This window comes from Chitinophaga sp. Ak27, from assembly GCF_012726295.1.
Taxonomy (GTDB): Bacteria; Bacteroidota; Bacteroidia; order Chitinophagales; family Chitinophagaceae; genus Chitinophaga.
Genome location: NZ_JABAOB010000001.1, coordinates 173,015 through 230,685, shown reverse-complemented (window position 1 = coordinate 230,685; position 57,671 = coordinate 173,015). Strand labels below are relative to the sequence as shown.

At 44.1% G+C, this 57,671-nt stretch carries 38 protein-coding genes, 1 tRNA gene and 2 pseudogenes (2 of these 41 running past the window's edge); 29 read left to right on the top strand and 12 right to left on the bottom strand.

What is annotated here, in order from left to right; all coding sequences use genetic code 11:
- From HGH90_RS00930 to HGH90_RS00915, 4 genes and pseudogenes are all read left to right on the top strand, one after another.
- A pseudogene (locus HGH90_RS00930) lies at positions 1-1,544 on the top strand (SusC/RagA family TonB-linked outer membrane protein); its annotated part reaches 1,675 nt to the left of the window's first position; the annotation flags it as partial.
- 18 nt (positions 1,545-1,562) lie between these two features.
- Positions 1,563-3,146, top strand: coding sequence for a RagB/SusD family nutrient uptake outer membrane protein (locus HGH90_RS00925; protein WP_211172565.1), 1,584 nt, complete (start codon positions 1,563-1,565; stop codon positions 3,144-3,146).
- Positions 3,147-3,400: 254 nt separating this feature from the next.
- Entirely contained in the window at positions 3,401-5,536 is a 2,136-nt protein-coding gene (locus HGH90_RS00920) for a family 20 glycosylhydrolase (protein ID WP_169190149.1), read from the top strand.
- A 420-nt stretch (positions 5,537-5,956) separates the two neighbouring features.
- Entirely contained in the window at positions 5,957-6,184 is a 228-nt protein-coding gene (locus HGH90_RS00915; protein ID WP_169190148.1) for a hypothetical protein, read from the top strand.
- A gap of 47 nt (positions 6,185-6,231) precedes the next feature.
- Here the strand turns inward: HGH90_RS00915 and HGH90_RS00910 are convergent, their stop codons facing one another.
- The 4 genes from HGH90_RS00910 to HGH90_RS00895 all read right to left on the bottom strand — a co-directional run bounded on the left by HGH90_RS00910 (position 6,232) and on the right by HGH90_RS00895 (position 10,863).
- Positions 6,232-9,009 carry a discoidin domain-containing protein gene (locus tag HGH90_RS00910; protein WP_169190147.1) on the bottom strand — a complete coding sequence of 926 codons (2,778 nt, stop codon included), beginning with the start codon at positions 9,007-9,009 and terminating at the stop codon, positions 6,232-6,234.
- Between the two features lie 308 nt (positions 9,010-9,317).
- Positions 9,318-9,473: a hypothetical protein gene (locus tag HGH90_RS00905; protein WP_169190146.1), complete on the bottom strand. Its 156-nt coding sequence runs from the start codon at positions 9,471-9,473 to the stop codon at positions 9,318-9,320.
- Between the two features lie 8 nt (positions 9,474-9,481).
- Positions 9,482-10,690, bottom strand: a complete 1,209-nt coding sequence (locus HGH90_RS00900) for a TlpA disulfide reductase family protein (protein WP_169190145.1) — start codon at positions 10,688-10,690, stop codon at positions 9,482-9,484.
- A 23-nt stretch (positions 10,691-10,713) separates the two neighbouring features.
- On the bottom strand, positions 10,714-10,863 hold the full coding sequence (locus HGH90_RS00895; RefSeq protein WP_169190144.1) for a hypothetical protein: 150 nt from the start codon (positions 10,861-10,863) through the stop codon (positions 10,714-10,716).
- Positions 10,864-11,388: 525 nt separating this feature from the next.
- Between HGH90_RS00895 and HGH90_RS00890 the strand changes: the two genes are divergently transcribed.
- The 7 genes and pseudogenes from HGH90_RS00890 to HGH90_RS31705 all read left to right on the top strand — a co-directional run.
- Entirely contained in the window at positions 11,389-11,946 is a 558-nt protein-coding gene (locus tag HGH90_RS00890; RefSeq protein WP_169190143.1) for an RNA polymerase sigma factor, read from the top strand.
- Between the two features lie 65 nt (positions 11,947-12,011).
- The gene (locus tag HGH90_RS00885) at positions 12,012-12,986 is read left to right on the top strand and encodes a FecR family protein (protein WP_169190142.1); all 975 of its coding nucleotides are present in this window, start codon (positions 12,012-12,014) and stop codon (positions 12,984-12,986) included.
- An 89-nt stretch (positions 12,987-13,075) separates the two neighbouring features.
- On the top strand, positions 13,076-16,531 hold the full coding sequence (locus HGH90_RS00880; RefSeq protein WP_169190141.1) for a SusC/RagA family TonB-linked outer membrane protein: 3,456 nt from the start codon (positions 13,076-13,078) through the stop codon (positions 16,529-16,531).
- 38 nt (positions 16,532-16,569) lie between these two features.
- Positions 16,570-18,009, top strand: a complete 1,440-nt coding sequence (locus HGH90_RS00875; RefSeq protein ID WP_169190140.1) for a RagB/SusD family nutrient uptake outer membrane protein — start codon at positions 16,570-16,572, stop codon at positions 18,007-18,009.
- Positions 18,010-18,225: 216 nt separating this feature from the next.
- Positions 18,226-21,336 (top strand): SusC/RagA family TonB-linked outer membrane protein, encoded by a 3,111-nt coding sequence (locus tag HGH90_RS00870; protein ID WP_169190139.1) that lies wholly within the window; start codon positions 18,226-18,228, stop codon positions 21,334-21,336.
- An 18-nt stretch (positions 21,337-21,354) separates the two neighbouring features.
- Complete coding sequence (locus HGH90_RS00865; RefSeq protein WP_169190138.1) at positions 21,355-22,908, top strand: SusD/RagB family nutrient-binding outer membrane lipoprotein; 1,554 nt, start codon at positions 21,355-21,357, stop codon at positions 22,906-22,908.
- Positions 22,909-23,381: 473 nt separating this feature from the next.
- A pseudogene (locus tag HGH90_RS31705) lies at positions 23,382-23,612 on the top strand (IS481 family transposase); the annotation flags it as partial.
- Positions 23,613-23,802: 190 nt separating this feature from the next.
- Here HGH90_RS31705 and HGH90_RS00860 read toward each other — a convergent pair.
- Both HGH90_RS00860 and HGH90_RS00855 read right to left on the bottom strand, forming a co-directional pair.
- On the bottom strand, positions 23,803-24,846 hold the full coding sequence (locus HGH90_RS00860; protein WP_169190137.1) for a glycosyl hydrolase family 18 protein: 1,044 nt from the start codon (positions 24,844-24,846) through the stop codon (positions 23,803-23,805).
- 190 nt (positions 24,847-25,036) lie between these two features.
- Positions 25,037-25,309: a hypothetical protein gene (locus tag HGH90_RS00855; RefSeq protein ID WP_169190136.1), complete on the bottom strand. Its 273-nt coding sequence runs from the start codon at positions 25,307-25,309 to the stop codon at positions 25,037-25,039.
- A 461-nt stretch (positions 25,310-25,770) separates the two neighbouring features.
- On the opposite strand from HGH90_RS00855, the gene HGH90_RS31575 reads away from it, so the two are divergent.
- Entirely contained in the window at positions 25,771-26,049 is a 279-nt protein-coding gene (locus tag HGH90_RS31575) for a hypothetical protein (RefSeq protein WP_211172564.1), read from the top strand.
- Between the two features lie 183 nt (positions 26,050-26,232).
- On the opposite strand, the gene HGH90_RS00845 is transcribed toward HGH90_RS31575, so the two are convergent.
- Positions 26,233-27,768 (bottom strand): sulfatase family protein, encoded by a 1,536-nt coding sequence (locus tag HGH90_RS00845; protein WP_169190135.1) that lies wholly within the window; start codon positions 27,766-27,768, stop codon positions 26,233-26,235.
- Positions 27,769-28,242: 474 nt separating this feature from the next.
- Between HGH90_RS00845 and HGH90_RS00840 the strand changes: the two genes are divergently transcribed.
- The 4 genes from HGH90_RS00840 (at position 28,243) to HGH90_RS00825 (ending at position 33,040) form a co-directional block, all read left to right on the top strand.
- A complete protein-coding gene (locus tag HGH90_RS00840) occupies positions 28,243-29,277 on the top strand; it encodes an alpha-galactosidase (RefSeq protein ID WP_169190134.1) in 1,035 nt (344 codons plus the stop codon).
- Positions 29,278-30,304: 1,027 nt separating this feature from the next.
- Positions 30,305-30,991, top strand: a complete 687-nt coding sequence (locus HGH90_RS00835; protein WP_169190133.1) for a creatininase family protein — start codon at positions 30,305-30,307, stop codon at positions 30,989-30,991.
- A gap of 10 nt (positions 30,992-31,001) precedes the next feature.
- Positions 31,002-31,640, top strand: coding sequence for a bifunctional 4-hydroxy-2-oxoglutarate aldolase/2-dehydro-3-deoxy-phosphogluconate aldolase (eda, locus tag HGH90_RS00830; protein WP_169190132.1), 639 nt, complete (start codon positions 31,002-31,004; stop codon positions 31,638-31,640).
- Positions 31,641-31,666: 26 nt separating this feature from the next.
- Positions 31,667-33,040 (top strand): sugar porter family MFS transporter, encoded by a 1,374-nt coding sequence (locus HGH90_RS00825; protein ID WP_169190131.1) that lies wholly within the window; start codon positions 31,667-31,669, stop codon positions 33,038-33,040.
- Positions 33,041-33,089: 49 nt separating this feature from the next.
- Here HGH90_RS00825 and HGH90_RS00820 read toward each other — a convergent pair whose 3' ends face one another.
- On the bottom strand, positions 33,090-34,010 hold the full coding sequence (locus HGH90_RS00820) for an AraC family transcriptional regulator (protein WP_169190130.1): 921 nt from the start codon (positions 34,008-34,010) through the stop codon (positions 33,090-33,092).
- A gap of 150 nt (positions 34,011-34,160) precedes the next feature.
- Here HGH90_RS00820 and HGH90_RS00815 point away from each other — a divergent pair, with 150 nt between their 5' ends.
- The 9 genes from HGH90_RS00815 to HGH90_RS00775 all read left to right on the top strand — a co-directional run bounded on the left by HGH90_RS00815 (position 34,161) and on the right by HGH90_RS00775 (position 50,547).
- Positions 34,161-34,970 (top strand): SIS domain-containing protein, encoded by an 810-nt coding sequence (locus HGH90_RS00815; protein ID WP_169190129.1) that lies wholly within the window; start codon positions 34,161-34,163, stop codon positions 34,968-34,970.
- A 12-nt stretch (positions 34,971-34,982) separates the two neighbouring features.
- On the top strand, positions 34,983-35,765 hold the full coding sequence (locus HGH90_RS00810) for an SDR family NAD(P)-dependent oxidoreductase (RefSeq protein ID WP_169190128.1): 783 nt from the start codon (positions 34,983-34,985) through the stop codon (positions 35,763-35,765).
- 21 nt (positions 35,766-35,786) lie between these two features.
- Positions 35,787-37,121, top strand: a complete 1,335-nt coding sequence (locus tag HGH90_RS00805; RefSeq protein ID WP_169190127.1) for an FAD-dependent oxidoreductase — start codon at positions 35,787-35,789, stop codon at positions 37,119-37,121.
- The gene (locus tag HGH90_RS00800; protein WP_169190126.1) at positions 37,118-38,110 is read left to right on the top strand and encodes an ROK family protein; all 993 of its coding nucleotides are present in this window, start codon (positions 37,118-37,120) and stop codon (positions 38,108-38,110) included. Before HGH90_RS00805 ends, HGH90_RS00800 begins: the two co-directional genes overlap by 4 nt.
- A 233-nt stretch (positions 38,111-38,343) precedes the next feature.
- The gene (locus tag HGH90_RS00795) at positions 38,344-41,670 is read left to right on the top strand and encodes a SusC/RagA family TonB-linked outer membrane protein (RefSeq protein WP_169190125.1); all 3,327 of its coding nucleotides are present in this window, start codon (positions 38,344-38,346) and stop codon (positions 41,668-41,670) included.
- Between the two features lie 24 nt (positions 41,671-41,694).
- Positions 41,695-43,497, top strand: a complete 1,803-nt coding sequence (locus tag HGH90_RS00790) for a RagB/SusD family nutrient uptake outer membrane protein (protein ID WP_169190124.1) — start codon at positions 41,695-41,697, stop codon at positions 43,495-43,497.
- Positions 43,498-44,022: 525 nt separating this feature from the next.
- Complete coding sequence (locus HGH90_RS00785; RefSeq protein WP_169190123.1) at positions 44,023-46,098, top strand: hypothetical protein; 2,076 nt, start codon at positions 44,023-44,025, stop codon at positions 46,096-46,098.
- Between the two features lie 83 nt (positions 46,099-46,181).
- Positions 46,182-48,413, top strand: a complete 2,232-nt coding sequence (locus HGH90_RS00780) for a DUF5703 domain-containing protein (protein WP_262888534.1) — start codon at positions 46,182-46,184, stop codon at positions 48,411-48,413.
- Between the two features lie 43 nt (positions 48,414-48,456).
- A complete protein-coding gene (locus HGH90_RS00775; protein ID WP_169190121.1) occupies positions 48,457-50,547 on the top strand; it encodes an alpha-galactosidase in 2,091 nt (696 codons plus the stop codon).
- A 361-nt stretch (positions 50,548-50,908) separates the two neighbouring features.
- Here HGH90_RS00775 and HGH90_RS00770 read toward each other — a convergent pair.
- Positions 50,909-50,992, bottom strand: a tRNA-Leu gene (locus tag HGH90_RS00770).
- 245 nt (positions 50,993-51,237) lie between these two features.
- Between HGH90_RS00770 and HGH90_RS00765 the strand changes: the two genes are divergently transcribed.
- The 4 genes from HGH90_RS00765 to HGH90_RS00750 all read left to right on the top strand — a co-directional run bounded on the left by HGH90_RS00765 (position 51,238) and on the right by HGH90_RS00750 (position 55,687).
- A complete protein-coding gene (locus tag HGH90_RS00765) occupies positions 51,238-52,449 on the top strand; it encodes an NAD(P)-dependent oxidoreductase (protein ID WP_169190120.1) in 1,212 nt (403 codons plus the stop codon).
- 148 nt (positions 52,450-52,597) lie between these two features.
- A complete protein-coding gene (locus tag HGH90_RS00760; RefSeq protein WP_169190119.1) occupies positions 52,598-53,158 on the top strand; it encodes a TetR/AcrR family transcriptional regulator in 561 nt (186 codons plus the stop codon).
- An 87-nt stretch (positions 53,159-53,245) separates the two neighbouring features.
- Positions 53,246-54,175, top strand: coding sequence for an alpha/beta fold hydrolase (locus tag HGH90_RS00755; RefSeq protein WP_168765601.1), 930 nt, complete (start codon positions 53,246-53,248; stop codon positions 54,173-54,175).
- Between the two features lie 45 nt (positions 54,176-54,220).
- Entirely contained in the window at positions 54,221-55,687 is a 1,467-nt protein-coding gene (locus HGH90_RS00750) for an MFS transporter (RefSeq protein ID WP_211172563.1), read from the top strand.
- Here HGH90_RS00750 and HGH90_RS00745 read toward each other — a convergent pair.
- The 3 genes in view from HGH90_RS00745 to HGH90_RS00735 are tightly spaced (at most 2 nt apart) and all read right to left on the bottom strand, a layout consistent with a single transcriptional unit that may run on beyond the window.
- Positions 55,653-56,324, bottom strand: coding sequence for an ABC transporter ATP-binding protein (locus HGH90_RS00745; RefSeq protein WP_169190118.1), 672 nt, complete (start codon positions 56,322-56,324; stop codon positions 55,653-55,655). The two genes, HGH90_RS00750 and HGH90_RS00745, sit on opposite strands and share 35 nt — an antisense overlap.
- Before the next feature lie 2 nt (positions 56,325-56,326).
- The gene (locus tag HGH90_RS00740) at positions 56,327-57,589 is read right to left on the bottom strand and encodes an ABC transporter permease (RefSeq protein WP_168765599.1); all 1,263 of its coding nucleotides are present in this window, start codon (positions 57,587-57,589) and stop codon (positions 56,327-56,329) included.
- Positions 57,586-57,671: the end of an efflux RND transporter periplasmic adaptor subunit gene (locus tag HGH90_RS00735; protein ID WP_169190117.1), read on the bottom strand. It continues 1,012 nt past the right edge of the window; 86 of the gene's 1,098 nt are visible here — the last part of the coding sequence; its start codon lies beyond the right edge, outside the window; its stop codon occupies positions 57,586-57,588. Before HGH90_RS00735 ends, HGH90_RS00740 begins: the two co-directional genes overlap by 4 nt.

The window sequence follows — 57,671 nt, the reverse complement described above, 5'->3', positions numbered from 1 at the left end:
ATGATTTTATGGCGTTGGATTTAACGTCGTCTGAAGCAAATAACAGAGGGATATCTTCCTATCATACAAGGGAACGCATTATGTCTGTATTTGGCCGGGTAAATTATGATTGGGATGGAAAATACTTGTTTTCATTCACTGCGAGGCGAGATGGCTATTCAAGGTTAATTGGAGACAATCAATATGGTTTTTTCCCAGGTGCTTCTTTCGGATGGCTTGCATATAAAGAAAAGTTTATGGATGGAACAGCTGGATGGTTATCATTTTTGAAACTAAGAGGTAGTTGGGGTAAGAATGGGAATATTGGAGGAATTGGCCTGTATGAACTGCAGGGAGGTTATTCAACAACCGGCAGGTATGACAATAATATTGGCTTCCAATTAAATGGTATTCCAAATCCCAAACTAAGATGGGAAAAGACTAATACAATAGAAGGTGCTGTTGAGTATGGACTGTTTAAGAATATGCTCACAGGATCGATAGCCTATTACGATAGGATAACAAATGATAAAATTGCTGATATTTTATTGCCTAATTCAACTGGTGTGAGCAGTATTAGAACTAATAATGGTTCAATGAAAAACAGGGGCTTGGAAGCTGATATTAATTATAGGGTTATACAGAATAGAAACTGGGATATCCGTGTTGGCGCAAATGTTTCATGGAATAAGAATAAGGTGCTAAAGCTACCCTTTAATGGGAACGAGAATAATAGGCAGGGAGGAATCCAAATTTATGATCAGAGATCTGGTAAGTTAGTTTGGGTTGGGGGGTTGCAGGAAGGGCAGGAGCCTGGTGAAGTATACGGTTATATAATGGAAGGTTTGATTAGAAATGACAAAGATTTGGCAGACTATAATAAAATAGATTTAGCTGCGGGGGAAGTTCAATTAAATTCTGCGGCAGGACGTCCGGTGACAAGTCAGAAGTTAATTGCGGAAAAAGGGTTAGACCCTACAAAGTGGTGGACAACAAGTCTTGGGGATGTACGCTGGAAAGATGTTGATAAAAACGACACTATTGATTTCAAAGACAGGGTATTTCTTGGACGGACGATTCCCCGTTGGACAGGAGGATTGAACTTATCAGTGAAATGGAAAAATCTGCAGTTATTTTCCAGGATGGATTACGCGATCGGATTTATCCAGATGGACCTTGGTCAAATGTGGGCCATGGGAAGTATGCAAGGTGAATTTAATGGTACTGATTTGGTCAAGGATACTTGGACTCCTGAAAATCCCAATGCGAAATATCCGACTTATGTGAACCAAGACCAACAATTAAAAAAGAACTACGATGGAAATAGCAACATGTTTTGGAAAAACTCCAGCTATCTCTTCTTCCGGGAGATAACGTTAGGCTATGCCGTTCCGCAATCATATCTCAAAAAGGCGAATATTACAGGGCTTACCTTAATGGTCACCGGTCAAAATCTGGGCTATATCAGCAATAAAATGTTAAAGCTACCAGAGAGGACCGGTCAGCAGAATGGTGCTTATACTATTCCAACTCAATTGGTATTTTCTGCAAATTTAACTCTGTAACAAATCAAACTTAGAAACATGAGTCAATATAGACGGAGAGGTATATTGCTAGTGGTGACGATGATCATATTGGGAGTATCCTGCAAAAAAAGCCTGGAACTTTCACCGGAAGATTCTTTTGGTAGCAACAGTTTCTGGCAGAATGAGGCCCAGGTAGGCGGTTTTATGCAAGGGATGCATACGCAGTTTAGAGCAAATCAGTTTCAGTTTTTACGACTGGGAGAGTTTAGGGGCGGAAGTTTAAGCACAACAGAAATTTTCCCCGTGTCATTAAATGAAGTGCCTCTAATAGAACAAAATCTCGAGGAAATTTCTGCAGGTGTCGGAAATTGGGCTGGGTTTTATACCAATATTCTGCAACTGAATTTGTTTATAAAGAAAACCGAGGCAGCGAGTTTTTTAACGGGAGCCCAAAGGGGATATTTTCTGGGGCAGGCTTATGCAATGCGTGCATATTACTATTTTCAATTACTACGCACTTACGGAGGAGTGCCACTACGACTAGAACCTGAAGTAATAGACGGTACAACTGATCAGGTGGCATTACGTAAAGCGAGAGCCACGGAGGGAGAGGTGCTTGCTGCAATAAAGTCTGATATCAATCAGGCGATTACTAAATTTGGAGCGAGTGCAACCGCTAATAAAGGCCAATGGAATCCAATGGCTGCGTTAATGTTGAAAGGTGAAATCTATTTATGGTCTGCGAAAGTTTATAATAATAACGCAGATTTGGCTATAGCAAAAACGGCATTGAATGCGATAACCGGATTCAGTCTCTGCCCCAACTTTGCAGATGTTTTTTCGTACACTAAAAAGAAGAACAGCGAAATTATTCTTGCCATGAGCTTTCAATCAACAGAAGCAGAAATGTCGGGAGTTAATTTATTTACGTATGATCTCGCTGGTCTTGGTGGAGGTTTCTATCCCGACTCGCTGGCCTCTGGTGCTGTTATTTCGACCAATCCTGATCCATTGAATATAGGTCAGCCGAATGCTTTACCGGCTATTCAACGATATCGTTATAAATTTGAGCTTTTTCAGAGTTATGATAATGCCGATACACGTAAATTGGCCACATTTTATGATTTTTATAAGGTAAATAAAAGCGGGGTGCCACCGTATCCTGTTATTCAGAGAAACACCGTACTTAAGAAATTTCTTGGGATATTTGAACAAAACAAGCGCTATTTCTCCGATGACTGGCCCGTGTATCGTGAAGCAGACAGATTGTTAATGCTGGCCGAAATTATAAATGCAGAAGGAGGTGACCCGACCGTTTATATTAAACAAATTCGTGATAGGGCATTTGGACTAGCCAATGATCCTACACCCTTTGTCAACGGATCTAAAGACGCGAATGAATTAGCTATTTTTTCTGAGCGAAGTAAAGAGTTCGTTTATGAAGGAAAAAGGTGGTATGATTTACGGCGAATGAAATATGGAACAGAACCACTTGCTTTTATTAGCCCCAATCATCCGTATGGTGTGTTGAACAAAACAACACAAGCATACAGAATGCTGTGGCCAATAGAACCTGCTATTTGGACAAATGATCCGTTGGTAGATCAAACCCCCGGGTATTCGACTTCTAAACCCCATTAAGCCCGGAAATTATTAGTTGTTGGATGAATGGGACAGCTTGGGTTATTCCTGCATTCTCTGTTGACGAAGAAGCGATTGATATTTTATATGAAGGAAATGGTGTGCAGATGATATTTCAGAAAATTTTACTGAAAGATCTGATAGATAAGTAAGGGTATATATTACATATAACTAAAATATTTTTTGTAGTAGTCTGGAACCGTTTTTTCAGTTGATAAGTAATATTAATTAATAGGCCGAATAAAGCATATATTATGGTGAACAGAAAGAAGAATAAGTTTACGCTATTGTTGATTTGCCTGGTGCTTGTTTGTGACATTGCTCGTTCTCAGGTAAATAATAGTTTATTAAGCTGGAAAGCTGAACATACTTTGGAAGAATTGTCCCATGCCCCTGTAGCATTAATTCCGTTTCCCCGGGAACTGCAATGGACCAAGGATAAATGGCAATTGTCCGATAGTCTGGTTATTGCGGTTGAAGATCAAGATCAATCAATTACTGGGAATGCCCTCCGTTCATTGCATGAACTACTTAGGGGACTTTCGATACAAAGCAGCTTGAAGACAGTTAGACAAGGAGAGAGATTACCATCAAACTGCATTGTTTTTAAGGTTGATAGTGTCCAATGTACAAAAAATGAAGGTTATTCTTTGCGGATCTCAAAAGGAGGTATCGTTGTTGGGGCGAAAGATGTTGCTGGATTTTACTATGCAGTGCAAACGTTGAGACAAATTGTTCTTCAAACAACGCTAAGGAAGCAAATACCGGGATGTATCATTAATGACTGGCCAGCATTCGGGCTGCGCGGATTTATGCATGATAATGGAAGGAATTTTCAGAGTGTAACCATGTTAAAGACCCAGTTAGATAAACTGTCGTGGTATAAATTCAATACGTTCCACTGGCATTTTACTGATAATCCGGCGTGGCGACCTGAAAGTAAGATATATCCTCAGCTGAATGATCCTAAGAATCGCAGAGACGGTCGCGACCCGGATAGCTCATATAGTTTTGATGACATTAGGGAGCTAATTCGTTATGCAAAAGAGCGTTGCATTACAATTATTCCGGAATTGGACATGCCGGGCCACAGCGAATATTTCGAGCCAACGTTTGGTTTTAAGATGGAAAGTGAACACGGGATGCAGGTGTTGGAACGGCTGATTGATGAGTTTTGCAAGGAAATACCGGTTGCAGATTGCCCTATTATTCATCTTGGGTCAGATGAAGTACATATTCCTAATCCAAGCGCTTTTATACAGCGTATGTCGGCCCGGGTTAAAGAAAACAACCGTAAAGTTATGGTCTGGAATCCGGGGTTGCCTCCCCTGGAAGGCACTATTGAACAATTATGGAGGGAGGATGGTGCAACGGGAGAAAGAACATCGGGTAATCCTTATATAGACTCTTATGGAGGATATTTAAATAATTATGATGCTTTTTCATTGGTGCGGCGTTATTTTTTTCAGCAAGTTTGTAATCGACCTATAGGTGATTCCGTCGCACTTGGTGGTATTGTTTGTTGCTGGCCGGATGTAAAGGTTGACGATAAATCGAAAATCATATTGTATAATGCAGTGTGGCCTGGTATTATTACTTACAGTGAAGCGGTTTGGTGCGGCAGACCATTTTTTGAGCCATTATTTGTTAATGCATTACCTGCGAAGGGAACTGTTGCGTACAAGTATTTTCGTGAGTTTGAAGGTAGGTTAGCACGTCATAGAGATAATTTTTTTTTCGGTGATTATTTTCCGTATGCGCAGTTTGGAAACAGTGAATGGATTTTAAGAGGGCCCTACTATCATCAGAAAGGTGATTCCACTGATAGAAGATGTATTTCGGAACTAAGTACAATAGATGATACGACCTATAAAGTTAAAGTTACCGGTGGTATTCAACAGGTGAATGTGGGAGAAAATGCGGCAATGTTTAATGATAAGGTGCTGGAAACAGCTTATCTCACAGGCTATATTTATACGCCCGCAGCAAAAGAAGTACATGCCTTTCTTGGATTTGAAGCCCCGGCTCGATCTAACCGACGTAGTGGAGGTATCCCCCTGAATAAACAATGGGATGCAAATGGAGGTGCTGTATTTATTAACCGACAGGAGCTCAGGGGCCCGGAATGGGCGAATCCTGGCGGGAACCGCTATTTGCATAATACCTGGGGGCGGCCAGCGAATGAAATTCCATTTACTGATGAAGAATTTTATTGGAGCCGCCCACCCGCGAAAATTCAATTGAGAAAAGGGTGGAATGAGATCTTTGTGAAAATTCCGAGAGCATATAGAGAGCAGCGCTGGTTGTTTGCGTTTGTCCCGGTCATAAAAGATGTTCATGGGAAATGGGTTGAAGATCTTTCTGTTCATATATCTGCAACAAAGGACTAGTGAATTTAGCCTTAGGTGTATAGGCTACAAATGGTGACCTTCCTCCGGGAAAGAATTAGTGCTATGAAATTAGGGATTTGGAAGGGTGCGGTATGACTCTTGCAAAGAAATCATAGAAAGGGCGCTATATCAACAGATTAACTACAAAGATGAGAATTGATATTTTTTAGCCAATAGAACATACCGGAAATAAAAAGGCGGGCCATTGGCCTCCCTTTTTCGTATCTCTTAAAAGTCTATTGCTGTCAATAACCGTGTGCCATCTTTCTGCTAAGAGTAGGGTGTTCCGCTGCTTCGGGTTTTGACCGACCGCAGAACTGAATACGGCGACGCCAGGGAATATCATAGATGCCACCCTGGCTACGAGGGACATCGTGCATAGCAAGACCGAAGCAAGAAGGCACCAAACCAATAGTGCGTATGATTATAGCCACTGCCAGACGGATACTGTTGGGCAAAGTGTTTGCGGGAACGAAGACCGTTACAGGAGACAGTAATAATGTGAGTGCACGGAAAGCTTTCCCGATAGGGCTGATCCATGCCACACCTTTTAATGGATTCAGCGGATTTGGCTATCATTGTAATCCCTGGCACGACCGGTGGACAAAAACACATGTAATTGATATCAAGAAATTATTACCGCTATAGAAATGTAATTGGACTGGCTCTTATAGCCAGTCCAATTATGTTTAATACTATTTGCCTACCACAACAAATTTCTTCACCACTTGTGCTCCCTGTACACTCAACTGTAAAAAGTAGATGCCGGGTATAAGCGGACCTATCTGTACCCTGATACTATTATTCCCTTTACGCAGCGAAACGTCTTGTTTTGCCAGTACCTGCAGCCCTCTCAGGTCATGTATTGTCAGCGTAGTTTGCGCCGCCGCAGGGGATACCAGAGATAAAGTGAATTCGTCACTGGTAACCGGGTTCGGATATATGCTGCAGTTTATTCCTTCATTGCCTTTTAATGCGGACATCTTCATTGCGTGCGTATTTCCGGCAACGGCTGCTGTATTCTGCAGCAATGGTGCTAAGGTAAAATTACCCAGCACCTGTACTTCGGCAAGACTCAATGGTACATTGGTGCTTTGCAGTTGTATACGCACATAACGACCGGTATTATTAATACTGATGGCAGAAGGAGTACCGGCTGTTGCAGTCTGAAAATAATCCTGTACCCCCGCCTGTGCCTGTGTGCCGGCCACGGTATTGGATGTAAAGGGAACGCTGGAAATAAAAATATGATAATTAGCCAAACGACTCCCACAACAATCCGTACGATTATAAATCCTGATCGTCTGGATATTTGCGGAGGTTCCGAGATCCACCTGCCACCAGGGCTGATTGGTCAGCGCTTCATTGGTATGCGTTACAGAACCACTAAAGTAGTTACCATTGGTATTACCATCTACGGCCAATGGCGCCAGCCCCGTAGAGCTGCTATGATCGCTAGATTGCGTAGTCGGCTTTTCCAACGCCAGGTTGCTTGTCGGAATAACTACGGCGCCTGCATTTTTCCAATAAAACAGATCCCCCAAACCACCGTCTAGCGTATCGTTCAGCACATATTTCTTTCCAGTGACCAACGTCAGGTTCACCTTTTCCACTGCCCCATCTCTTCTTCTTACCCTATATAAGGTATCTACAGGATAAGTACCAAAGTTGATGTTCATCGTAATTTTCTGTTTCGCAAGATTTGCTTTTCCCTGGATAGTATCCGTTAAAATCCCTGGAGTACCAGGGGCGTTACAACAACCATTTGATATGCTAAGGCCATTCATGATCATGAAATAGGCAGCGCTGCTACTGGTAACCGGCGCCATAGTTATACCACTGGTATTAGCTATTCCCGATACCGGTTTAAAATATCCAACAGCTACATCTCCCGGTAACCCATTATTGGTGGCGGCTACCAGGTTAGTAGCTGCAATGCTGGTGATATAGGGGTCTGCTGTGGAATCCCAGGCGGCGATGCTGGCTGGCGATACATTATTCACTGCTGTGCTTCCGGAAATATGTTGTCCCGCGATAAAACGCACATCCTTCGTACGTAGGCGCGACAAATGCGGGGAAAGATTTAACACCTCTGCTCCCAGTCTTGCATTTTGCCAGTACTGCGGAGTAGGGATACCGTTATCATCCGTCCAGAAAAAAGTACCATTACCTCCTATATACCGGAAACTGTTCATCCATTTAGCGCCCATGAGCAGGAACGAATATACCCCGATATTAAACTCTGATTCGGATGGATAATAGTTATCGGAACCACCATTACGGCTTCCCTTGTATCCCTGCAGATAAGCGCCGAAGGCAATAGGGGAAGTACCACTACCATCATATCCTTCCAGCGCCAGTTTACGATATAGGTACATATCCTGCAAAATGGCTGCCAGGGAACCTCCTGGGGCAGGACTGCGGTTCAAATAAAAATAGTAATAGTCATACGTCAGCAGATCCGGTTTAGCCGTTTGCAGATAAGTTCTGAGATTGGCTTCAGACCACTGCCCCGTGTACTGATTGTTATGTACCAACACATTGGGGTACTTATTCCGGGATATAGCAAACCAATCGCGCATATAACCTTGTACGGCAGTGCTGTAGCTTTCTTCATCACCAAAACAGATGCTGGATAGCTGGTTGCTGTCGGCCGCCTGTAAGCTATTCAGAAAACCATTCGATTGTTCAAACGCGGTAGGGCCACGACTAACGTGCGTACCAAATGGCGCTTTCGCCAGTGCCCATTGCGCCGCCGGATTTTGCTGATGAATCGTATAGTTATACATGGGACGTTCATAATACGTAGGCGCAAAATGAGTGTTGGCCAGTTCATTGCCACTGGGATAATGACTGACGCCAGGTTGCATGTACCAGCTGGCGCCGTTCTGAGCAAAAGTGCTTACCAAAGAATTACCGTTAAATGCCGCATTGGAAACAAATAAATAAAAACCTTTGAGCCGTTGATCGCAACAGTCTGTTCGGTTCCATATGCTGATGGAATCGATCGTTACAATACTGCCCAGATCCACCTGCCACCAGGGTTCCATGGCAGTATTACCATCCATGGTATGGGTAACGGAGCCGGCGGCGTAGTTGCCATTGGTATCGCCGTCAACCGCCTTATTGCTTAGCCCGATACCAAAGTCAGATGACTGCAGCGTGGTTTTACCCTGCGCCACATTTACGCCGCCGCTGAATACCTGCACTTCAGCAAGACTCAACGGATCCGTGGCTGGCAGCTGTATCTTTACATAGCGCCCGGTTCTGCCAATAGCAATCCTCGTAACCGCCGTTACGGGCAGACCTTCCGGAGCGCCATCCACCCGGATCCAGCTCTGGTACTGGAGTCCTTTTTGAATAAAAATTTTGTCCTGCCGGGTCATAGTCTGCGCCCGGGAAACGCCTGTAGGCAACAGTAACAGGAAGGCTCCCCATAGCTGTACGCCGTGTTTTTTAAAATTCAGTTGCATACAATTGTATTTATGATTACAGAAAATGGTGCTGCGCCCAAGCGGCCGGCAGCGTGTATTTTTAGTATAATAGGAATGGATACACGTTTTATATTATTGATTTCGGTTGTTGCTGATTGCTTCTTTGATTGATTCCCTGGCTTGTTACTCTTCGCGGAATATCCGTTCAATGCGTTTCTTTCCTGCGGTTTTCATTGTTCACATTGTACGGGTTTTTCACAGGCAGATGGAGGTGAATACCGGAGATGAATGGAATCAATAGTTACGCGGTCGTTGCCCACCTGTTTCTGTACCTGGAGAAGGAACCTCTATTGCTGTTTTGTCAGAGGCGGAAATTTTATTTTACCGCTCACGGTAATAAATTTCTTCGCCTGTTGTGCGGCGGAGGAGGTAGTTCCACCCGCCACCAGCAACCACATAGCTATACTATTCTGGTATTTTTCATTTGAATGATAATTATTCAAGAAGATGATTATTGCATGGGAACCATGGGGCTGGCCTTAGTTTGACTACCTGCTTCTCGGGCCGCTTTGGCAGCGGGCTTTGGGGTGTCTCCAAACAAGGTGACCAGTTTCTTTTCTATTTCACTGCTGCCATCGGGGTTAAACCCCACCTCTTTCATCAGGATCTCGCCTTCAGGGCTGATCAGGTAAGTAGTAGGCACGCCCTTGATAGCAAAACCGCTGCCGGCGATATTGATATTGTCCAGCGCCTGTTTCCAGGGGTTATTCTCTTTGGCTACGGCTTTCAGCCAGTCGGCTTTGCTTTTGTCGATGGAGATGCTGTAGATTTCAAAATCCTGATCCCTGTACTGCTCATATACTTCGCGCATATGCGGGAACGATTCCCGGCAAGGTCCGCACCAGCCGGCCCAGAAATCCAAAAGCACATATTTTCCTTTGAAACTGCTGAAGGAGAGCGATTGATCTTTTTCATCCGGCAGGGTGAAATTCTTTACCTTTTTGCCTACGGCAGAGTTGATAATCCCCTGTGTAAACTCTTTAAACTCCTTTGCTTCCTTTGTTTTCTTCATCTCCGGAGACAGAGAGGCATGTAGCCGTTCCTGTTGTTCCACATTCATTATTTCGCGGGCCTCACCAAGGCTGAATACCGACGCAAATGAATTGGGATGTTTTTTTACAAGCTGTTGCAGCAAAGGTGCCAGGTACTTTTTCTGCAGGGCTTTTCGTTTGGACTCAAATGCCGCATAACGGGGATCTGATTCCTGCAGCCATGGTTGGCCAAACTCTTTTTTCAGTTCATCGCTGATGGATTTCCAGGCGGCGGTTTTTTGTTTGCCATGAGCCTGTAGCAGTTCCGATGCTTCAGAACCTTTTATCACGGAGGCGCTCATCCCCTTTGCCACATCGGTAGTAACCGTGTAAGTAACGGGTTGATCCATCAGGATGCCAAAGGGCGTATACATCTGGCGCTGCGCCTTTACATATTCCGGCAACAACATCAGGAATACCGGTTCTTTGAAAGGAATGCGAAAAGTGTAATGCCCGTTTTCAATGATGGCAGAATCATTATAGGTACGGGAGTAGATATACATTTTGTTATATCCTTTCAGATCGCCGGTAATATTGCCCTGCAAAATGATCTGCTGCCGGTTTTGGGCATAGCTGCCCATACAGAGCAGTGTTCCTGAAATGGCCGTAATGATTTTTCTGATTTGCATGTATTTATGTTTCCAGTTAAAGATCAGTAATCAGGGTTTTGTTTGATAAGTTTTTTGGTAATATCTATTTCATGTTGTGGTATTGGCATGGCAAAACGGGCAGCCGGCAATTGCGGATTAGGCGCTATGTTATTGCCGATCGCATCATACCGTGTAAATCCTTCAAAGGCCATCTACCAGCGGTGTTCCTGCGGTATCCTGTTCTCGAGCGTGTCCGCGTTGGTAAAGTCGGCCACTGTATATGCATGCGGTGGCCCAATTTTCGTATAGGCGTAGACGTAGACGTATACTTTATTAAGGAGGTCCGACAAAGTTGCATTCACACCTTTACTGCGCGCCAGCGCTTCGGCGGCTGTGAGCATGCTTTGTCGTACTGCCGGCTATACAGGCAGATCCTGGCTGCCAGGGAATTAGCGGCGCCTTTGGTGGCCCTGGCGTCACCGATAAAAACGGCCTGTTTGTTTTTATCGACCTGCGCGTACTTAGGTATATAGTGGGTATAATGCAGGTGTTACCCCTACTGTTGCCGAAATATTTTTTGTCACCGCAGTTAATGTTATTTTAACTTTTTCAACCCATATTTTCTCCCACGCCCTTTTTAGAACTACTTTTAGCCATCCGCAATTTGTCATTTAAAAAAAAAAGAGTTTATTTGATTGCACGTATGTATTGCTTCATGAACTGTAATTTTAGGGACAATGGAGAAAAACACGGACGAAGAGCTGTTACAATTGTTGATGCAGAACAATGAACCGGCATTCCGCCAACTGCATAAAAGATATTGGAAGAAATTACTTGTCAAAGCCTATACGCAGCTGCAGTCTTATGCAGATGCGGAGGAATTAGTACAGGATGTGTTTATAAATATCTGGTACCGCCGCCATTCACTGCAGATCAAATACAGTTTCCATACCTATATTTCTGCGGTAATCCGTTATAAAATATTTGAAAAGATCGCTGCCAACAAACGTCGCCCTGCAATGGAAGATACCACTGATTGTATTATTTCCGATCACTCTACTGAACTATGGCTGGAGGGCGAAGAACTAAAGGCCACCATTGAGAGTGTAATTGATACACTTCCGGAAAAGTGCCAGCTGGTATTCCGATTGAGCAGGGAACAGGGCATGACTGAAAAGCAAATTGCACATGCCCTCCGGATTTCTCGCAAAACAGTGGAATCCCACATGAGTAAGGCATTACGCATATTAAGAGGCGCCGTAAACCACCTCCGCTGTTTTTTTTACTCCCTCTGATTTTTTTTCTTACCCACTAAGGGTAACTATATTATTTCACCCACTATATAGCAAAGGGCATTGATATGCAGCCACAGATACCAGATCACATTAGGCAACTGGCCGATAAATGGATAAACGGAAATATAACCACCGCAGAACGAGACGCACTGCTCGAATGGTATGCACGTAAAACACCCGGCGAAATTTCCTGGGAGTCGGCCGATACAGATGAAAAGGCATTGGAAGACCGGCTCTATTTCGCTCTGCAAACAAGGTTGGCACCGCGCTTAAAACCGGTAAAAATGAGTGCTGGTAAACGCTTTGCCAGGGCCGCAGCAGCCCTCCTGCTGATAGCCGCTGGATGGGCAGGTATCAACAAATGGCAACAAGGGAAAATTACTACAGTAACGGCAGATGGCGGCATCAAAAGAATGATCCTTCCGGACAGCAGCATTGTATGGCTGAAAGGCAACAGCTCAATCTCATGGCAGGCGACATTTGGTAAGAAAGACCGGCAGGTAATATTAAAAGGAGAAGGACTATTTGAGATCAAGAAAGACCCCACACATCCTTTTGTAGTGGAAAGCGGAGAATACACTACCCAGGTATTGGGTACCAGTTTTAATATAAAGGAGCATGCCGGAAATCATCCCTTTTCACTGCTGGTATTAACAGGTAAAGTACAGGTAGTAAAGAAAAGCAATAGGAAAGATATAGCCGCTCCATTGCTTATTACACCCGATTACCAATTCATGGGCGATAGCCGGCAAGCATCTGTTAGTAAGGTCAGTACAGCAGACAGAGAACAGACAGTGAATGGCACGGAATACGACATGAACTTTAACCACACCGCATTCCCAGAGATCATTCAACGGGTGGAACATAAATTTGACGTAAAATTCAAGGGTAACTATCAGCAGTTTGAAGGATGCCATGTTACAGCAGACGTCACCGATCAATCGTTGTCTAATTCTTTAAAATTATTAACCATGGCCGTCAATGCCTCTTACGACATTAAAGATGGCGTTATCACCATTACAGGAAGCGGATGTAAATAAGTGCCAATAAAAACAGGGATACGCGAATATCCCTATAAAAAGTCCAAACCACAAACAGTCATTCATTATTTAAATGAATCCAAAGTTACATGAAAAAATGTAAATGGGAATGTCATGCCCTTGCCTTTCGGGGCAAGGCGTTCAGGAACAATGAAAAAACGGACCATCCGGTGGCTGGAATATCATCATCAATCAAAATGATTAGGCGGTTTACGCCCCTGCAATTTGCACTCATCGCCATCACTGCCACACTGAGCTGGGCTTCGGCAGCAAAGGCCCAGAGCGTCCTGGAGAAAAAGGTCAGTGCCAGCTTTAATCAGCTCCCCCTGTCTGTCGTACTGCAACAACTCGGTAGAAAGACCGGTGTACGCTTTGTCTATAATGATCAGATCCTGGAAAAAAGTAAACCTGTTACCGCCAGCTTCCGGGAATCCACACTGAAACAGGTACTGATAAGCGTGTTGCCCGCAGATCAGGTTAGTTTTGAGCCGGTAGATGATAAATTCATTTTACTAAAGGTAAAACAGCCATCAAATGCCACCGTTAATACCCGCGACATTAGTGCTAAGCCCGTGGTTCAGGGAACCGTAACCGATACATTTACCGTAAAAGGGAGGGTTGTCGACAAGGACGGCACCCCTTTGCCAGGTGCCACTGTTGGTATAAAAAAAACCACACGTGGTACTACCACCGATGCGCTGGGAAACTTTTCCCTGCGCCTGAATGAAGGTGAAATCCTCGAGTACCGCATGGTTGGTTATCAGTCCGGCACCATACAACCCAAACCCGGCAGCCCGGTAAGGATCACGTTAGAATCGGCTGTATCCAACCTGGAAGATGCAGTAGTGCTGGGTTACGGTACCAGCCGCAAAAAAGACCTCACTGGCGCCATTACCACGGTTAAAAGCGACGTATTTAAGAACATACCGGTAACCCGTGTAGACCAGATGCTGCAAGGTAAGGCAGCTGGCGTCCAGGTCATTTCCATCAGCGGGGCCCCGGGCTCGGGAACGTCTATACGTATCCGTGGTGGTAACTCCGTTAATGCAGATAACGAGCCCTTATATGTAATAGATGGTTTGATTGGCGCGGGAGATCTGAACCTGATCAATCCAGAGGATATTGAATCCATACAAATCCTGAAAGATGCCTCCGCCACCGCTATTTACGGCGCCCGTGGAGCCAACGGTGTAATTATTGTGACCACTAAAACAGGAAAAACCGGGGAAGACAAGATCAATATAAACATCTATAATGCCTGGCAACAGGTCCCCAAATATATTGACATGATGAGCGCATCAGATTATGCTAAACTAGCCAACGAAAGTTCTCTGGACTACGGTGGTCCTGTGCTTTATAGCAATCCGGACTCACTGGGCAGTGGTACCGACTGGCAACGCGAAGTATCCCGTTTGGCGCTTATGCAGAACGCTACCCTGAGTACCAGCGGCGGAAAAGACAACTATCACTATTTTGTGTCGGCTAACTACCTTAACCAGGACGGTATTATTATCAACTCCGGCTTTAAACGCTACCAGTTAAGGGTAAATCTCGACAAATATGTAAAGAAGAATGTGAAAGTTGGTGCCATCCTCAATATAGGCCGGTCAGAGATTAAAAACAGTACGGTATCGCTCGGCGGACAAAACTATGGTCAATCGGCTCTCTCTTACAACCCAGCGTCGCCCGTGTATAATCCTGATGGAACTTTCTCCAGTAAAAAAACCAACGACCAGATGGTGTATGATAACCCGGTAGCACAGGGCACCTTACCGGTAGATAATTTCACCAGCAATAACATCATTGGAAACCTGTTTGTACAATGGGATATCATCCCCGGTCTTACTTTCAAATCTCTCTTTGGATCTGAAATGAATTTTGTAAAGACAGAGACCTATATGCCAGGCAGTATGCCCACACGTGCCTCGGACGGAAAAGGCGGGCTTGCTACCGGCGCCTCCCGCAATACCCTGATGTGGCTGAGTGAAAATACCTTCACCTATGATAAGCAATTAGGAAAAGATCATCACATCAACATCCTGGCCGGTACCACTTATCAAACATCCTGCGCCGATACACTTGGCGCCAAAGGAGATAGATATGCCACCGATATCTTTCAATATAATAACCTGGGCGCCACCGATCAAGCGACTTTTCGTGTCGGATCGCAGTTCGAACAGTTTACCATCGTATCTTTCCTTGGCAGAATTAGTTATAGTTATAAAGATAAATACCTCTTTACCCTCACCGGCCGCTCCGACGGCGCTTCCCGGTTTGCTGAAAATCATAAATATGCTTTCTTCCCAGCAGCCGCAGTGGCATGGCGTCTGGAGGAAGAACCGTTTATCAAACGTCTCAACGTATTTGATTACCTGAAACTGAGGGCCAGTTATGGCTACAACGGTAACCAGGCAATTCAAACCTATTCTTCGCTCGCTGCACTCAGCTCGGTAAGTGGGTATATCCTGGGTACCAAGCAAATACTAGGCTATGTACAGTCGCAATTACCCAATCCCAACCTGAAATGGGAAACTACCCGGCAATTTGATTTCGGACTGGAAGTAGGGGTTCTGAAAGGAAAAATCAGCGTTGAGCTGGACTATTATAATAAACGCACCAAAAATCTTTTACTGAGTCAGCAGCTGGCCACCCAAACCGGTTTTGCCAGCAAGATCACCAATGTCGGCGTAGTGGAAAATAGGGGGCTTGAGTTACTCATCAATACGCAAAATATCTCCCATAAAAACTTCAGCTGGGAAACATCCTTTAACATTTCCGGTAACCGCAACAATGTGGTAGACCTCGGGGGCGTGGAGAGTTTTGACCTTGCTGGTATCGGCTTTGGAGGCTACAGCACCGTCAGCAAATTGCAGGTGGGCCATCCTGTAGGCACCTTCTGGGGCGCCACCTATTATGGCGTTCGCAAATCAAATGATATCCCCAAAGGCGCCGTGGACCCAAGTGCGAACCCCAAACTGGGTGATCCGCTATATGCAGATCTTAACGGTGATGGCAAATTTGGCCATGAAGATTTCAGCGAAATAGGCAACGGCAATCCAAATTTTTTTGGAGGTATCGGTAATACCTTCCGTTATAAAAAGCTTTCACTCAATATCTACGTCCAGGGATCCTTTGGCAACGACGTGATGAACCTCGCCGATGATTTCTACAAAACGGGCGACCCCCTCACCAACCAATATGCGATGATCAAAGATCGTTGGTCACCCTCCAATCCCAATTCCAATATCCCCCGTATAAACTCACGGAACTACATTCCATCTACTATGTGGGTATACAAAGGGTCCTTTCTCCGGTTGAAATCACTGAACCTGGGATACAATCTCAGTGGCGCTGAAATGCATATCAAATGGATCAATAACCTGAACGTATATATTACCGCTACCAATTTATTCAATATCACCAACTATCCATATTACGACCCTGAAACCAATTCCTATGGCACCAGTTCTACCCTTCGTGGATTTGACAATACCAATTACCCGCAAAACAGAACCTATGCCATTGGCGTGAATCTTACCCTTTAACCATCGTGTTAGATTGATGATATTTTAAATTGTCACAAATGAAGAAAATACTTTTAATAGCGATAGTATTTACCACTTTTATTTCCTGCAAAAAATCTTTGACGGAGAAGCCCAAAAGTTTTCTGTCTCCGGACCAGTTCTTTAAATCAGACCAGGATGCCATACTTGGCATAAACGGGGCCTATTCCTGGTTGGTCGGCGTTTACCCCAACCGGCTGTTTCAACAGGAGCTGTGGCAAACCCTAGATGAAAATTGCGATGTAATCAGGACACCACACCCAGGGCCTTTAAATCTTACCCCGGGATCGCCAGGTGCTACACCGATAATGTACGGCACTTTTTACAAAGGCATATATGCCGCCAACCTGGTAATTGATAAAGTATCTACATCAACGGCCATTTCAGCGGCCATCAAAACCAGAGTACTCGGAGAAGCTAAATTTCTGCGCGCTATTTATTATTACTATCTCACCGGTTTGCTTGGGAATGCCGTGTTATATACCGAAAATAACTACATGGACATTGAACAATCCAAAGCCTATCCCAGAACACCAGTGGAGGATATACGTAAACAAATGATCGCTGATCTTACGGAAGCTGCTGTCGGCCTGCCAGTTGCCTATGGCGAGTCCGACAACGGCCGCGCTACAAGCGGCGCCGCCTTGACCCTCCTCACCAAAGTATACCTATGGACAAAAGACTACGCCAAAGCAGAGGAAACCGCTGCGAAAGTAAAGTCCTCCGGCACTTACATGTTGTTGCCGGATTATGCATCCGTATTCAGCGCCACTAATGAATTCAATAAAGAATCGATCTTTGAAATAGATTTTCAAACAGACCTGCTAAACAGCTACCAGCACGCTTTTTACTCTCCCAACAACTCCGTGGGGGTGGCGCCGTTCACCAACAAGCCCTGGTATCGCAGCTATGTGCCCTATCATGCTTTCGTGAACAGTTTTGATCCGAAAGACAAAAGAAAGGCTTCCATTATCGCCACTGGTTACAATGGGCAGCCATTTAAACCGGATGCCACCAATAAGGTAGACGTGTGGTTCGGCCCCAAATGGTGGCGCCTCGATGCAGGAGAACGCAACAGCGGCCTGAACATTTATGTGCTGAGATATGCTGACGTACTACTGATGCTGGCAGAAGCCGCCAATGAAAACGGGCATACCAGCGTAGCGTTTGCAGCATTGAATGAAGTAAGGAAGCGGGCCGGCCTCGACGATGCGGCCGGACTTTCGAAGGAACAATTCCGAAATGAAATTTACCAGCAACGTGCCATCGAGTTAGTAGGAGAAGGGCATCGCCGCCTCGACCTGATCAGGTGGGGAAAATACCCACAGGCAGCCGTTACCGCCTCTGCCACCGAAGAACCGGAACTATCTGCTTCTTATAAGCCCTATTATGTGTTGCTCCCTATTCCAGCTACAGAAGTACAGAAAAACCCTGCATTGGGGCAGAATACAGGGTATTGACACGTGCTAAATCAGAAGGGCCACCTTTTCACTACTTATTTTGAAACAACGGCCGGGTATTAAATTGACTGGTTATGAGATAGCTGAATGCTCTACCGGGTCTTACCCTACTTGACAATAAAATCTGGCTGATTTTTAATTTCTTATCAAAGGAAACATATCGCATAAATATTTCCACTATGAGATATCTAATTTTTCATTTTAAACCAGATGCCAATGCTATTTGACAGATTCATCAGTAAACAACTGGTTGGTCTTTTTTTGATCTTCCTGCCTGTAATTGCCGCTGCGCAATCCAAAACTGTAACGGGTACCGTGAAAGACGAAACGGGAACACCTTTGCCCGGGGTGACCGTTACTATTAAGAATGGGAAAACCGGCACCAGCACTGATGCCGCCGGTAAGTTCTCTATTACCGCCGGCAACGGCGCCACGCTCGTGCTTACCTTTATTGGCTATGATACCCGGGAAGTACCACTAGATGGCAGAACGAGCTTCGACGTTTCGCTGAAACCTGTAGCCAAAAACATCAATGAAGTGGTGGTAACAGCGCTGGGTATTGCCCGGCAATCGAAAAGCCTGGTTTATGCCACGCAATCCATAAAAACGGCCGAGCTGAACGAGGTACGTGACGCCAATAATATCCTGAACTCCCTGCAGGGTAAGGTGGCCAATGCCATTATTACCCAGGGTTCCGGCGGACCGGGAAGCGGCGCCAGGATAGTGCTTAGGGGTAACCGCTCCATCCAGGGCTCCAACAATGCCCTGATTGTGGTGGATGGCGTGCCTATTGCCAACCCTACATATAACGTAACGGGCAATACCTTTGGAGGCATACAAGGGCCAGATGGCGCTTCTAACATGAACCCCGACGACATCGAAAACATGACCGTGCTCCGTGGCGCATCTGCGGCCGCGCTGTATGGCAGCCAGGCCGGTAACGGCGTGTTGGTGATCACTACCAAAAAAGGAAATAAGAATGGCTTTGCAGTAAACCTCAACTCTGGTGTTACTTTTGAGAGCGCGTTTTCACTGCCGCAGGTGCAGAATCAATACGGTCAAGGTTTAGGTAATACTATCAACCCAGCGGTAGGCGACAGTTGGGGCCCGAAAATGACAGGGCAGTCTTTCACCGATCATCTGGGCGAGCAGGCTACCTATTCGGCCCAGCCCAATAATATCCGCGGTTTCTTCCGCAATGGTGTGGCACTTAACAATTACGTGGGCATATCGGCAGGTAACGAGAAGATGCAATCGTATTTCTCGTATACGAACAATAGCATAGGCGGCATTGTTCCGGAGAATAACCTCATGCGGCACATCGTGAACCTGAGGATCACCAATCAGATCACGCCGCGTTTATCGACCGATGCAAAGATCACTTACATTAATCAACGGATCAACAACCTGCCGCGGAACGGGGAAGAAAACGCCCCGGTAATTGACCTGTACCAGATCCCGCGAAACGTGAGCCTGGCTACGGCAAAGAACTACCAGAAAATAGGAGACCAGGGCACACCGGTGGCCACTCCGTGGCCTGCCACCCTGGGTTCTATTTATCAGAACCCGTACTGGATGATCTATAATACCTCCATCAATGCATACCGGGATCGTATCATGGGTTTCCTTTCCATGAAATACAGTCTTACAGATTGGTTAAGCGTAACCGGCCGCGCCAATCTGGACAAAATGAATGATCAGCTGGATCAATCGTATATGGAAGGTACTGTGCTGCGTGCAGGATTGGGTACTGGCGGTGATTATTTTCTCAGTAATATCAACACTACCCAGCAATGGTATGATGTGATTTTTGAAGGAAAGAACCGTATTGCAAAAGACCTGGAAGTGAATTACTATGCGGGTGGCATCTTCCGGGATATCAGCAACAAAAATAATTCTATACAGGCCACCGGGCTGCGTGTTCCAAACAGGTTCAGTACTGCATTTGCAAAGGCTCCTTCGCCTACCGCATCTGCCGGAGGCACACAAACGCAATCGCTCTTTGCGCAAGCCACGCTGGGATACAAGAACGCGGTATTCCTAGATGCGAGTATCCGGAACGACTGGGATTCCCGGTTGCCCTCTCCCTATTCTTATGCCTACTATTCTGCTGGAGCTTCCGTGATCATCTCCGACCTGGTACATCTGCCGAAGGCTATTTCCTTCCTCAAAGGAAGTTTGAACTATGCGCAGGTAGGTAATGGCGGCCAGGAACAAATCAGGAATGCCGTTTTTAATTTTACGCAGAGCGCCGGCAACGGGCAGATCAGCCGCAATACAATTTTGCCTATTGAAAACCTGAAACCCGAAATTGTAGGTAACATAGAAGCCAGTCTGGATATACGTTTCCTCGATCAGCGCATCGGGTTAGCCACTACCTACTATAAGAGTAATTCAAAAAACCAATTGCTGTCGCTCAGCGTTCCGGCGGCTACGGGTTACCTGACCCAGTATATCAATGCCGGTAATATCCAGAATACCGGTTGGGAGTTCCTGCTCACCGGCACACCTGTGAGGTCATCGGGTTTTAACTGGGATGTTGCCTATAATCTTTCTTTCAATAATAATAAAGTAATTGCGCTAACGGATAACATCAAAACTTTTTCTATCAATTCAGACGCCCGTGTGGCTACCGTGGTAGTACAAACAGGCAGTAGTTACGGCGACCTGTTCGGCCTCAAATGGGCGACCAATGATGCAGGCCAGCGTATCGTTACTTCCGCCGGGAAGCCGGTGCTGACCACTACCACCGGTTATATCGGCAACTTCAACCCCAGGGCCAGCATGGGGCTTACCAACACGTTTACCTACAAGGGATTTTCGCTGCGCCTGTTGGTAGATGGCCGCGTAGGTGGTACCATCGTTTCCGGAACAGAAATGAACCTGGCCTTCAGCGGTATTCCAAAAGTAACGGAGCAGTATCGCGAAGGCGGATGGAACCTTGGCGGTGTGGACAATAATAAACAGGCTGTTACCAATACCATCAGCGCGGTAGACTTCTGGCAAACCGCCTCCGGTAAGCGTTACGGAGCAGCTGAATTTTTTGCCTATGATGCTACCAGTTTCCGTTTGCGTGAGTTGTCGTTCGGCTATGATATTCCCGTGGCAAATAGTGGCTTTTTCAAAGCGCTCAAATTATCTGCAGTAGCGCGCAACCTGGCGTGGATCTACCGGGGCAGTTCCCTGCTGGACATTCCAGGTTTGGGCAAACGTAAAATGTGGTTCGATCCTGAGCTGAGCCTGGCCAATAGCAATTACCAGGGTGTGGAATACGGTAACCTTCCTTCCACCCGCAGCTGGGGCTTTAACCTGAAGGCAAGTTTCTAAAACCAAAAACTTACGAAAATGAAAAGAACGACCATATATACTTGTTTCCTTCTGCTGATGCTTGCTTCCTGTACAAAGAAGTATGAAGAGATCAATACCAATCCGAATGCGATTGTGAACCCTGGGGCGGCAGAACTGCCATTCCTTTTTACTAGGGCGGAAGACCTGGCCATGTTCAGCACTAGCTACCAGGTAGCGCAAAACCTGAATGCCGACCAGTATGCGCAGTATTTTGCGTGTAATGCTACTTCGTTCCCCTCTGACCGTTATGTGATGCGTTCCGATTGGTTCAACAGTGCGTGGATACGTCTTTATACCGGTGTGGTGCCGCAATTGCAAACCATTTTCAAGCAAACAGACGCTGGTTCTTCGCAATATGCGCTGGCGAATATTGTGTGGGTGCTTGCTTTTCATCGTGTCACTGATTACTGGGGCCCTATTCCTTACTTTAAGGCCGGCGAGCCGGGAACTACTGTTCCGTACGATGCGCAGGATAAGATCTACGATGATTTCTTCAAAAGATTAACCAGCGCAGTGAATGTATTGAAAACAAAGACGGGGGAAACGCCCTTTGGATCTTACGATATCATTTACGGCGGGAAGGTGGACAAATGGATCAAGTTTGCCAACACGTTGCGGTTACGGCTGGCGCTGCGTATATCCAGGGTAGATCCAGCACGGGCCAGAACAGAAGCTGAAGCAGCCTATACGGCTGGTGTGATGAACGCGAGTCCTACCGATGATGCGCTGCTACAGAAAAGCCTGAATGGCAGCGATATTAACGGTCTCTCACAGATGAGCGATTGGAATGAGTTCCGAATGAGCGCTGCAATGGAGTCTGTATTGAAAGGGTACAAAGATCCACGCCTGCCTGTGTACTTTCTACCGGCTACCAATACCCAAACTTTTGAAGGATTACGTAACGGGCTTACCGCTACTCAGCTGACCCAGGCACAGAACACTGCGGCGGCCAATTCACACGTAGGCCCGAGATGGAGCTCAGTGGCTGCCGGTGGTATAAGCGACTTTTTAGCCACGCCGCAGAATGTGATGTGTGCTGCAGAAGCATATTTTCTTCGTGCAGAAGGCGCCATGCTTGGATGGAATATGGGAGGCACAGCAAAAGAGCTGTATGAAGCGGGTATCACGCAATCGCTTAAGCAATGGGGTATTACGGATAATGCCGCTATCCTTGCATATATTAACGGCATCACGCCAGCTGAAGCTCCGGCCGACTTCCTGAATTCGCCGGCGTTGGTGAGTTTTCCGGTAATGTTCGACGTTGCCAACCCTGCTGTGCAAAAGGCGCAGATCTCTTTGCAGAAGTGGCTGGCCTTATTCCCGGATGGCTGCGAGGCCTGGGCGGACTACCGCAGGAGCAAAACGTTCAATCTTTACCCAATTGCCAATTCGGATAATCCGGATGTAACGAGTCCGGCTACACAGTGGATCCGTCGCCTTACTTTCCTGACACAGGAGCAGGAAAACAATGGCGCGGCGATGAGCGATGCCGTGAATCTGCTCAAAGGACCGGATAAGATTACTACGCCGTTGTGGTGGGATAAAAATTAGTGGTGTTATCCATTGGGCGTACCCTGGGCAACGTTTGGGGGGATTAATTTTGCAGGAAAAATCCGATTTATTTTTCAATTACTCCTGAATTTGCCTTTTAAAGTATCAATAGCTCCGTAGTCTGCTATTTGTTAATATTAAGGGTGTGGATAGAAATATTCATTTACAAATAGGGGAAGAGGAAAAAATAGCGGTATGATTTGGAACTAAACAATCCAGGCCTTTAGTAAAACAGTAAGCTTCATTGCTAAACAATACGTCGGCTTGAAAGAATGCCAGAAGTGAAGCAGGATTGCTTAATCATTTTAATTTATCACTCATGGCAGTACTCTTGATAAGGATATCTTCAAGGGTACTTGCCTCGGTGATAGCGACGCAGTAGATATGGCCTGTGACTTGTTTGTGAAAGGCATTGCTTATGTCACTACGCCTCCCTGTTGCTGCATAAGTCACTGATACCCGTTCGGATAATTCCATTCCGAATTCCAACTATTCAAACCGATAACGGGCATGAATTTCAGGCGCAATTTCATTGGCATTGCGAAGATTTGGCCATTCGGCATGTATACATCAAGAAAGCTAGTCCATATTTAAATGGCAAAGTTGATCGGCCCCGTTTGACCGATCAACAAGAGTTTTACCAGCTGCTTAACTACACAGACGACATCAATAAGAAGTTGCAGGAGTGGGAGAATTTTAATAACTGCCGATTGTCCATAAAACTGCATACTAAGTTAAAAAATATCGGGGCAATCCCTCTGCTGTACCCAGCAGGTGTCGTTCCGTTCGACTCCGCTACGCCTCACTTCACTCCACCTACTGGTATTAACTCAATACAGTTGCCTTCTATTTACACAAGAATTTATACTACCGATAATAAAAGGTATTACTTAATTAGTCCTTTTCTTGTGCCTTGTTCGTACTACCCGACGCCTCATAAATTGTATTCAGCAATGATTTGGGTGCTTCTGTTGCATCGAATGAAAGATGCCAGATCATAATACCGGAAGCTTGATCCTTTGCCAGATTGGTTTTATCTTTGATCGTTTGGATTCCGTTATAATACACGGTGTAGCCATCTGAAAGAGTCCATTGATCGGCGAATTCTGCTCCCGGATTAGACGAAACGATATCTCTGTACTTTATGCTGATTGTCGGAGCCCCGGTTTTCCAACCGTACCCATAAAATGGCACCCCAAGCACTAATTTATTAGCGGGGATTTTAAAATTATTCCGAAAGTTATTCAGATCTTTCACTGCACTAGCATATGTAGAGTGGTTGATCGGATTTGGAGTCGTAACTCCTCCATGGTCATAAGACATAATGTTAATGAAATCGAACTGCTCCAGTACTTTTTGTGTTACCACATTTGGCGATAGAGAACCCGGCAATGCGCTGGTAATTAATTTGTTTGCTGACCTTAATGCCTGTGCAAGTTCAATTACAAATGATGTGTAGTTTGTATCGAGATTAGGCAGATCTGAATTTGTCCATATAAAACCAACTTCCAAATCCACATCAACTCCATCCGCATTGGATTCAACTACTCTTGAAACCAAGGTTTTAATAAATGATGATCGTCTATCATTTTTTAAAAGATCATGATATTGTTTTTGATATGTCCCTCCTCCGATGGAATATAAAACCTTTACTCCATGTGAATGGGCAGCACTAATAAATGGCACCAGCGCCCCAAAATTCTGATTAAAATTTCCCAGGTTGTCGGGGTTAACAAAGGACAGATTAATATGAGTAAGCTTAGCGAAAGGTACACTCAATATATTAGCGGCGTTCGTAGCATCGTTGAAAGAATAATATCCGACAATCCTAAATGTGGTGTCTGAAGGTGGACACGGATGTATCTCTTGCAAATATTTGGCACACGAACTAGACAATAAAACTACAAGGACGGGAAAGAAAAAGAAGATTTTTTTCATGTTTGTTATAATTACGATTTAAAAATTATCTCTACAACTATTTTTTGTATTTAGTTTTAAGCTATTAATATTCAATAATTTCTGTTTCCATTTAGATACATTTGAAATTAATAATATCATTTCAGTACCAGACTTATGGTCTACCATCCTGAAAGAAGGTACCCGTTGTATTAGTATACTCTGGAAGGCTTTACCCGCCGGATCGTTTCACCGGGTTGCCGAACGCATCTGCCACCGAATTGTAATTAAAACGTGTGCCGGAAGATGCATACCGCCCCTCATAAGGCGGCTTCACCTTTACGAGGTAATATTTCACCGCCATCCAGCGCTGGTACTGGGGTCCTTTTTGAATAAAAATTTTGTCCTGCCGGGTCATGGTCTGCACCCAGGAAACGCCTGTCGGCAACGGCAAGAGGAGGGCACCCCATAGCTGTACGCCGTGTTTTTTAGAATTCAGTTGCATACAATTGTATTTATGACTACAGAAAGCGGTGCTGCGCCCAAGCGGCCGGCAGCATGTATTTTTAATATAATAGTAATGGATACACGTTTTATATTATTGATTTTGGTTGTTGCTGATTGCTTCTTTGATTGATTCCCTGGCTTGTTACTCTTCGCGGAATATCCTTTCAATGCGGTTTTTCTCTGCGGTTTTCATTGTTCACATTGTACAGGTTTTTTCACAGGCAGATGGAGGAGAATCCCCTTTCATTCATATAGTGGGTATAATGCCGGTGTTACCCCTACTGTTGCCGAAATATTTTTTTGTCACCGCAGTTAATCTTATTTTAACTTTTTCAACCCATATTTTCTCCCACACCCTTTTTTAAACTACTTTTAGCCATCCGCAATTTGTCATTTTAAAAAAAATAGTTTATTTGATTGTACCTATGTATCGCTTCGTGAGCTCTAGTTTTAGTAACAATGGAGAAAAACACGGACGAAGAGCTGTTACAATTGTTGATGCAGGGCAATAAACCAGTATTCCGCCAACTGCATAAAAGATATTGGAAGAAATTACTTGTCAAAGCCTATACGCAGCTGCAGTCTCCCAACAATGACCCGGTGTTGATGGAGCCGCGCCGTCATATACTTGAATACATGTGGGAATGGGGATGGGACAAGGATTTTGGTGGTATTCTGTATTTCCAGGATGTATTTGATAAACCGATACAGGAATACTGGCAGGACATGAAGCTCTGATGAATAAAACAGGAAGAATAACTGCTGCATTGTTGTTCTGGGTAACCGCCCCCTTACTGTCAGATTAAATCGTAGCTATTTCAGTAAATTTGGGTTATACATTATCAGGCAGAAATATGCCATCACTTGCCCGTCAGGTTTTTAAATCTCTCAAGTCCAATGAATTTAATCTGATTACACGATTTATTCATCTTTCCAATTTATTTGCAACCATGGTCCTGACTCATCATTGGATTGTGGTTTACCTGGAGTACTTCGTCCATTTTTAATATAACCTGATAACAATTTGCGATATTCCTTAACAATTTCAGGATGCTCGGCCTGAAGATTATTTTGTTCGCCAATATCATTTTTCAGGTTATATAGTTGAAATGCCGGAAGTTGCTTTAGAACAGCATCATCTTTCCCCTCACGAGGATAGCTCCACCCTCCCGATCCGGGGCATAGCTCTAATTTCCAATCGCCTTTACGAATTGCAAACATTCCATCGATGGAATGATGAACGATTGCTTCACGAACCGGCAAATCTGATTTTATCTTAAGCGCCCGCAAGAAACTGAAACTATCTTCGGCCACATTATCGCCGTAAGTAACTCCAAGTAAATCAGCAATAGTAGCAAAAAAGTCGGTGGTACAAACCAGTTGATCGCTCACTGCTGGCTTTACTTTATCAGGGTACCTGACTATAAAAGGAACGCGGTGGCCACCTTCAAAAATATCGGCTTTAGTACCTCGGAAGATATAGCTCGGATTATGGCCCTTGGCAGACAACTGGATATAGTCGGCCGAAGGGGAACAGCCGTTGTCGCTAGTGAAAATAAGTAACGTATTGTTTGTAATTCCTTCTTTTTCCAATTGTTTACAAATTTCGTGTACAGTCCAGTCAACCATCAGGACAAAATCGCCGTAGGGGTTATCTAAGCCGCTTTTCCCTTTAAATTCGGCAGTAGGAAGTATAGGAGTGTGTGGTGCCGATAATGGTAAATAAAGGAAAAAAGGATTTTTATTATTCGCACACTGGTGTATAAATCCTTTTGCCTTTTCCGTAATTGCAGGTAGTACCCGTTCGTGATTAAAATCATCAGAAGTGGGACCTTTTCTCCAGAAATGCTGTCCAGTAGCTCCTTCTGTGATTTTCGTAGGCACCATTGTCGGCATATCGTTCTCTACCCAAACATAAGGCGACATATCAAGCGACCCACAAAAGCCATAAAAATAATCGAAACCTAACGTAGTGGGCCCATCTAATATCTTTTTAGAGAAATCAACATTGTCAATCCCTTTTTCAATTGAATTCCATGTCCAGCCAAGGTGCCATTTACCAATGCAGCCGGTTTGATATCCATTTTTTTGTAAAAATGAAGCAATGGTTTCTCTTCCCTTCTTAATCAATGGTTGGCTATACCCATACAATACACCACTTTTCAGAGGCGATCTCCAATTGTACCGCCCGGTTAGAATCCCATATCGTGTTGGGGTACATACTGATGAACTGGTATGGGCATCTGTAAATCGAACTCCTTGCGATGCTAACTTATCAATATTAAACGTATTAATTTTTGAATTTTCATTAAAGCAGGACACATCGCCATATCCCAGGTCATCAGCAAGAATGAAGATTATGTTAGGCTTTTCAACTGCGGATTTTTCTTTACTAATTCCTGAACCACTCATTAATAGGATTGCGACAAGTGAATAAAGTAATTGACTATTATTCATAGTGTTTGTTTTTTTGAGGTATATTTATCAGTTTAGCATCAATATAAAAAAGTTTCTTACAATTTTCTATAAAATATTATTAGGCAATCTATTTTCTATTTTCAATTCTATGATTAGCTGCCGTATTTGTTAATATATTCTTTTGAAAACAACTCTTGACCGTTAAGAAAACGTAGTGATTCGATTAGCGGCATATTTCCAAAATGGGTTTATCCCTGTAGATTTACGTTGATTATGAACGAGTAGTCTCGTGGTGTGTAGGAAAAATTTGATCTTTGAAAAATAGTTATGTTGGCGGCTTGGGCACTTTGTCCGGGACTGCTTGCTTAAGTTGTACAGAGCTGCCGGCAACAAATTATACCTAGTTATGGCTTATGATGTAGCGCATAACATCATGCAATATAGTGCAAGGGCCGATCGTCCCATCAAAGACCAGCGTATTGGCTGGATCAATGAGCGGGTAAATCTCAGTGATTGAATCTGGTCAATGTACGGGTGACTGGCAAGCCTAATGTGGAGTTGGTCAGGAGAACGTTTGCTGCAAAAATGCATAAAGAAAACGGGGGCTGGCAGCAAAATTCTATTGAGGCCGCCTGCCTTGGGTTGTCGGAAGACGCAAAGAGAATGATTGTGGAAAGCTTCCCAAAATGGGACACCGGCTCCGGTTGGGGACTGGGCGCTGAGGAAATTGTGGCCGATCGTTTCCGGGAATGCTGGGCTACATGGACCATTTTATGGGATGGTGGTAATGACGGCATGCAACTGGCATTGAAAAAATTTGACCGTACCCGTTACCCTGTTTTTCCGGAAAGGGATATGTTCATCCTTAGTAACACATGGGGCCCTGCAAACCCTGACGGAGCAAGATTTACGGAAGAAGACTATTTGATGAAAGAAATACCGGCCCTGGCAGATGTAGGGGTGGAAGTAATGCAGATCGACGATGGCTGGCAAAAGGGAGGGCGCTTTGGAGATGCCAGGGATTTTGAACCCCGTTACAAAGATGGGTGGGAAACAATTAAAGCACAGGCCGATAAATTCAATCTTCGTTTCGGGCTTTGGGTAACAGCAAAGTATTGTACAGCGGAAGAAATGAAAAAAAATATTGATGCTTTGGGATTTATTTCCTGGAAAGTGGACTTTGATCAATTGCATGATCGCAGAGATTATGAAGACCGGATAAGAAAGTACCGGGATGTGATGAAGTATGCACCCATGAAAACACAATTCACCCTATGTCCCGAATACGATGATCCCCGTTACGGCTGGTATTATTGTAAAGAATATGGAAGCATTTATTTTCAAAATATACAGGAAAGTTTGCCGGCACATTTAACGATGGTTCCTTACCAGGTGTTGCGCCAGCATTGGTTAATGGCTAAGTATTTCAACAGTAATAAATTACAGGTATTGCTGCAAAATCCAAAGCGTTCTAACGCCGAACGAAGCGATGCACCGCAGTATAGTCATTCCTATACCTTTGCCATGGGCATGCCCTTTGTGCCGTAGAAGAAGATATAAAAGGTGGATAAGGGAGACCATAAAAGAGTGCGTGGAAGGCCGGTACAACACTGTATCCGACCCACCAAATGAACAGGAGTATTTATTCTTTCGTAAAGAGATTGCCGGGGTGTTTAAGGTCTGATTGGTAACTTTACATGCCTGGTTAAAAGACGGGCTCCCTTCGCATAAACAGGGTGGCAGAAGGTATTTTTTTAAATCAGAAGTTATCTCTTTCTCGAAGGATAAGGATAAAAAAGATATACAGGTCGGCCTGTCAAATTCATAGCCCGGTTCATTCACCGGGCTTTCTTGTGTGATATAGAGAGTACCTAAATACTCCGTTTATCCAACAGAGCATAACAGAGTGACCATTAGATCAATCTAAAAAGATTGTTCATCTATCCTTTAACAGTTCCAAATTATTTAGGAGAAATTGTCGCTTCAGCATGTAACGACTAAACTCGTAGATATAGTTCTTTAAATAAGCCGCCAGAGGGTTGTTTGCAAATTATTGAAAATAAAAAAGGCCCGCAATTGCGGGCCTTTATAAATAGTTGATAATCAAGGTGCCCAGAACAGGAATACGTATATTGTTGAAAGCCGATGTTTTGTGGGCTATGCTTGTCAAAAATGTGTCAATGAATCTAAATTTGCCGGTTCGTTACACTTTTGCCCTATATCACTTTGAATATAGAACTTTTCCTTGTATTTTTTTCTTTTGAAATTCAGCCGCTGGATTGCAGACAGTTGCGGGTGGGCTTATGCATGAACCGTCTAAGAGATAACTCAAGGATATATGATGTGCACTGTAATCTTGTTTAAGCGGGGCTAAATATCAATCGCAATAATTTCAACGGCTCGAAATGCCTAATGTAGGATAATCCATCTTTTATGCCGTATTGTATATTTTTTTGGCTTGTATGTAACCTAATTTAGGTACATAGTTTTTAGCAACAAGGCGGTGATATTTTAAACTAGTTTCCTTGTAGCTGTAGAGAACGTTATACAAAATAGTCAATTAAAGTACATACTTATGAAAGAATGGCTACATCTTACTTCCGATGAAATAGGTCAGTTAGATAGAAATCTGCCGGTAGTTATTCCCCTTGGACTTATTGAAGCTCATGGGCCACACCTCGCTGTTAGTGTAGATATTGATTCTGCCAATTACTTTGCAAGAAGGGTATGTGAAGAGACTGGCGCTATCCTTATTCCGGCCATCAATTATGGTTTTGCCGATGAAATGGCAGAGTATGCAGGAACACTTGGGCTTACTGCAAACACGTATTTACAGGTGATTGAAGATGTATGTCTGGCACTCTGCAAAAAAGGGTTTTTAAAAGTGATCTTTATTACTGGCCATGGCGCCAATAAAGTTCCCTGTGAGCTGGCGTTTTACAAAGTATGGGCGCAATATCCATCCTTTAAAGGAGTGTGCTGGAACTGGTGGAGCGATTGCGGGATTGAGGGCATTCATCACGCTGATAAGGGTGAAACGGAAGTAGCTGTAGCAGTGGGGACAGTTACTTATATGGACAGGGTAAAAGATTTTACCGTGAAAAAGCCCTGGTACAAAATCAGATCAAGATTTGAACTGAATGCTGAATCCGGTGGTATCAATGGAAAACCCTCAGAAGCAGATATGGAGAATGGAAAGTGTGTAGTGGAAAGAGCTGCGTCGGCTTTGATAAAAAAAGTTAAAGAGGCTATGGAGGATTAAATCAGGAATTATGTTGAATCATTTGTTTACGCATCAATTGATGCCTGCTGTTACATTTAACAGGGAAGAAGATGTATTGCCCGTAACAGAGGCCATACTAGATGGCGGATTAAATGTAATGGAAGTTACTTTTCGTACCGAAATTGCAGCCAAAGCAATCAAAATGATACGGAAACAATTTCCTGAAATGCAAGTCGGGGCGGGTACATTGCTTTCATCCGAACAGATAGACCTGGCCTTGAATGCAGGCGCATTTTTTGGCCTGGCGCCGGGGCTGACCGCCAGTGTAGTGAAATATGCAGCCGAAAAATCGTTCCCTTTCATTCCCGGCATTATTACGCCATCGGAACTTGAAAGTGCATTGGCACTGGGCTGCCGTGTTTTAAAACTTTTTCCTTGTGATTTGACGGGCGGCGCTTCGCTGATTAAAGCATTGCAGGCGACTTATGCACATATGGGAGTAAGGTTTATTCCAATGGGCGGCATTAATCTTTCAAACCTGCGTGAATATACAGACCTTGATATTGTGCTGGCAGCAGGTGGCTCATGGATTGCTCCTGGTGAAATGATTGCGCAAAAAAGATATGATCAGATGCTGGAAAACGTAAAGCGTTCTATTGCTATTACCAGTACAAAGAACGCGAAATAATTGTTTCATTGTATAACAGACACTTCATGGCTTATGTCGCAATTTCGACACTGGAAAAAGACACTACAAAAGCGGATATCAACAAAAGATATGTCTTTCTTGTTTGTACCATCACTGCACTTGGTGGCGTAATGTTTGGATTTGATTTGGTGACTATTTCTGGCGCCATCCGGTTTGTGGGGAATCATTTCCAATTAAGTGACTACGAAAAGGGATGGGCAGTGGGTTGTATCAATTTAGGTTGTATCATTGGGTCGCTGCTGGCTGGCAAGCTGAGTGATAGTTGGGGAAGAAAGAAGCTGTTGATTTTTTGTGCCGTTCTTTTTGCTGTTACTGGTGTTGGAACTGGCTTATCTGTAAATTTTAATATGTTTGTTGCTGTGAGGATACTGAGCGGTATAGCGGTCGGTGCTGCTGCTCTTGTGTGCCCCATGTACACAGCTGAAATTTCTCCTGCTGATTTGCGTGGCCGTATGGTTTCATTTTATCAGTTGGCCATAACCGTTGGTATTTTGCTGGCCTATTTATCTAATTATTTATTGTTGAATACTGGTACGAACAACTGGCGATGGATGTTTACAGCACAATCGGTGCCTGCCTTGTTTTTTTTTGCAGGGCTTTTGCTGGTAGCTGAAAGCCCCCGCTGGCTTATCCGGAAACACAGAATGGAGGAAGCAACAAAAATATTGACGAAGATAGGAGGAGAGAATTATGCAGAACGACAGGTAGCATTTATCTCCAATAGCTTTTCTCAGGAATTGAAAGAGCGGTTCACGGATATCTTAAAAAAGGAAGTTGGGCCGATTATAGGTATAGGATTGGTTATCGCCATCTTTTCGCAGGCAGTAGGGCAAAACTCCCTGTTTTCCTATGCCCCGGAAATATTCAGGCAGACGGGCATGGGAGAAGAAACTGCTTTTATCCAGTCGTTTATTGTCGGTATTATCAATTTTATTTTCACTTTCATCGCGATTTCATCGATAGATAAAGCCGGTAGAAGGACGCTATTGCAAGTTGGTTCACTATTGTTGTTTGCTGATGCCCTATTGCTGGCCGCTGCTTTTTATTTTCAGTGGGGCGGTGTGTGGACACTTGTGTTTGTTTTGGGGTTCATTGCCGTATATTCTTCCACAGTCGGACCGGTAACATGGGTCGCGCTTTCAGAGATTTTCCCCAACCGCATTCGTGGCAATGCCATGTCGACCGCTACAGTTGCATTATGGCTCACCAATTTTTTTACCACGGCCGCTTTCCCGGTATTAAAAGGGAAGGTAGGTTTGCCGGGTACCTTTATTATTCATGGGGCTATATGTTTCATCTACTTCCTGTTCATCCAAAAGAAGATACCGGAAACAAAAGGTAAATCGCTGGAAGAAATCGAAAGAATGTTAGCGAACTAATGATTCCGGGGCCATGAGAAAGAATACAAGGTATTCTCTTGTGTATTTTTTATTGCTGCTTTTCCTTATCTGTTTGATAAAGAAACTCGTTTATATATTGCCGCGGTGAAACACCCATTTGCTTTTTAAATAACCTTGAAAAATAATAGGGATCGTCAATGCCAATCTTCGAACCAATCTCGCTGATCGTATATTTTCTGCTGTGAATGAGTTGGATAGCTTTTTGTGTTTTTAAAAAATTGAAATACGCAATGGGAGAGTAGCCCGTACTTTTTTTGAAATTTTTAAAAAAAACGGTGGATGAAACACCAATCTCCCTGGCAATTATATCAACAGATAATTGCTCTTCAATATGCTGTTGCATATAGGCAATAGCATTGTTGATATAGTTATTATCGATGGCAGGTGCGGGAGATAGATTAGTAAAACTTTCAGGAGATATAAAGGTGCCAAGATAATTTGGTAGTACCAGATTTGCATAAAGCAAATTCGGGACGCTGAAACCCTTAGATAAGGTATTTAATATTTGATGGAAAAGTTTAACCCTTTCTTCAGAATATACTGTATGTATCGGCACTTGTTTTGTGTTTAATCCGATCGCTTCCATTAATTCTCCTACGTTGTTTCCGGATATATGCATCCAGAAGATACTCCACGGCCTGTCTGCAGAGGCAGCATAACTATGTGCAATATATTGGGGAAAGAAAAATGCATCGCCTGATTTTAGGACGAATTTCTTAGCGCCAATTTTAATCCATCCTTCTCCATCATAACAATGTAAAAAAACGGCATACGAATACTTGCGTGCTTCGCGGGAATAATAGTGATTCACTGCATTGGGGAAGTGACCCATGCGATTGATAAACAGGTGTTTTATTAGAGGTAAACGGCGGCATTGCGATATGACGTGCTTCGGAAAGGCAACTACCTGTCCACCTTCAGTATTGAATACGGATGTCTTGTATTGCATGTCTGTTATAATAAGTTAATCCCAGTTAACAAAGGTAGGATAATCCATCTTTAATATCGTATTGTATATTTTTTCCAGAAGCACCTTACTTAATTTCGAAGAACGCAATATTCACCAAAATTTATTTTTTATTTCTTAAACAAACCTTACATGAAGCTAACCTTTCCATACCAGTTGAAAACTATACAAGATAAAATAATACAGCAGGAAGATACCTTGAAAATAGTGGCCGGTTTGTATGCTGATGCAATGGAGCATGGAGGATTAATACATGTTTATGCTAATGGACATTCCCGTGTTGCAGTTGAAGAGCTTTGTATTCGTATGGGAGCTTTAAGCGGTTTTAGGGCTATTCTGTCCACTGGGTTGACCACATTTACCGACGTAGTGGGTTCAAATGGCTTAAGACTAAATCAGTTTTTTGAAAAAGTGGAGAAAAGCGGTGCAGAACTGTTAGATGAAATTGATTTCGGGCCACATGATGTAATGCTGGTTGTTACGGCTACAGGCACTACTGCTGCCGCTGTGGATATTGCACTTGAGTTCATGAGGCGGTATCCTTCACTTCCATTGGTAGCTATTTCGTGTGCCGAACAGTCGAAAAATACACCCATTAAACATAGCTCAGGAATGAACTTATGGCACATTATACAACAGGCAAATAAGGGATTCTTCATTGACAACGCGATGCCTGTGGGAGATTTGAGCACGGATGTCAAAAGCGACACTCAGCATTACAGAATTTGTCCATTAAGTTCTGTTGGTGCACTTACCGTAATTCAATCATTGAATGAACTTACTTTACAAGCACTCACAGAAAGGGGGGTATCACATCATGTGTTACAGAATATGCACCTGAATGATACCGGGGTGAATTATGAATCCTGGCTTAGGGATCAGCGCAGGAGATATGCAAAGGCTACCTACAATGATGCAGCTTTGATACCTGAAAAGAATTAATACAAGGGGGAAATGAGGGGAAAAGTATATATAGTTACGGGTGCCTCCGGCATTGCAGCGGCAACAATAAAGCTACTGCTTAAAGCAGGTGGCCATGTGTTTTATATTGGCAAAGAGTCTGACCAATGTGAATGCTTGCAGAAAGAAATTAATTCAATGAAGCTCAGCGTTGATTACATGACCGGTGATTTAACTGATGAGCGCATTGTTGATACACTGGTGTCATCCTGCGTAAAAAAATACGGACGTATAGATGGACTGTTTAATGTAGCGGGTGTAAGCGGCAGAAAGTTTGGAGATGGTCCCTTGCATGCATGTACACTGGAAGGATGGGAAGAAACTTTAAGAATTAATCTGACAACTCAGTTCCAGATGTGTAAATATGTATTGAATGAAATGCTTTTACAGGAACCCGATGGAAAAGGAAGGAGAGGGGTCATACTGAATATGTCGAGTGTATTAGCTTTTTCTCCCGAAGCAAATAATTTCAGTGCAATAGCGTATGCAGCAGGCAAAGGGGCCATTATCAGTATGACGAAGGCTGCTGCTGCTTTTTATGCTAAAGACAACATCAGGATAAATGCGATAGCACCTGGGCTGGCATTGACAAAAATGAGCGAAAGAGCATCAGAGAATGAAGCGATTGTTTCTTTTATGAAAACCAAGCAACCGCTGGCAGGCGCTGTTATGGATGTAATGGATGTAGCAAAAGCAGCCACTTTTTTACTAAGTGAGGCGGCCTGCATGGTTACAGGTGAAACGCTGGTTGTTGATGCAGGCTGGAGTATTTCATAATCACAAATTTTAAAAGTAGAAATGAGTGTGATAAATTATGCCAAGGGCATAGAAGTAAAAGATCCGTATGATGTAATAGTGGTAGGTGCTGGTTCCGCCGGTTCCACAGCGGCAATCGCAGCGGCCAGAATGGGCGCAAAAACGTTACTCATTGAACGATTACCTTTTTTAGGTGGTATTAGTACAGCTGTGCTGGATACATTCTATGGTTATTACACACCTGGTAAACAAGCAACAAAAATAGTTGGGGGGATTGCCGATGATGTAGTGAAAGAACTGAATGTTTACAATGCCTGTTTTGAAAGACCTAATACTTTTGGCGCCGGCACAGGGATTACTTATCATCCCGAATATCTGAAAGTTGTTTGGGAAGCACTGGTTGCTAAGGCGGGTTGCCATATACTTCTGAATGCATGGGTGCAGGATGTAGTGAAAGAAGATGGCCGTATTACAGGATTAATAGTGTCAACAAAAATTGGCCAGGTATATTATACCGCCAAACAATTTATTGATACCACTGGGGATGCGGACATTGTTTATTTAGCCGGATTCGATTATGAACTGGCGGGAGAACTGGAGCCGGCGCAAACATTGACTACCACTTTTAAAATGGTGAATGTTGATGCGGCAAAAAGAAAGGCGGTTTCCAAAGAAGCGTTTCATCAATTAATGGAACAGGCCGCTGAAAGTGGAAAATATGATTTACCAAGGAAAGAAGGAAGCGATCATATTACCCCTGTAGATGGAATGATGGCTACCATAATGACCCGTTTAAAGTCGTATCAGGTAACGGACGGGAAAACGATTAACGCCACTGATCCTGAATTTCTTAGCAGGGCTGAAATGAAAGGAAGGTTGCAGGCATTGGAATACATCCGGTTCCTGAAAGATTATGTGCCGGGGTATGAAAAAGCAGCACTTTCTACGTTTGGTATACAAATCGGCATCAGGGAAACCAGAAGGGTATATGGTGAGTACAGATTGACGGAGGAGGATGTATTGTTGGCCAAACAATTTGATGACCAGATTGGCTTGTGCGGTGCGCCAATGGAGGACCATCATGATGGAGAAGATACAAAATGGAAATACCTCCCTGAAGGAAAAACGGTCGGTATCCCATACCGTACATTGATTCCACGAAATACCAGGAACATATTGGTTGCTGGCAGATGTTTCAGTGCCAGTCATGTTGCGCACAGTAGCGTACGTTCCATGGCCCAATGTATGGCGATGGGAGAAGCTGCAGGCGTTGCATCTGCATTATGCGCAGAGAAGAATATTTCGCCGGTGGCACTTGATACCAGATTATTAAAACAATATCTCCTGCAGCAGGGGGCAATTATTAAAGCGCCATGAAAGAACAATACATAGTAGCATTTGATGCCGGGGGAACCAGGTTAAAAGTGGTTGTGATGAATATGGACGGACACACACATAAAGCTTTTTATACTCCTTCTTATGCCAGTGCGGGGGCGGAAGCTTTATTTAACACCATGCTGGTGACGGTTGAAAGCATAAAACAGGAACTGAATGGCGAATTAGCAGGCATAGGACTTAGTCTTTCAGGCGTCATTCATCCGGATAAAGGAGTAGTGTATCTGCCGGGAAAATTTAAAATGCTGGAAGGTTATCCTTTGGTGGCAAAGTTAAAAGAGGTTTTTAAGGTGCCTGTTATTGCGGATAATGACGGACGTTTGGCGGTATATGCCGAGAAATATGCAGGATTAGCAATGGACCATGACTGGGTGGTTGGGCTGACCATTGGCACAGGAGTGGGCTCAGGTGTTATTATTGACGGGAAAATGTTAACAAATCGCGGCCTGCAGTTTGGCGTGCAGGTTGGCCATCTTATTCAAAATTCTTCAGGTAACCTGTTTTGTTTAACAGGGAATTATGGAACGGGAGAAACACTGTGTTCCGCAACGGCCCTTGTATTACAAGTAAGGGGTGCCATTCAGAGAGGCATCACCAGTATATTATCAGATGACTATTTTTCTGATCCAATATCCATAGATTTTGAAAAAATCATTAACGCCTGCCGTAGTAAGGATGCACTCTGTCTTCGCGAATTAGAAAACTGGAGCAATAACCTGGCAAATTTGATTGTAAATGCTGTTCATGCCTATTCGCCGGAGATCATCATTTTAGGTGGTGGTGCCACGCTGGCTGCAGACTTATTCCTTGATCATGTACAGGCAGCAGTGAATAGGCAGGTATTTCGTTACCCTGTAGGCGAACCGGTTCCTATTGTTATTTCAAACATGCAGGAGTTTGGCAGTGCCCGAGGAGCAGCTCTTTTTCTGAAGCACAAATTGCAGGCGGATGTAAAACTGCTTGATGCATAACTGCATAGTTAGGCATTCAAGTTTGTAACCCATAAGTATTTCAAATTTATTTAGGAGCACGGGATTCTCATCATTGCTAATAGCCCCTCTGATTTTTAACTAAAAAGGATTGCCTATGAACAATAGTATTTAGACGAAGAAGTGGGAGAATGCGGTAACAACCTCCCGTCTGATAACCACACATTGATGCTTTGCCGGGCATGATGAATTTTTTTATCAACCAAAATTCAGTTATGAAAAATTGTATTTGCGATGTAAAGTGTAGTCCGTTTCCTTTTAAAAAAGTACTCCGTTATGTTGAAATTTTGACTTTTTTTTCATTGATAAACCTGCAGGGATTTGCATTTATTGGAAGTGCAGGTGAGATAAAAAACGAGTACAATCATGCAGTAGACCAAACAGTTAAAGGTGTTGTAAGAAATGAAAAAGGACAGCCGCTGGGAGGCGTTTCGATAAAAGTAAAAGGTAAATCAGGTGGCACAAAAACCAATGCCGATGGTAGCTTTTCAATAGGAGTAAAAGCAGGCGATATATTAATCTTCTCCTACGTTGGATATTCAAATGCTGAATTGAATATTACAACGCAAAGCAGCGTTGAAGTAACGTTGAAAGAAGGGGATAGCAAACTGGATGAAGTAGTGGTAGTGGGCTATGGTACACAGAAGAAAGCAAACCTTACAGGTGCAGTACAGGTTATTACCTCAAAAGATTTGGAAAACAGGCCGGCAGCCAATGTTACAGCATTGTTGCAGGGAAATGCCAACGGGATAGCATTTAGCTCGCCTTCCTCTGGCTTTGCTCCCGGCGCGGCACAAACTATTGCGATCAGGGGAACAGCTTCTTTAAACAGCAGCACTCCTCCTTTAGTAGTGATTGATGGAATCCCTACTAACATGGAAGATTTTAATACACTGAATCCGGATGACGTAGAAAGTATAACTGTTTTAAAGGATGCTGCTGCCAGCGCTATCTACGGATCCCGTGCGCCTTATGGGGTGTTGATGGTAACTTTAAAGAAAGGAAGGAGAAATCAAAAGCCAATATTTACGTATTCAGGCAATTATTCCATTGTAAAGCCGATCAATTATCCTAACCCTCAGGATGCATATACCTTTGCCCTGGTAAGAAATGAGTCATATCTCAACTCTCAGCAGAGCGTATATTTCAATCCTGATCAACTTGCAATCATCAAAGGCAACGTTGAAAATCCTGGTAAGTATACACAGGAGGAACTGGTACCCTTGTTGGCAGATGGATCCTGGGGATGGGGGCAAAATGGAATGACCAATACTAACTGGTTTAAGGTATGGCTGAAAAATTCGCAGAGGCAGTCACATGAATTGTCGCTTAGAGGGGGGACTGAAAAAACCAATTATTTTGTATCCGCAGGTTATCTTAATCAACCCGGTATTTTCAAATTTATTTCAGATATTGATAACTACAAACGTTTCAGTCTGAATGGCGGGTTTAATACGGATATCAATAATTGGATCAAGCTGGGTTTCCGTACCCGTTATTCTTTGGCCAGAACGGTTGCCCCTACATTTCAAGGTGCTGGTATGGGATTGCTATATGGTTTTATGTATGGTGCATGGCCGGTTGTTCCGGTGAAGAATCCCAATGGAGAATACAATCAATCCAGTCGTATTAATCCCGGAATCCAGGGAGGTCAAAGCGATAATGATGAGCATCGCCTGGATAATGTGCTGGAGTTGAACCTTAACCCTGCAAAAGGTTGGGATATACATGTGGACGGTACATGGAGAATGTTCTTCCAGGATTACCAATCTTTAAACAACCAGGTGATTGATCGTTTTTACGCTGATGGAAGAACAACGACTTCCGGCAGTTCTTCCATTTCAAAAACAAGTAATTTTTCCAATTACTGGACCATCCAGGCTTATACTTCGTATAATAGGAGTATAGGTAGACATTTTGTTAAAGTACAAACAGGTATTCAGGCAGAGGAAACAAATAACCGCGGTTTGTCAGGAAGTGGCAAGAATATGCTGATCCCCAATAACTATTCCATCAATCTGTCTCAGCAAAACAAGACAGCAAGCGATGCTATGAGCACATGGTCCACGATGGGATATTTTGGGAGGCTCAATTATGATTATGGTGGACGTTTCCTACTTGAGTTAAACGGGCGCTATGACGGATCTGCGCGTTATGCACAAGATAAACGTTGGGGTTTTTTCCCTTCAGCTTCAGCTGGATGGAATGTGAGCAATGAAAAATTCTGGGATGGCGTAAAACGAGTTGTAAATTTCGCAAAGTTACGTGTTTCTTATGGTACGTTGGGCGACCAGGGTAATATCGCCAATTTCTTGTATATACCTACATTATCGGTAAGCCCTAACACTCCTTGGGTATTTGGCAATCAAACCGTTCCTTATGTAAATACTCCGGGCATACTTAATCCTGATATCACCTGGAATAAGATTACCACCTTTAACATAGGAGCAGAGACGAAGTTTTTGGATAGCAGGCTTTCTGCCGAGCTTGAATGGTTTAACAGGCGCTCATGGGATATGTTAGGACCTCCCAGTCCTGTCCCTTCTGTATTGGGCACTTCTGCCCCTTATGTAAACAACGCGGCATTTGTTACCAAAGGTTTTGAATTGCAATTAGGCTGGAAAGATATGATCGGTAAAAAGCTAGACTATGGAGTACGTATATATGTTGCCGATGCACAAAGTACCATTACCAAATATAATGTGGCTAAAAATTATATAGGACAATGGTATCCCGGGATGAAAATGGGTGATATCTGGGGCTATCATGTTGAACGGTTATTAAATACTGGTGATTTTAACCCGGATGGTACTTTAAAGACAAGCCAGAATTTATTCAGTTCCAAATGGTATCCCGGCGATGTGAAGTACGAAAAATTAGATGCTAAACATCCGAATGAGATCTATACTGGAGATGGAAGTGTTGAAAATCCCGGCGACAGGAAAATAATAGGAAACACTACTCCAAGGTACAATTACAGCGTGAATGTAAATGTGGGTTATGCTTTCAATGAGGCAGGACGGCTTGATTTTTCCATGCTTTTGCAAGGGGTAGCTAAACGGGATCAGGTAGGTAACTACTCTATGTATTATTGGGGAATGGGATCAGAAACGGGCAATAACTCAGATGTGAATGTTTACAAAGGAGAAAAGCAACTTGACTTTTATCGCGATGCAACAACGTCACCTGAATTATTGGCGAAGCTGGGAACTAATACGAATGCGTTTTTCCCCAGACCCTATATAGGAGGTGATGGGTTTAAAAACTTCCAGCCCAGCGACCGGTATCTAATTAGCCTTGCCTATATGCGTGTGAAAAATGTACAATTAACATATAGTTTGCCTACAAGGTGGCTTCAAAGAGCAAAGCTGCAGAGCTGCAAAGTGTATTTTTCAGGTGAAAACATGTTTACATTCCGTTCCGCTTCATTGCCATATTGGGTTGATCCGGAAATGCCGGCATCTAATTCTTACAGCAGCTGGGTGGGTAGAAACTATTTTCAGCAAGCTAATTACTCGTTTGGTATCAACCTGGGATTCTGATTATTTCATTCAAAAGTTTAAACAATGAAAAAGGAATATTTTAACTACAGAAACAGCAATTGGCCCAAATGGATACTTGGAATTGGCATTGCCCTGTCATTTGCTTCCTGTAAAAAGTTTTTAGATAAAGGTCCCCTCGATACCTTGTCTCAGTCAAACTATTGGCAAACTGCCCAGCAACTGGATATGTATATTGTTGGCAAGTATAGCTGGTTGCCCGAAACCAACTTTTGGGCGGATGATGTTTCCGATAATATGATGGGAGGCGGTTATGTTGGAGGCTTCAAAGGTTACATGAATGGGCAAACAGTTACACCTGTTGATGCCGGTAGCGGCGGATGGAGTTGGAGTCATGTATATGAAATTAATTATTTCTTCGATAATTACCAGAAGTGCAAGGAACCGCCAGCTGCCTACCAGCAAACGTTGGGTGAAGCCTGTTTTTTAAAGGCATATGTTTATCACAATCTTGTAAAAATGTTTGGTGATGTCCCCTGGTATTCACATGTGATCAGTCCGAATGATCAAGAGGCATTAACCAAAAAAAGAGACAGTCGAGCCCTTGTGGTGGATTCTGTGATGGCATTGATTGATAGATCTATTCAATTGTTAGGTACAAAGTCGGCTGTTGGTGTTAATAGAATCAATAAAGAAACAGCCCTGATTTATAAATCAAGGGTAGCGCTTTTTGAAGCAACATGGGCCAAGTATCATGCAGGTACGCCTTCCAGTTCTACTGCAAATGCCAATGTCTATTTCCAGAAAGTAGTGGATGCTTATACTCAATTGAAGTCGCTGTCGGGAAACTTTGCCGGTATGGTTTATAACACCGGTCATCCAGATAAAGATTACTTCAATTTATTTAACCGTGAAAATTATGCTGACATTAATGAAGTTACACTAAGCCGTACTTATTCAAACAATATTACTGGTGCCAACGGCAACGGCCTTAATTGGTGGACGACAGTTGGATATTTTAACCGGGGATATACTTTGGGATTGATACAAAGCTTCCTGGATAAAAACGGGCAAACAATAGATGTCACAAATGTTGCGTTATTCCCAAAGAAAGGAGCTTCCTGTTTAACTGATCTGAAAGCGGCATTGGATCCCCGTTTGGGACAGTCAATATTTGTACCGGGCGATCATTTTAATAATGTACTTGAGCCAAACAGAGTATACACTGTTTGCGAATACCTGGGCACGAATTATTATAACGCTACTGCTACAGGTTACTGGCCAAAGAAAGGGAATAATCCTGATATTAATTACAACAATCAGTCTGGTAATCCAACTACATCAGCTATCTGTTTCCGGGTTCCTGAAATCATGCTCAACTATGTTGAGGCTTATGTTGAGCTGAATAATGCTTTACCAGATCTGACAGATAATATAGACAGGATCAGAGGAAGGGTTGGAATGCCTCCTTTAACCGGTAATTTACCAACGGTAGATGCTACCTGGCCCAATTACGGATATGCAGTTTCTAATATGCTGGCAATAGTACGCAATGAAAGAAACACCGAACTGTTTGGGGAAGGTTACAGGACAGACGACTGGAAGCGATGGAGGGCACATGCTTTATTTAGCGGCGATGCAGCAAGGCCCCGTGGATTTAGATACGATCCTGCAGATTATGACGCTGCTACTAATACCACACTGTCTCAACAGTTGGACAGTAAAGGCTATTATGATCCATGGAAATTGACACTTCCAACAGGGCTCAAATTTAGACCTGAGAAGGATTATTTAGCACCAATCCCTTTGGAAGATATTACCAGGAGTAATAAAATGCTTACACAAAACCCGGGTTGGGATACCCCCTAAAGGACAATAAGGATGTATTGATGATTAATATCTGAATAATTATTCCGGCGCGTGGCTTCACGCACCGGAATAACTTTGATTTCATCATCAGGGTATATTTAAATCTTATTTTAATGCTCCGGCCACCGTTTTTAGAGAAGGTGATGAAAAGAACTATTTTTGCCTGACGGTTCACAAAGTAGAGAAGGCGTGATTTTATTGCTGAAGAAGGTACCTCAGGAAATGGACTATGTTTTGGAGCTTACATTTTAAGGTAACATGTTATTAAATACATGAATATTTTTATAGCCGCAACTTTTTTGCTATCAGCAGAAGCTGAATGTTTTATTTTTTAATAAAGTCTGGATCAATTTCGACATGAATAGAATAAAAGCCCTTATAATATCATTTCTATTTTGCCTGCAAGGGTTCTCTCAACAAGTCACGCCGGAGATGAGCATCAAAGCACAGGTGCAGTACTATAATGGAAATAGACCCGAAAGATGCCTGGATGTTGATTTTAAAAACAACCGGTCCATCGTTACCGTGAATGATGCGGTGTGGGAGTGTAAAAGAGAAAAGGGCGCCGCTGCTGACAACAAAGAAACAATCCTTACTTTTCAAGTGGCGAAAGGCAACGCAAGCAAGGCCGGCGTAGCTGTAAACTTTTTGTTCAGTAATTGGGAGGTTGACAATTATGTTATTATGCCTGCGGCAGCATACAACGGTAACCGTTTTGATGTACTTGATTACGGCTATCCCCCTTTATTTAAGAAAAAAGACTACAATAAAGACCTGCCTGTAACCATTACCAATGTACCCCGGTTGAATAAGTATGAAGGAGAATCGGAAATGGATTTGAATACAGGCGATCTTTCCACTCCGGGAGTGGGGATCTATTTTCCGAAAACGAAGAAGGGTATCTGGATATTGACAGAGCAGGCTACCGAACTGGGTAACAGTGTTTTAGTTTTTAAAGAAAATGAAAAACGAAACAAGGCGGAGTTTATCATTGCTGCGCCATGCGTGAGGCAGAAATACTATAGTATGGCCAGTTTATCGACTTCAAGGGAAACAGGTGCAGATCTGAAACAAGGTGATAAAGTGACCATCCGATATAGGGTTTATACATTCAACCATCTTTCGTCACCTAAAGATTTAAACAATCAATTTCTAAGTATTCGTAAAAGCTTCGCCACTTCTGTCCGTATCAACCAGTTGCCTTTCAGTAAGGCGTTTGAGTTAATGGAAAGGCAGGAAAGCGATTGGTGGAGCGCCCAGGATAGCTTATATACTTTAGGTGGTGACAGTTGGAACTTGAAATGGCAATTAGGCTGGGTAGGTGGTTTGATGGTTACGCTGCCTTTAAGTGAAATCGGGGCTGACAGTTCCGCAGACAGATCATTTAAGAATTATCACAAAATAATCACCCAAAGTCAGGCGAAGAGTGGGTTCTTTTATGGCTGCGGCAAAGGCAAGGTTTGGTGCAGCGATTGTTTTTGGGAGCCACATCCTGATAATTTACTCCTGTTGCGCAAGAATGCGGATGCATTGTACTTTACTTATAAGTATTGTTTTTCACAGCAATTGAAAAATAAGAATTGGACCATGCCCGTAGCATGGCAAGCACCCCTTCATAAATTATCCGAAGCATTTGTAAATCTCTGGCGGGAAAATCACCAGTGGGGTCAGTTCATTGATATCGAAACGGCCGAAATAAAGGTGGGCGGCAGCAACAGCGCAGCTATGGCGATTGCTGGGTTGGCTTTGGCATCGAAGTTTGAAAATAAGTCGCAATGGCTGGCGGTAGCCAAAGAAGTAGCACGTTATTACTACAAAAATTTCACTGTAAAAGGAATTTCATGTGGAGGTCCCGGCGAGATATTGCAGAACAACGATGCTGAAACGGCTTTTGCTATGCTTGAATCATTCATGACCATGTACGAGGTAACAAAAGAAAAAGAATGGTTGCATTATGCCGAAGATGCAGCTGCTTTTTGCGCTACCTGGATGGTTACTTATGATTACAAATTTCCTGCATCCTCTTTGTTTGGTCAATTAGATATGAAAACTACCGGCGCTGTATGGGCCAACACGCAAAACAAACACGGCGGTCCAGGCATCTGCACATTGTCCGGCGACTGCCTGCTTAAGTTGTACAGAGCTACCGGCAACAAATTATACTTAGGTATGGCTTATGATGTAGCGCATAACATCATGCAATATATTGCAAGGGCCGATCGTCCCATCAAAGACCAACATGTTGGCTGGATCAATGAGCGGGTAAACCTAAGTGATTGGGAAGGGCATGAAAACATAGGTAGCGTATTTCATGGTAATACATGGGCGCAGGTGAGTGCTATGCTTACCGTAGCGCAGATTCCGGGTATCTATGTCAATCCTGTTAAAAAGGAATTGGTGGTATTTGACCATGTGGAGGCGAAACTGAACGGCAACACACTTACTATTTGCAATCCTACAAAATTTGATGCGAATGTTCGGGTGTTCGTTGACAATAATCCAGCTCAAATTTATCCGCAGGGATTCATCAGCACTTGTCCTGTTGTATTTATAAAAGCAGGTAAGACTATGTTGATGACATTATCCGGGATGAAAAAGTGAAGTAAGTTTATTAAACTTCGGTTTTAAAGTAAGGATAATGTTGATGTCTAAAAGTATTTATGAATATTAAACCGACTATTTAAATGATAAGGAAAGTAGTTTTTTTTTACTTGTTTTTTGCATTATTGATACCGGACATTTTTGCACAGAAAAAGACATTAAATGATTTCAATATTGCGTGGTCGTCGCCGGGAATAAACTCGCAGGGGTCAATGCCGCTTGGTAATGGCGATATTGGCGCTAACATTTGGGTGGAAGCTAATGGGGACTTGGTTTTTTATGTCTCCAAAACTGATGCATGGGACGATTTGGGCCGGTTGTTGAAATTGGGAAAAGTACGTGTATCTGTTACACCTAACCCCCTGGATGAAGGGAAATTCTTACAGGAACTGAAATTGCAGGATGGAGAAATCTTTATCAGTTATGGCAATGCTAAAATAAGATGCTGGATAGATGCTAATCATCCGGTGATACAGGTGGATATAAAAAGTAGAAATCCAGTGAATGTACGGGTGACTTATGAAAACTGGCGAAAAGAGCGGCGGCCGCTACTTGGCTATGATGGATGGGGTGTTTGGGGCATTGGTGCTAAACAGGTGTCGGAGGATTGTGAGAAAATAGTGTATGAGGAGGCTGATTCGTTGCAATTGAACAACAGCAATAGAATTGTTGCATTTCACCACAACGTTAATTCCATTTGGAGCCATAATCTTCAAATACAGTCCTTGTCAACATTTAAAAATAAAGATGTGGATCCTTTGCTCCACCGGAATTTCGGGCTTATGATTGAAGCGGCAGGAATGAGCAATATTTCTGACACGGTGCTTACCACCAAAAAGGCGGCGGGCAATTTTCTAATCAATATTTTTCCGCTCACGCAGCGAGGTAGTGTAGCACAATGGAAGCAAACACTATTTGCCCGCGCAGCATCCATTAGCGCCATTCCCGTGGCAAAGCGGGAAGCGGCACATAAGGCGTGGTGGAAGCAGTTTTGGAACCGCTCGTATATTTTCATTACAGCAAAGGACCCTGCTAACAGGAAAGAGGCAGAAACGGTAACACAGGGATATATTTTACAGCGTTTCATTACCGCCTGTAGTGGCAGAGGTAATTCGCCCATAAAATTTAACGGCAGTATTTTTACTGTAGATACTTATAACCGTGTTGGCGATTATAAGAACCTGAATGCTGATTTTCGCCTCTGGGGCGGATGCTACTGGTGGCAAAATACGCGCCTGCCTTATTGGTCTTTGCTTGCAACCGGCGACTTTGATCTGATGCAGCCACTATTTTCTATGTATATGGAGGCATTGCCTATCCGAAAAGCAGCGACAATAAAATATTACGGGCATGCAGGTGCTTTCTTTCCAGAAACAATGAACTTCTGGGGCACATATGCCGATGGTGATTACGGATGTAATAGAGATACCCTTAAAGATGGCTATGCCAAAAACCCCTATATCCGTTATTACTGGCAGAGTGGCCTGGAATTGTCGCTGATGATGCTGGATTACTATTCATTTACAAGGAGTAGCCGGTTTGCGAGAGACACGTTGGTTCCGTTTGTTTCGGAGATTCTTACTTTCTATGATCAGCATTGGAGACGTGGTAAGGACGGGAAAATTCTCTTCGACCCCGCTATGTCCTTAGAAACCTTTCACTCGGCAGTGAATCCATTGCCTGAAATTGTTGGCATAGCCACTGTGGCCGGAAAAATGCTTTGTCTGCCCTCGGCGCTTACAGGAAAAGAGAAAAGAGAGCAGTGGACTAAGCTGGTGAGCGATTTACCGGCTTTGCCCATCCGGGTAGTAGGTAATGATACGTTGCTTGCACCGGCGTATACATATAGCAATAAGGCCAATATGGAAAATCCAGAGTTATATGCCGTTTTTCCATACAGGATGTTTGCACTCGGCAAGCCCAATGTGGAGTTAGCCAGGAGAACGTTTGCTGCAAAAACACATAAAGAAAACGGGGGCTGGCAGCAAAATTCTATTCAGGCCGCTTGTCTTGGGTTGTCGGAAGACGCAAAGAAAATGATTGTAGAAAGCTTTTCAAAATGGGACACCGGCTTCCGTTTTCCTGCCTTCTGGGGCCCCAATTATGATTGGACACCTGATCAGGATCATGGCAGTGTGGCTTCCATTGCGCTACAGCGCATGCTCTTGCAATACGACAGTGAGGAGGTACGGCTTTTACCCGCCTGGCCGAAAGAATGGAATGTGCGTTTTAAGCTAAGAGGGCCGGGGAGGAAAGTTTTTGAAGGCCTGGTTGATAATGGAAAGCTGACACGGAAGCAGAAAATGGCAAGATGATGTCAGATATAAAAAAGTTCGTAAACAGTTTAACTGATATATAATGAAGTCTCTATTAGCACTATTACTAGGCATGTTCGCCTATGCAGCCGCTCCTGCACTGGCTCAAAAAGGGAGCCTACGGCCCGTTGCGGATTCGGTTTACCGTTTAGAAAATGCCACGGTGACGGTGAAGAAAGATCAAATTACTGCTTCTACCGGTAAATTGGAAAGGATTTGGAAATGGACTGGCAGTGGTTTGCAAACTACCAGTCTCAAAAGTTTATTACGTGGTAAAGAGTATGTGCAAATTAATCCAAAGATGAAGAGCGACTGGAGCCTGCCCGGCGCTATCAACGATTCTTCAATAGCGAAGCTAGTTAGTGTCGCCGTTACAGAAGGTAATGATGAAGGGTTTAGTAATAAATATCTTCAAATTATATCTACAATAGAATATCCTGCGTCTGCATTGTTGGTGCAACATGTGATATGGGTATACCCCGATGCAGTAGGCATCCGTACTCAGTTGCGTCTCAAAGCCATGGAGGGATTTGTTGCCAAGAATATTAGGGCAGAAGAAGAAAAGGTGAATAGCTATGGGTACAATATGGAACTGCCTGGTCCTCGTTGCGATTATCTGCCTTTGAATTTTGCTGTAGAAAACCAGCGTCGCTATTGGGGGTATTATAATAATCCCGGAGGAAGACATGATCCCAGCCGTGATATGCTGGAGGAAAAAATAGTAACGGGCTATCCGCTGTTTTTACCTGAAGACAATAACTGGGCAAGCGGAATTAGTGTTGAATATAAGAAGGGGAGCGAAGGGGTTACCCTGGTGAAAGAATCACCTAAATGCGTAAATCAGCAGGGACATCTCACCGGTAGTTTTTATTCCGGCCCCGATGGATTAATGGTAACCGGTTGGGGACTGGGCGCTGAGGAAATTGTGGCCGATCGTTTCCGGGAATGCTGGGCTACATGGACCATTTTATGGGATGGTGGTAATGACGGCATGCAACTGGCATTGAAAAAATTTGACCGCACCCGTTACCCTGTTTTTCCGGAAAGGGATATGTTCATCCTTAGCAACACATGGGGCCCTGCAGACCCTGACGGAGCAAGATTTACGGAAGAAGACTATTTGATGAAAGAAATTCCGGCCCTGGCAGATGTAGGGGTGGAAGTAATGCAGATTGACGATGGCTGGCAAAAGGGAGGGCGCTTTGGAGATGCCAGGGATTTTGAACCCCGTTACAAAGATGGGTGGGAAACAATTAAAGCACAGGCCGATAAATTCAATCTTCGTTTCGGGCTTTGGGTAACAGCAAAGTATTGTACAGCGGAAGAAATGAAAAAAAATATTGATGCTTTGGGATTTATTTCCTGGAAAGTGGACTTTGATCAATTGCATGATCGCAGAGACTATGAAGACCGGATAAAAAAGTACCGGGATGTGATGAAGTATGCACCCATGAAAACACAATTCACCCTATGTCCCGAATACGATGATCCCCGTTACGGCTGGTATTATTGTAAAGAATATGGAAGCATTTATTTTCAAAATATACAGGAAAGTTTGCCGGCACATTTAACGATGGTTCCTTACCAGGTGTTGCGTCAGCATTGGTTAATGGCTAAGTATTTCAACAGTAATAAATTGCAGGTATTACTGCAAAATCCAAAGCGTTCTAACGCTGAACGAAGCGATGCACCGCAATATAGTCATTCCTATACCTTTGCCATGGGTATACCCTTTGTACCATGTTTTTTTCAAAGCGGCCAGTATCTTGATCCACAGGGACATGCTGAACTGAAAAAATTCATAGCATTGTATAAAGAGCACAGAAAGAAGATGTTCACTTCTTATACCTTCCCGATAGGTGATAAGCCTGATAATGAAGGTTGGTCCGGGTTTCAAATGATCAGTGAACAGGGCGTGCTGAACAACTATTTACTACTGTTCAGAGAATTACATAACGAGGAACAGGCAAAAAAAGTAGCCCTGAAGTTTTTGGCAGGTAAAACGATCAAAATTATTAATCTGCAAACAGGAGAAGCCATGTTGAAAAAAGCTGATGCCAGCGGAAATATCAGTTTTTTTATCAAGCGTCCTGCTGATTTCCTGTTTTTGAAATACGATGTGATTTCCAAGTAGCCTGTTTTGCGTCCAGCGGAAATTGGCAAATAAGGCTTTGGTGAGAGGATATCAGGGGATGGGTTTTTCAAATTCATAGCCTGGTTCATTCACCGGGGCTTTCTTGTGTGATATAGAGAGTACCTAAATACTCCGTTTATCCAACAGAGCATAACAGAGTGACCATTAGATCAATACAAAAAGATTGTTCATCTATCCTTTAACAGTTCCAAATTATTTAGGAGAAATTGTAGTTTCAGCATGTAACGACTAAATTCGTAGATATAGTTCTTTAAATAAGCCGCCAGAGGGTTGTTTGCAAATTATTGAAAATGAAAAAGGCCCGCAATTGCGGACCTTTATAAATAGTTGATAACCAAGGTGCCCAGAACAGGAATCGAACCTGCACTCCGTTGCCGAAACAAGATTTTGAGTCTAGCGCGTCTACCAATTCCGCCATCTGGGCAATACTTTTATAAGAACTCTCCGCGTCAATTGCGGGATGCAAATATAGAAACTCTTTTTTAATCTCCAATATTTTTTTTCATTTTACCTGATATTTTTTTCCGCTGCCGTTCTTAGATGGTAGAACTGAAACCCTGTAAATAGGCTACCATAAAGTGTTTGATGTGTACTGCCCCGGGTTTGTTTTATCGCGTAAAAATTTTACGACCACCTTCCCGGTTCACTAAAATACCGTACATTCAGAGAATGGAAAACACGATTCATATAGGGCTTATAAGGGAGGAAAAACAGCCGCATGACAACAGGGTGGCGTTTACACCCAAACAATGTGTTTGGATACAACAGCACTTCCCACAGGTACGCCTATACGTACAACCATCTCCATGGCGCTGCTTTAAAGATGAAGAATATGAAAAGGCCGGAATTACACTGCGGGAAGATCTTTCCCGCTGTTCTGTTCTGATGGGTATTAAAGAAGTGCCGGTAGAAAAATTAATAGGAGGGAAGACCTACCTGTTCTTCAGTCACACGAAAAAGAAACAGCCGCATAACCAGCATATGCTGCAGGCCATCCTGGAAAAAAATATAACGCTCATCGATTATGAATGCCTGGTACACCCGGATGGGCAGCGTATCCTGGGCTTTGGCTTCTTTGCCGGTGTGGTAGGGGCGCACAATGGTCTGATGGCTTACGGCGAGAAAACCAAACTGTTTCATTTTAAAAGAGTACATACCTGTCATGATTTCCAGGAACTAATTAGCCATTATTTTGGGATCAAGCTACCTCCCATGAAAATGGTGATTACCGGCTCCGGGCGGGTGGCAGCGGGCGCCCTGGAGATTATGGGATTGCTCGGTATTAAGTACATTCCACCGGAAGAATATCTCATCAACAAGTATAGCTACCCGGTATATACCCAGTTGAAAGCGGGAGAGTTGTACCTGCGCAAGAATGATAAAACCTATAGCAGGAATGACTTCCATGCACATCCGGAGGAATATGAATGCCGTTTCCTGCCTTATGTTACTGTCAGCGATATTCTTATGAACGGTATTTATTGGGACCATAATATTCCTCCACTCTTCCAGCCGGATGATCTCAAAAAAGATAATTTCCATATCCAGGTGATCGCGGATATTACGGACGATACCAATGGATCGATACCCTGTAACCTGGGCGATAGTACTATCGAACAACCGGTATACGGCGTTAACAGGGATACCATGGCGCAAACGGCGCCCTATCTTCCGGGTACCGTTGATATGATGTGCGTGAGCAATTTGCCAAATGAACTACCACGCGACGCCTCGCAGTATTTCGGCGACCAGCTCATGAAATACGTGTTTGAAGAATTGCTGAAGGAGGATAATGAGATGATCCGGAAGGCCACCATCGTCGATAAGGGCCAGTTGACACCCACTTTTCAATACCTGGAAGACTATGCCAGGGGAATTTAAAGGCTACCGGCCCCAGCAATTTCCAGGTTGCTTCGAAGTACCGGCGGTTGTTTGTTCACAGAAATCACTTCGCCGGATTTTTCTTAAAAATAGATAGACCTATCTATTTTTAAGAAAACTTTTATACCTTAGCAGCTCAAACAAGGTTATGAAGGAAAAAGTAAAAGTGAGAGACCGGATTCTGAATGTGGCCACCGATTTGTTTTACCACCAGGGATTTAACCAAACGGGAATCAACCAAATCATTGCGGAAGCCGATATTGCCATTGGCTCATTGTATAATCACTTCCCCTCCAAAAACGACTTGCTGCTGGCTTACCTGAGGAAGCAGGAAGAAGAATGGTTTGAGGGCCTGGAGAAATTTACCCAGGGTATCAGTCATCCCCGCGAAAAAATATTGAAGTTTATCGACTACCGGATTGCACAGCAGCAGCCTGACTTTTATGGCTGTCCTTTTATTAAAATTATTGCGGAGATAGGAACGCAGGACCAGCAAGTGCAACAGTTGGTGGAAGGCCATAAGAACAGACAACGCATGCTGTTGCAAGGGCTTTTTCAGCAACTGGATTATGATGGTCCGGTAGATAGGAAACTGCTGGCGGATAATTTTTTCTTAATGGTAGAGGGAGCCACGGTAAACGCCACTATCTCGAGGAATATTAAGGCCCTGGAAGGGGTCAAAAAGTTTATCAGGAAAATGATCTCCTGATTTGTCAGTCCCTTAGCCGGGACTTTTTTTAAAGCTAAATATGAATAGATATATCTATCTATTTCATTTTCCATCAAACCAATAAATATGATACCTCGCGATGAAACCTTTAAGGGTACATTTCCCTTTGCGCCTCATTTCAGCACGGCGCCTGGATTTAATATGCACTACGTGGATGAAGGTAAAGGGCCGGTAGTGCTTTGTTTGCACGGAGAACCCACCTGGGGCTATTTATTCAGGCACCTGGTCCGCGAGCTTGCTAATATCCACCGGGTCATTGCTCCCGACCATATGGGGTTTGGGAAAAGCGAAACGCCGGCCGGCCGTACATATTGGTTGCAGGACCACATCGATAACCTGGAAAAGCTGGTGCTGGGCCTCGATTTGCACGATATCACCCTGGTGATGCATGACTTCGGCGGCCCTGTTGGAATGGGCCTGGCAGCAAGACATCCGGAGCGTATTGCCGCGGTAGTGAGTGTAAATGGCCCCGTTGCTTTTGGGCAACCGGGCCTGCCAGCTGCTTTGGAGGCCAATGCGCAGGAATCGCCCTGGTTCCGCTGGATATTGCAGGCCGCGAAGGAGGAACGACTAGAAAGCGTACTCAATGAAAGCAGCTACAACATCCTCAGCACGCTGAAGCTAAATGGATTTGAGCGTAACGATCTCATTACCCCCACCTGGCTGGAAGCTTATGGCGCGCCTTTTCCAACTCCGGCCGACTGCGCCGGCGTGCTGGGATGGGCCGCAGGGTTTGCCGCCGGCGCCCATCAGTTTGAAAAACCCGATTCAGCGGCGTTGGAAAAGATCAGTCATTTGCCGGCACTCGCCATCTGGGGAACCGCCGATCGTACACTGCATGCGAAATATTTCCTTCCGCTATTCCGGTCGCTGTTCCCGGAAGGAGAGGTGTATGAGCTGCCACAAGCAGGGCACTATAGCCTGGAAGATGCGCCTGATGCAATAGGAGCGCTGATTACCCGGTTCCTGGAAGCGATCACCGTTTCCGTTATTTAATTTTTTTTATTTATAAATAGATAGATCTATCTATATAATTATTTTATGAAACAAAAAACATCCCAATGGTTTTCTATGCTTATCGTATCGTCCGCCATTTTTCTGGCGGTAATCGACATATTTGTAGTGAATGTAGCACTGCCTGCTATCCAGAAAGGGCTGAAGGGCACCAATGGCGAATTGCAGCTGGTCATTGCCATTTACCTGTTGGGGTATTCCTGTTTGCTGATTACAGGTGGCCGGCTGGGTGACTACTACGGCCGTAAGAAAATCTTTATTGCCGGCATGTTGCTCTTTACGGTCAGCTCCTGCTTTTGTGGACTGGCACAATCGACGGGACAACTGAACATAGCCCGTTTTTTCCAGGGCATCACCGCAGCTATCATGACACCCCAAGGCGTTTCCTATATCCAGGTATTATTCCCGGAAGAAAAAGAACGGATGAAGGCCATTGGCATTTATGGTATCATCGCCGGCTCGGCCTCTGTTATTGGCCAGTTCCTGGGAGGCTTGTTACCAGATACACACTTTGCCGTAGAAGGGTGGCGGTTGATATTTTTCATCAACGTGCCGGTGGGTATCGTAGCGGTGATTTTCGCCGGACTTTTCTTAAAGGAAACGCCCCGCAACACCTCGCTGAAATTTGACTACGAAGGCGTATTGCTGCTTACACCCGCGCTGTTCTGCCTGGTGTTTCCGGTGATACAGGGCAGGGAACTTGGTTGGCCGGCCTGGAGTGTGGTACTGCTCCTCACGGCGGCGCCACTCTTTTACCTGTTTTACATCCACCAGCGGAATAAGTTGACTCAAGGAAAAGAGCCGTTGATTAATATGCGGCTGTTTTATCATAAGGACTTTCGTATTGGTTTGTTCGCATCGCTGTTTTATTTCCTCGTGCAGGAATCCTACTTTCTGATCACCGGCGTATTCTTTCAAAATGGCCTGGGTATTCCTTCTTATACTACCGGTAGCTATTTTGTATTCCAGGGAATCGGTTATGTGATAGCGTCTATTTTATCAGTAAAACTGATCCCCTCATTTGGCAAGAAGGTACTGGTGGCAGGCGTGCTTACCATGATTTGTGCTTTTGTACTGCATATCCTTTTCCTGGACAACCTGCAGGCCGGGCCATTCGCATTTGCAGCCATCCTATTGCTGTATGGCATTGGATGCGGCGCAGTACTTCCTTCTTTACTGGCCTTCTCCCTTAAGGGTGTTCCACATCAATTTGCGGGAGCTGCATCCGGCTCTTATTACACAGCTCAGCAATCTGCTATTGCTATGGGCGCTGGTATCATAGGAGGCGTTTTCTTCTACGTCACGGGAGATAACCCTTCCTTGCAGGATTATGTTACGGCTTACCGCGCCGCCGCTATATTGAGTATTGCGATGCTGGTTGTTGTCATTGGTTTCCTGGTGATACTTCCTGATAGCTATACCAGCACCACCAGGAAAGTGCTGAAGGCGAAAATGCCTGTTAATCTGCAATCCTGCCATCTACCAGGTGAATAACCTTATCGGAACGGCGGGCAAAGTCATCGTCATGGGTAACGGTGAGGATGGTTTGTCCCCTTTCTGAAGAGAGCTGTCGAAAGAGATCAAAGACGATAGCCGCATTCTGGCTGTCGAGATTGCCGGTAGGCTCGTCGCCCATGATGATCAGGGGCTCGTTGATCAATGCCCGGGCAATAGCTACACGTTGTTGTTGTCCCCCAGAAAGCAGCGATGCACGCTTGTTAGCTTGTGCCTCCACGCCCAGTAATTGCAACAGGTCCATGGCGCGGTGCTCTATTTCAGCAGGTGTATAACGAGCCAGTTTTAATGCAGGCAGCATTACGTTGCGAAGCGCCGTGAATTCGGGTAGCAGGTAGTGAAACTGGAATACAAATCCGATATGATGATTCCGGAAGTCGGCCAGCCACCGGTTACGTTTGCCCTGCATTTCCTCGCCGTTAATGCGGATACTGCCGTCGAAATCGGTATCCATGGTCGACAACAGATACAGCAAGGTAGATTTACCGCTACCCGATTTTCCGGTGATGGAAACAAAATGGCCCTTTTCGATGTCCAGGTCTACGTTATTCAGCACCTGCATTTTGGTTGGCTGGTAAAAGTATTTGTTGATGTTCCTAACTTCTATCAGGTTCATGATTATCCTCTTAAAATCGTGATAGGATCTACTCGGGCGGCTTTGCGGGAAGGCAGGTAGCCGGCCAGGGTAGTAGTAAGCATCCCGAAAGTGAAGCCGGTAACATAATACACGGCACTGAAACTGACGGGCAGATGATCCAGCGTGATCATTACATCGCTCTTATAAGGCATTTTGGAAATGCCATAAGCAGCGAGGAATCCGAATACCAGTCCCATTAACGCGCCGGTGATCCCAATCATCAGCGCCTGCACCAGGAATATCCAGCGGATGTCGGTATCGGAAAAGCCCATGGCTTTCAGGATGGCGATGTCTTTCATCTTTTCATAGATCATCATGGTGAGGATGTTGAAAATACCAAAGCCGGCAACTAATAGGATTGTAACGGCTACGCCATATACGATCATTTTACGGAGGGCATCGCCTTCGAGCAGGGCGGAGTTGTCCTGTTTCCAATCGGAACCGTGAACGCCGTATTTAGCCTGCAGCTCCGGCAACATGGCCGGGGCCAGTTCCATATCATGTAGCTTTATTTTGATGTCGGTAATATAGGACACCGGTACTTCCAGGAACCGCTGTACGGTATGCAAACTCGCATAGCTTTGTTGTTTATCAATGTCGGTAAGCCCCGTCTTAAAGATGCCGACCACTTTCACAGAAAAGTTGTTGCCTTTGTCGGTTGTCACTTCGAGCCGGTCGCCGGTTTTAACGTTGAGCCGCCTCGCCAGGCCAACGCCCACTACCAGGCTGTTGGGCAGGGTGGCCAGCTCTTTGAAGCTGCCTTCTACCAGTTTGGCTTGCAGATTAAACAGGGCATTTTCCTGTTCGAAGCGGATACCATTGATGGTACCATTAATGCTACTGGAGCCCAGGCGATAAAAGACCTGGGTACTGACAGCGCCGGAAACGGCCGCTACGCGCGGGTCCTGTTGTAATGCCTGTACCACCTGTGGACCATCTTTCAGGTTGAGCAGGATGTCTTTTGGTTTAACATGGCTGACCAGGTTGATGTTACCGGGATGGGTCCTGTCGATGATATTGGCCGGTGCTGTTTGTATTTCGTTATATAGCCTTAGGTGGGGCGATTGTTCAAACGCTACGGCCTGTACGAAATCATTAGAGCCTTGTATGAAGCTGACCATAAAAATAAAGACGGTAATCCCGAAGGTGACGCCGGCAGTGGCGATCAGCGTTTGTTTCAACCGGGTGCGCATATGCGTGAATGCGATGGTAGCAGCGAGTTTGATATTAGTAATTAGTTTCATGGTACTTCTTTTAGGGCAATGACATCACCTGCTTTCAGTCCGGATTTAACTTCCACCCAGTCGCCGTTACGGATGCCGGCAA

Excerpts from the sequence above, each read along its gene's own strand:
- HGH90_RS00740 (WP_168765599.1), bottom strand. The coding sequence starts at position 57,589 with ATGAAACTAATTACTAATATCAAACTCGCTGCTACCATCGCATTCACG.
- HGH90_RS00765 (WP_169190120.1), top strand. The coding sequence starts at position 51,238 with ATGGAAAACACGATTCATATAGGGCTTATAAGGGAGGAAAAACAGCCG.
- HGH90_RS00815 (WP_169190129.1), top strand. The coding sequence starts at position 34,161 with ATGAAGCTAACCTTTCCATACCAGTTGAAAACTATACAAGATAAAATA.
- HGH90_RS00875 (WP_169190140.1), top strand. The coding sequence starts at position 16,570 with ATGAAGAAAATACTTTTAATAGCGATAGTATTTACCACTTTTATTTCC.
- eda (WP_169190132.1), top strand. The coding sequence starts at position 31,002 with ATGTTGAATCATTTGTTTACGCATCAATTGATGCCTGCTGTTACATTT.
- HGH90_RS00855 (WP_169190136.1), bottom strand. The coding sequence starts at position 25,309 with ATGCAACTGAATTCTAAAAAACACGGCGTACAGCTATGGGGTGCCCTC.
- HGH90_RS00860 (WP_169190137.1), bottom strand. The coding sequence starts at position 24,846 with ATGAAAAAAATCTTCTTTTTCTTTCCCGTCCTTGTAGTTTTATTGTCT.
- HGH90_RS00880 (WP_169190141.1), top strand. The coding sequence starts at position 13,076 with ATGAAAAAATGTAAATGGGAATGTCATGCCCTTGCCTTTCGGGGCAAG.
- HGH90_RS00870 (WP_169190139.1), top strand. The coding sequence starts at position 18,226 with ATGCTATTTGACAGATTCATCAGTAAACAACTGGTTGGTCTTTTTTTG.
- HGH90_RS00760 (WP_169190119.1), top strand. The coding sequence starts at position 52,598 with ATGAAGGAAAAAGTAAAAGTGAGAGACCGGATTCTGAATGTGGCCACC.
- HGH90_RS00790 (WP_169190124.1), top strand. The coding sequence starts at position 41,695 with ATGAAAAAGGAATATTTTAACTACAGAAACAGCAATTGGCCCAAATGG.
- HGH90_RS00780 (WP_262888534.1), top strand. The coding sequence starts at position 46,182 with ATGATAAGGAAAGTAGTTTTTTTTTACTTGTTTTTTGCATTATTGATA.
- HGH90_RS00755 (WP_168765601.1), top strand. The coding sequence starts at position 53,246 with ATGATACCTCGCGATGAAACCTTTAAGGGTACATTTCCCTTTGCGCCT.
- HGH90_RS00745 (WP_169190118.1), bottom strand. The coding sequence starts at position 56,324 with ATGAACCTGATAGAAGTTAGGAACATCAACAAATACTTTTACCAGCCA.
- HGH90_RS00885 (WP_169190142.1), top strand. The coding sequence starts at position 12,012 with ATGCAGCCACAGATACCAGATCACATTAGGCAACTGGCCGATAAATGG.
- HGH90_RS00910 (WP_169190147.1), bottom strand. The coding sequence starts at position 9,009 with ATGCAACTGAATTTTAAAAAACACGGCGTACAGCTATGGGGAGCCTTC.
- HGH90_RS31575 (WP_211172564.1), top strand. The coding sequence starts at position 25,771 with ATGGAGAAAAACACGGACGAAGAGCTGTTACAATTGTTGATGCAGGGC.
- HGH90_RS00900 (WP_169190145.1), bottom strand. The coding sequence starts at position 10,690 with ATGCAAATCAGAAAAATCATTACGGCCATTTCAGGAACACTGCTCTGT.
- HGH90_RS00925 (WP_211172565.1), top strand. The coding sequence starts at position 1,563 with ATGAGTCAATATAGACGGAGAGGTATATTGCTAGTGGTGACGATGATC.
- HGH90_RS00800 (WP_169190126.1), top strand. The coding sequence starts at position 37,118 with ATGAAAGAACAATACATAGTAGCATTTGATGCCGGGGGAACCAGGTTA.
- HGH90_RS00750 (WP_211172563.1), top strand. The coding sequence starts at position 54,221 with ATGAAACAAAAAACATCCCAATGGTTTTCTATGCTTATCGTATCGTCC.
- HGH90_RS00865 (WP_169190138.1), top strand. The coding sequence starts at position 21,355 with ATGAAAAGAACGACCATATATACTTGTTTCCTTCTGCTGATGCTTGCT.
- HGH90_RS00845 (WP_169190135.1), bottom strand. The coding sequence starts at position 27,768 with ATGAATAATAGTCAATTACTTTATTCACTTGTCGCAATCCTATTAATG.
- HGH90_RS00915 (WP_169190148.1), top strand. The coding sequence starts at position 5,957 with ATGATTATAGCCACTGCCAGACGGATACTGTTGGGCAAAGTGTTTGCG.
- HGH90_RS00805 (WP_169190127.1), top strand. The coding sequence starts at position 35,787 with ATGAGTGTGATAAATTATGCCAAGGGCATAGAAGTAAAAGATCCGTAT.
- HGH90_RS00825 (WP_169190131.1), top strand. The coding sequence starts at position 31,667 with ATGGCTTATGTCGCAATTTCGACACTGGAAAAAGACACTACAAAAGCG.
- HGH90_RS00895 (WP_169190144.1), bottom strand. The coding sequence starts at position 10,863 with ATGGCCTTTGAAGGATTTACACGGTATGATGCGATCGGCAATAACATA.
- HGH90_RS00795 (WP_169190125.1), top strand. The coding sequence starts at position 38,344 with ATGAAAAATTGTATTTGCGATGTAAAGTGTAGTCCGTTTCCTTTTAAA.
- HGH90_RS00810 (WP_169190128.1), top strand. The coding sequence starts at position 34,983 with ATGAGGGGAAAAGTATATATAGTTACGGGTGCCTCCGGCATTGCAGCG.
- HGH90_RS00775 (WP_169190121.1), top strand. The coding sequence starts at position 48,457 with ATGAAGTCTCTATTAGCACTATTACTAGGCATGTTCGCCTATGCAGCC.
- HGH90_RS00890 (WP_169190143.1), top strand. The coding sequence starts at position 11,389 with ATGGAGAAAAACACGGACGAAGAGCTGTTACAATTGTTGATGCAGAAC.
- HGH90_RS00920 (WP_169190149.1), top strand. The coding sequence starts at position 3,401 with ATGGTGAACAGAAAGAAGAATAAGTTTACGCTATTGTTGATTTGCCTG.
- HGH90_RS00835 (WP_169190133.1), top strand. The coding sequence starts at position 30,305 with ATGAAAGAATGGCTACATCTTACTTCCGATGAAATAGGTCAGTTAGAT.
- HGH90_RS00820 (WP_169190130.1), bottom strand. The coding sequence starts at position 34,010 with ATGCAATACAAGACATCCGTATTCAATACTGAAGGTGGACAGGTAGTT.